The 56,995-nt window shown below is 57.0% G+C and carries 50 protein-coding genes, 3 tRNA genes and 2 pseudogenes (1 of these 55 cut by a window edge); 29 read left to right on the top strand and 26 right to left on the bottom strand.

Annotated elements, in window-relative coordinates; genetic code table 11:
- On the bottom strand, positions 1-128 hold the 5' end (the start) of the coding sequence (locus tag ND528_RS27555) for a thioredoxin family protein (protein ID WP_263471688.1). The gene continues 304 nt to the left of window position 1, outside the view; only the first 128 of its 432 coding nucleotides appear in the window; the start codon lies at positions 126-128; the stop codon falls past the left edge of the window.
- A gap of 458 nt (positions 129-586) precedes the next feature.
- Here ND528_RS27555 and ND528_RS27550 point away from each other — a divergent pair, with 458 nt between their 5' ends.
- The 8 genes from ND528_RS27550 (at position 587) to ND528_RS27515 (ending at position 7,310) form a co-directional block, all read left to right on the top strand.
- Entirely contained in the window at positions 587-1,435 is an 849-nt protein-coding gene (locus ND528_RS27550; protein WP_016774493.1) for a transporter substrate-binding domain-containing protein, read from the top strand.
- A 51-nt stretch (positions 1,436-1,486) separates the two neighbouring features.
- On the top strand, positions 1,487-2,149 hold the full coding sequence (locus ND528_RS27545) for an amino acid ABC transporter permease (protein ID WP_263471714.1): 663 nt from the start codon (positions 1,487-1,489) through the stop codon (positions 2,147-2,149).
- Between the two features lie 9 nt (positions 2,150-2,158).
- Positions 2,159-2,821 carry an amino acid ABC transporter permease gene (locus tag ND528_RS27540; protein ID WP_016774495.1) on the top strand — a complete coding sequence of 221 codons (663 nt, stop codon included), beginning with the start codon at positions 2,159-2,161 and terminating at the stop codon, positions 2,819-2,821.
- The gene (locus ND528_RS27535; RefSeq protein ID WP_073474746.1) at positions 2,818-3,609 is read left to right on the top strand and encodes an amino acid ABC transporter ATP-binding protein; all 792 of its coding nucleotides are present in this window, start codon (positions 2,818-2,820) and stop codon (positions 3,607-3,609) included. Before ND528_RS27540 ends, ND528_RS27535 begins: the two co-directional genes overlap by 4 nt.
- Before the next feature lie 31 nt (positions 3,610-3,640).
- On the top strand, positions 3,641-4,027 hold the full coding sequence (locus ND528_RS27530) for a RidA family protein (RefSeq protein WP_130911291.1): 387 nt from the start codon (positions 3,641-3,643) through the stop codon (positions 4,025-4,027).
- 210 nt (positions 4,028-4,237) lie between these two features.
- Complete coding sequence (locus tag ND528_RS27525; protein WP_110646502.1) at positions 4,238-5,002, top strand: IclR family transcriptional regulator; 765 nt, start codon at positions 4,238-4,240, stop codon at positions 5,000-5,002.
- A gap of 38 nt (positions 5,003-5,040) precedes the next feature.
- Positions 5,041-6,255, top strand: coding sequence for an amino acid deaminase (locus tag ND528_RS27520; RefSeq protein WP_263471687.1), 1,215 nt, complete (start codon positions 5,041-5,043; stop codon positions 6,253-6,255).
- 134 nt (positions 6,256-6,389) lie between these two features.
- Complete coding sequence (locus tag ND528_RS27515; RefSeq protein WP_263471686.1) at positions 6,390-7,310, top strand: sugar kinase; 921 nt, start codon at positions 6,390-6,392, stop codon at positions 7,308-7,310.
- A 116-nt stretch (positions 7,311-7,426) separates the two neighbouring features.
- Here ND528_RS27515 and ND528_RS27510 read toward each other — a convergent pair whose 3' ends face one another.
- Both ND528_RS27510 and ND528_RS27505 read right to left on the bottom strand, forming a co-directional pair.
- Complete coding sequence (locus tag ND528_RS27510; RefSeq protein WP_007912322.1) at positions 7,427-7,702, bottom strand: peptidylprolyl isomerase; 276 nt, start codon at positions 7,700-7,702, stop codon at positions 7,427-7,429.
- Between the two features lie 52 nt (positions 7,703-7,754).
- Complete coding sequence (locus tag ND528_RS27505; RefSeq protein ID WP_263471685.1) at positions 7,755-10,292, bottom strand: PAS domain-containing hybrid sensor histidine kinase/response regulator; 2,538 nt, start codon at positions 10,290-10,292, stop codon at positions 7,755-7,757.
- Between the two features lie 110 nt (positions 10,293-10,402).
- On the opposite strand from ND528_RS27505, the gene ND528_RS27500 reads away from it, so the two are divergent.
- Complete coding sequence (locus tag ND528_RS27500) at positions 10,403-11,512, top strand: PilT/PilU family type 4a pilus ATPase (protein WP_137213445.1); 1,110 nt, start codon at positions 10,403-10,405, stop codon at positions 11,510-11,512.
- A 131-nt stretch (positions 11,513-11,643) separates the two neighbouring features.
- On the top strand, positions 11,644-15,399 hold the full coding sequence (locus ND528_RS27495; RefSeq protein WP_263471684.1) for a hypothetical protein: 3,756 nt from the start codon (positions 11,644-11,646) through the stop codon (positions 15,397-15,399).
- 48 nt (positions 15,400-15,447) lie between these two features.
- Here ND528_RS27495 and ND528_RS27490 read toward each other — a convergent pair whose 3' ends face one another.
- The 10 genes from ND528_RS27490 to ND528_RS27445 form a co-directional block, all read right to left on the bottom strand.
- A complete protein-coding gene (locus ND528_RS27490) occupies positions 15,448-17,403 on the bottom strand; it encodes an acetoacetate--CoA ligase (protein WP_263471683.1) in 1,956 nt (651 codons plus the stop codon).
- A 150-nt stretch (positions 17,404-17,553) separates the two neighbouring features.
- Complete coding sequence (gene hbdH, locus ND528_RS27485; RefSeq protein WP_130909657.1) at positions 17,554-18,327, bottom strand: 3-hydroxybutyrate dehydrogenase; 774 nt, start codon at positions 18,325-18,327, stop codon at positions 17,554-17,556.
- A gap of 7 nt (positions 18,328-18,334) precedes the next feature.
- Positions 18,335-19,726 carry a GntP family permease gene (locus ND528_RS27480; protein ID WP_263471682.1) on the bottom strand — a complete coding sequence of 464 codons (1,392 nt, stop codon included), beginning with the start codon at positions 19,724-19,726 and terminating at the stop codon, positions 18,335-18,337.
- 276 nt (positions 19,727-20,002) lie between these two features.
- Positions 20,003-21,418, bottom strand: a complete 1,416-nt coding sequence (locus ND528_RS27475; protein WP_212616194.1) for a sigma-54 interaction domain-containing protein — start codon at positions 21,416-21,418, stop codon at positions 20,003-20,005.
- 133 nt (positions 21,419-21,551) lie between these two features.
- Positions 21,552-23,126, bottom strand: coding sequence for an ABC transporter ATP-binding protein (locus ND528_RS27470; RefSeq protein WP_263471681.1), 1,575 nt, complete (start codon positions 23,124-23,126; stop codon positions 21,552-21,554).
- Positions 23,127-23,135: 9 nt separating this feature from the next.
- The gene (locus tag ND528_RS27465; RefSeq protein ID WP_263471680.1) at positions 23,136-24,158 is read right to left on the bottom strand and encodes an ABC transporter permease; all 1,023 of its coding nucleotides are present in this window, start codon (positions 24,156-24,158) and stop codon (positions 23,136-23,138) included.
- Positions 24,158-25,219, bottom strand: coding sequence for a microcin C ABC transporter permease YejB (locus ND528_RS27460; RefSeq protein WP_137213453.1), 1,062 nt, complete (start codon positions 25,217-25,219; stop codon positions 24,158-24,160). Before ND528_RS27460 ends, ND528_RS27465 begins: the two co-directional genes overlap by 1 nt.
- Entirely contained in the window at positions 25,219-27,087 is a 1,869-nt protein-coding gene (locus ND528_RS27455; protein ID WP_263471679.1) for an extracellular solute-binding protein, read from the bottom strand. Before ND528_RS27455 ends, ND528_RS27460 begins: the two co-directional genes overlap by 1 nt.
- A 131-nt stretch (positions 27,088-27,218) precedes the next feature.
- Positions 27,219-27,500, bottom strand: a complete 282-nt coding sequence (locus tag ND528_RS27450) for a peptidylprolyl isomerase (protein WP_016774509.1) — start codon at positions 27,498-27,500, stop codon at positions 27,219-27,221.
- A gap of 94 nt (positions 27,501-27,594) precedes the next feature.
- Entirely contained in the window at positions 27,595-28,464 is an 870-nt protein-coding gene (locus tag ND528_RS27445) for an esterase/lipase family protein (protein WP_263471713.1), read from the bottom strand.
- Between the two features lie 334 nt (positions 28,465-28,798).
- Here ND528_RS27445 and ND528_RS27440 point away from each other — a divergent pair, with 334 nt between their 5' ends.
- On the top strand, positions 28,799-29,878 hold the full coding sequence (locus ND528_RS27440) for a hypothetical protein (RefSeq protein ID WP_130909661.1): 1,080 nt from the start codon (positions 28,799-28,801) through the stop codon (positions 29,876-29,878).
- Between the two features lie 52 nt (positions 29,879-29,930).
- Here ND528_RS27440 and ND528_RS27435 read toward each other — a convergent pair whose 3' ends face one another.
- Positions 29,931-31,004 carry a 3-deoxy-7-phosphoheptulonate synthase gene (locus ND528_RS27435; RefSeq protein WP_130909662.1) on the bottom strand — a complete coding sequence of 358 codons (1,074 nt, stop codon included), beginning with the start codon at positions 31,002-31,004 and terminating at the stop codon, positions 29,931-29,933.
- A gap of 606 nt (positions 31,005-31,610) precedes the next feature.
- Here ND528_RS27435 and ND528_RS27430 point away from each other — a divergent pair.
- From ND528_RS27430 to ND528_RS27405, 6 genes are all read left to right on the top strand, one after another.
- Positions 31,611-32,054: a GNAT family N-acetyltransferase gene (locus ND528_RS27430; RefSeq protein WP_212616200.1), complete on the top strand. Its 444-nt coding sequence runs from the start codon at positions 31,611-31,613 to the stop codon at positions 32,052-32,054.
- 127 nt (positions 32,055-32,181) lie between these two features.
- Positions 32,182-32,823, top strand: coding sequence for a response regulator transcription factor GacA (gene gacA / locus ND528_RS27425; protein ID WP_024012761.1), 642 nt, complete (start codon positions 32,182-32,184; stop codon positions 32,821-32,823).
- Positions 32,824-32,825: 2 nt separating this feature from the next.
- Complete coding sequence (uvrC, locus tag ND528_RS27420) at positions 32,826-34,649, top strand: excinuclease ABC subunit UvrC (protein WP_024012762.1); 1,824 nt, start codon at positions 32,826-32,828, stop codon at positions 34,647-34,649.
- A 32-nt stretch (positions 34,650-34,681) separates the two neighbouring features.
- A complete protein-coding gene (gene pgsA, locus ND528_RS27415) occupies positions 34,682-35,242 on the top strand; it encodes a CDP-diacylglycerol--glycerol-3-phosphate 3-phosphatidyltransferase (RefSeq protein ID WP_041478738.1) in 561 nt (186 codons plus the stop codon).
- 60 nt (positions 35,243-35,302) lie between these two features.
- A tRNA-Gly gene (locus ND528_RS27410) sits at positions 35,303-35,378 on the top strand.
- 46 nt (positions 35,379-35,424) lie between these two features.
- Positions 35,425-35,498: transfer RNA gene (locus ND528_RS27405), tRNA-Cys, on the top strand.
- An 83-nt stretch (positions 35,499-35,581) separates the two neighbouring features.
- Here the strand turns inward: ND528_RS27405 and ND528_RS27400 are convergent.
- Complete coding sequence (locus ND528_RS27400) at positions 35,582-36,115, bottom strand: GAF domain-containing protein (RefSeq protein ID WP_163012213.1); 534 nt, start codon at positions 36,113-36,115, stop codon at positions 35,582-35,584.
- Positions 36,116-36,610: 495 nt separating this feature from the next.
- On the opposite strand from ND528_RS27400, the gene ND528_RS27395 reads away from it, so the two are divergent.
- A tRNA-Leu gene (locus ND528_RS27395) sits at positions 36,611-36,697 on the top strand.
- A 93-nt stretch (positions 36,698-36,790) separates the two neighbouring features.
- Here ND528_RS27395 and ND528_RS27390 read toward each other — a convergent pair.
- Positions 36,791-37,276, bottom strand: a pseudogene (locus tag ND528_RS27390) (tyrosine-type recombinase/integrase); the annotation flags it as partial.
- Between ND528_RS27390 and ND528_RS27385 the strand changes: the two are divergent.
- Positions 37,276-37,877: pseudogene (locus ND528_RS27385) on the top strand (terminase small subunit). The pseudogenes ND528_RS27390 and ND528_RS27385 overlap by 1 nt on opposite strands.
- 191 nt (positions 37,878-38,068) lie before the next feature.
- Here the strand turns inward: ND528_RS27385 and ND528_RS27380 are convergent.
- The 4 genes from ND528_RS27380 to ND528_RS27365 form a co-directional block, all read right to left on the bottom strand.
- Positions 38,069-38,461 (bottom strand): RidA family protein, encoded by a 393-nt coding sequence (locus ND528_RS27380; RefSeq protein ID WP_009049394.1) that lies wholly within the window; start codon positions 38,459-38,461, stop codon positions 38,069-38,071.
- A gap of 232 nt (positions 38,462-38,693) precedes the next feature.
- A complete protein-coding gene (locus ND528_RS27375; protein ID WP_263471677.1) occupies positions 38,694-39,347 on the bottom strand; it encodes a hypothetical protein in 654 nt (217 codons plus the stop codon).
- Positions 39,348-39,393: 46 nt separating this feature from the next.
- On the bottom strand, positions 39,394-39,726 hold the full coding sequence (locus ND528_RS27370) for a chorismate mutase (RefSeq protein ID WP_042609810.1): 333 nt from the start codon (positions 39,724-39,726) through the stop codon (positions 39,394-39,396).
- Positions 39,727-39,760: 34 nt separating this feature from the next.
- Positions 39,761-40,582: an NAD(P)-dependent oxidoreductase gene (locus tag ND528_RS27365; RefSeq protein WP_241669481.1), complete on the bottom strand. Its 822-nt coding sequence runs from the start codon at positions 40,580-40,582 to the stop codon at positions 39,761-39,763.
- 148 nt (positions 40,583-40,730) lie between these two features.
- On the opposite strand from ND528_RS27365, the gene ND528_RS27360 reads away from it, so the two are divergent.
- Positions 40,731-41,591, top strand: coding sequence for a LysR family transcriptional regulator (locus ND528_RS27360; RefSeq protein WP_122704478.1), 861 nt, complete (start codon positions 40,731-40,733; stop codon positions 41,589-41,591).
- 1 nt (position 41,592) lies between these two features.
- Here the strand turns inward: ND528_RS27360 and ND528_RS27355 are convergent, their stop codons facing one another.
- Entirely contained in the window at positions 41,593-43,104 is a 1,512-nt protein-coding gene (locus ND528_RS27355) for an MFS transporter (protein ID WP_223631549.1), read from the bottom strand.
- A gap of 168 nt (positions 43,105-43,272) precedes the next feature.
- On the opposite strand from ND528_RS27355, the gene ND528_RS27350 reads away from it, so the two are divergent.
- Both ND528_RS27350 and ND528_RS27345 read left to right on the top strand, forming a co-directional pair.
- Positions 43,273-44,031 (top strand): SDR family oxidoreductase, encoded by a 759-nt coding sequence (locus ND528_RS27350; RefSeq protein ID WP_263471676.1) that lies wholly within the window; start codon positions 43,273-43,275, stop codon positions 44,029-44,031.
- A 79-nt stretch (positions 44,032-44,110) separates the two neighbouring features.
- Positions 44,111-44,617, top strand: coding sequence for a nuclear transport factor 2 family protein (locus ND528_RS27345; RefSeq protein ID WP_042609814.1), 507 nt, complete (start codon positions 44,111-44,113; stop codon positions 44,615-44,617).
- Here the strand turns inward: ND528_RS27345 and ND528_RS27340 are convergent.
- Together ND528_RS27340 and ND528_RS27335 are read right to left on the bottom strand one after the other, a co-directional pair.
- Positions 44,589-45,977 (bottom strand): heavy metal sensor histidine kinase, encoded by a 1,389-nt coding sequence (locus ND528_RS27340; RefSeq protein ID WP_039760264.1) that lies wholly within the window; start codon positions 45,975-45,977, stop codon positions 44,589-44,591. The genes ND528_RS27345 and ND528_RS27340 overlap by 29 nt on opposite strands.
- Entirely contained in the window at positions 45,950-46,645 is a 696-nt protein-coding gene (locus ND528_RS27335) for a heavy metal response regulator transcription factor (protein WP_039760267.1), read from the bottom strand. Before ND528_RS27335 ends, ND528_RS27340 begins: the two co-directional genes overlap by 28 nt.
- Before the next feature lie 215 nt (positions 46,646-46,860).
- Here ND528_RS27335 and ND528_RS27330 point away from each other — a divergent pair, with 215 nt between their 5' ends.
- The 7 genes from ND528_RS27330 to ND528_RS27300 all read left to right on the top strand — a co-directional run bounded on the left by ND528_RS27330 (position 46,861) and on the right by ND528_RS27300 (position 55,372).
- Complete coding sequence (locus ND528_RS27330; protein WP_042609816.1) at positions 46,861-47,469, top strand: hypothetical protein; 609 nt, start codon at positions 46,861-46,863, stop codon at positions 47,467-47,469.
- Positions 47,470-47,540: 71 nt separating this feature from the next.
- On the top strand, positions 47,541-48,161 hold the full coding sequence (locus ND528_RS27325) for a cytochrome b/b6 domain-containing protein (protein ID WP_110599401.1): 621 nt from the start codon (positions 47,541-47,543) through the stop codon (positions 48,159-48,161).
- The gene (locus tag ND528_RS27320; RefSeq protein WP_039760272.1) at positions 48,158-48,928 is read left to right on the top strand and encodes a molybdopterin-dependent oxidoreductase; all 771 of its coding nucleotides are present in this window, start codon (positions 48,158-48,160) and stop codon (positions 48,926-48,928) included. The genes ND528_RS27325 and ND528_RS27320 overlap by 4 nt, the downstream gene beginning before the upstream one ends.
- 1,004 nt (positions 48,929-49,932) lie before the next feature.
- On the top strand, positions 49,933-51,036 hold the full coding sequence (locus ND528_RS27315) for a nucleoid-associated protein (protein WP_263471675.1): 1,104 nt from the start codon (positions 49,933-49,935) through the stop codon (positions 51,034-51,036).
- A gap of 1 nt (position 51,037) precedes the next feature.
- Complete coding sequence (locus ND528_RS27310) at positions 51,038-52,507, top strand: hypothetical protein (protein ID WP_263471674.1); 1,470 nt, start codon at positions 51,038-51,040, stop codon at positions 52,505-52,507.
- A 431-nt stretch (positions 52,508-52,938) separates the two neighbouring features.
- On the top strand, positions 52,939-54,567 hold the full coding sequence (locus ND528_RS27305; RefSeq protein ID WP_263471673.1) for an ATP-dependent nuclease: 1,629 nt from the start codon (positions 52,939-52,941) through the stop codon (positions 54,565-54,567).
- Complete coding sequence (locus tag ND528_RS27300) at positions 54,554-55,372, top strand: HNH endonuclease (RefSeq protein WP_263471672.1); 819 nt, start codon at positions 54,554-54,556, stop codon at positions 55,370-55,372. The genes ND528_RS27305 and ND528_RS27300 overlap by 14 nt, the downstream gene beginning before the upstream one ends.
- 441 nt (positions 55,373-55,813) lie before the next feature.
- On the opposite strand, the gene ND528_RS27295 is transcribed toward ND528_RS27300, so the two are convergent.
- The 3 genes from ND528_RS27295 to ND528_RS28570 all read right to left on the bottom strand — a co-directional run bounded on the left by ND528_RS27295 (position 55,814) and on the right by ND528_RS28570 (position 56,987).
- On the bottom strand, positions 55,814-56,131 hold the full coding sequence (locus tag ND528_RS27295; protein ID WP_034154003.1) for a DUF7677 family protein: 318 nt from the start codon (positions 56,129-56,131) through the stop codon (positions 55,814-55,816).
- Positions 56,132-56,387: 256 nt separating this feature from the next.
- Positions 56,388-56,675 (bottom strand): hypothetical protein, encoded by a 288-nt coding sequence (locus tag ND528_RS27290; protein ID WP_252879947.1) that lies wholly within the window; start codon positions 56,673-56,675, stop codon positions 56,388-56,390.
- 132 nt (positions 56,676-56,807) lie between these two features.
- A complete protein-coding gene (locus ND528_RS28570; RefSeq protein ID WP_408005069.1) occupies positions 56,808-56,987 on the bottom strand; it encodes a DUF6966 domain-containing protein in 180 nt (59 codons plus the stop codon).
- Positions 56,988-56,995: the final 8 nt, after the last annotated feature.

Here is a 56,995-nt window from a genome sequence, read left to right as displayed (position 1 = left end):
AAGATCGGCCCGGCCCATTCGCACGCAGGGCAGTGTTCATTGGCGAAATACAGAATGACCGGACGCCAGGTTTTCAGGGCTTTGCGGTAAACCGGGTCCAGCGCGGAAGTTGTGTTTGTAGCGTTCATCGAAGGGTCCTTTTCAACGAGCGGGTAGGCACCTTGACGTTAAAGGAGCAGGGGTGTCGCGGTCTACTGTCAGAAATTACAGGTGGGCTGCGTAAACACGAGAAGTGCTGTCGTGACGGTGATAGCCGTCGGGAAACGGCAGGGTGGGGATGTCTACAGGCAGGCGCTAAAGCGCTGATACCGGGTCTTGTTCAACTGTCACCCTGATTCGCACCACAACGGCGCGATCTGACCCAAGTTGGGAACGCATTTCCCCTTTAATGGCTGTGTCAGCTATTTTCTTCGTTCTAGTTCGGGCCAAACCCTTTGGTCCACGAACCATATCTTGTTGATTCCAATAGCATTCAAATCAGTTACAGATTTCGCGAGATTCCTGTGGCACACTTTCTGCTGTCTATTCCGTAGTAACAAACCGTGTTCCGGTATAGCGGAATAAACACAATTATGGAGTGCTTGCCATGCATCGCCGTCCTTCGTTGTTCAAAGCGTGTGTTTTTGTTCTTGCGGCTTCTTCCTCGGTCATGGGCCTGGCCCAGGCTGCCGACAGCAAGCTCGACAGTGTTCTCGCCCGTGGCAAGTTGATCGTGGGCACCGGCAGCACCAATGCGCCGTGGCACTTTCAGGGCGCGGACGGCAAGTTGCAGGGTTTTGATATCGACATCGCCAGGATCGTGGCCAAAGGGCTGTTCAACGACCCGAGCAAGGTCGAGTTCGTGGTGCAGTCGTCCGATGCGCGGATTCCCAATCTGCTGACCGACAAGGTCGACATGAGCTGCCAGTTCATCACCGTCACCGCCAGCCGCGCACAGCAAGTCGCGTTCACCCTGCCGTACTACCGCGAAGGTGTTGGCCTGCTGTTGCCGAACAACAGCAAGTACAAGGAAATCGAAGACCTGCAGGCGGCGGGCGATGACGTCACCGTTGCGGTGCTGCAGAACGTCTACGCGGAAGAACTGGTGCATCAGGCATTGCCCAAGGCCAAAGTCGATCAGTACGACAGCGTCGATCTGATGTACCAGGCGGTGAACTCCGGTCGCGCCGATGCCGCCGCCACCGATCAGTCCTCGGTCAAATACCTGATGGTGCAGAATCCCGGCCGCTACCGCAGCCCGAGCTATGCCTGGAGCCCGCAGACTTACGCTTGCGCCGTCAAACGTGGCGATCAGGACTGGCTGAACTTCGTCAACACCGCGCTTCATGAAGCCATGACCGGAGTTGAGTTCCCGACCTACGCCGCTTCGTTCAAACAATGGTTCGGTGTTGATCTGCCATCTCCAGCCATCGGTTTCCCAGTCGAATTCAAATGATCCCGTGAGAGTGGGGCGATGACCGTCGCCCCGCTCAAGGTATTGCTGACCATGAACTATCAGTTGAACTTTGCCGCCGTGTGGCGCGATTTCGACACCTTGCTGGCGGGGCTCGGTCTGGGCTTGCAGCTGGCGCTGGTGTCGATCGCCATCGGCTGCGTGATCGGCCTGCTGATGGCGTTTGCCTTGCTGTCGAAGCATCGCGCCTTGCGGGTGCTGGCCTCGGTGTACGTCACGGTAGTGCGCAACACGCCAATTCTGGTTTTGATTCTGTTGATCTACTTTGCACTGCCGAGTCTCGGGATTCGTCTGGACAAGATCCCGTCGTTCATCATCACCCTGTCGCTGTATGCCGGCGCGTACCTGACCGAAGTGTTCCGTGGCGGCTTGTTGAGCATTCCCAAAGGCCAGCGCGAAGCCGGGCTGGCAATCGGTCTCGGTGAATGGCAGGTCAAGGCTTACGTCACCGTGCCGGTGATGCTGCGCAACGTGCTGCCGGCGTTGTCGAACAACTTCATTTCGCTGTTCAAGGACACCTCACTGGCGGCCGCGATTGCGGTGCCGGAGCTGACCTATTACGCGCGCAAGATCAACGTCGAAAGCTATCGGGTGATTGAAACCTGGCTGGTGACCACGGCGTTGTATGTCGCGGCCTGTTACCTCATTGCCATGCTGCTGCGTTACCTCGAGCAGCTTCTGGCGATCCGCCGATAGGAGGCTGCGATGTACGAATCTCCCAGTTGGTTGCATGAATTGTGGGTCGCGCGCGAGCCGTTGTGGCAGGGCTTTCTGACCAGTGTGCAGGTCTCGGCGCTGGCCATCGTCTTGGGCACCATGCTCGGCGTGGTTGCCGGCCTGGTGCTGACTTACGGCAGATTCTGGATGCGCGCGCCGTTTCGGCTGTACGTCGATCTGATTCGCGGCACGCCAGTGTTTGTATTGGTGCTGGCCTGCTTTTATATGGCGCCGGCGCTCGGCTGGCAGATCAGCGCGTTTCAGGCCGGCGCCCTGGGCCTGACGCTGTTCTGCGGCTCGCACGTCGCCGAAATCGTCCGTGGCGCGCTGCAAGCCTTGCCGCGCGGGCAGATGGAGGCGGGGAAAGCCATCGGCCTGACGTTCTACCAATCCCTCGGCTACGTACTGTTGCCTCAGGCGCTGCGGCAGATCCTGCCGACGTGGGTCAATTCGTCGACCGAAATCGTCAAGGCTTCGACCTTGCTCTCGGTGATCGGCGTCGCCGAATTGCTGCTCAGCACACAACAGATCATCGCCCGGAACTTCATGACCCTGGAGTTCTACCTGTTCGCCGGTTTTCTGTTCTTCGTCATCAACTACGGCATCGAATTACTCGGCCGGCACATTGAAAAGCGGGTGGCCCTGCCATGACTCAAGCTCAAGTTGCTTCACAGGATCAGGCATTGCTGGACATTCGCGGCCTGCACAAACAGTACGGCGCGGTGGAAGTGCTCAAGGGTGTCGACCTGAGCATGCAGCGCGGCAACGTCGTCACGCTGATCGGCTCCAGCGGTTCGGGCAAAACCACGCTGCTGCGTTGCGTGAACATGCTTGAAGAGTTTCAGGGCGGGCAGATCCTGCTCGACGGCGAGTCCATCGGCTACGACGAGGTCAACGGTAAACGTGTGCGCCATGCGGAAAAGGTTATTGCCCGCCATCGTGCGATGACCGGCATGGCCTTCCAGCAATTCAACCTGTTCCCGCACCTGACCGCTTTGCAGAACGTCACCTTGGGCCTGCTCAAGGTGAAAAAGATGCACAAGGATGAAGCCGTAGTGCTTGCGGAAAAATGGCTGGAGCGCGTCGGCCTGTTGGAGCGGCGCAATCACTTTCCCGGCCAGTTGTCCGGCGGTCAGCAACAGCGCGTGGCGATTGCCCGGGCCATTGCGATGAATCCGAGCCTGATGCTCTTCGATGAGGTCACTTCGGCCCTCGATCCGGAGCTGGTCGGTGAGGTGCTCAACGTGATCAAGGGCCTGGCCGAGGACGGCATGACCATGTTGCTGGTGACCCACGAAATGCGTTTCGCTTTCGAGGTCTCGGACAAGATCGTTTTCATGAATCAAGGGCGGATCGAAGAGCAGGGACCTCCCAAGGAACTGTTCGAACGCCCGCAATCGCCGCGTCTGGCGGAATTTCTCAAGAGCACGCGGTTTTGAATCTGTACTTTTGCAATCAGGAGAAACACCCATGAGCATTACGCGTTACGGCACCGGCAGCACCGCCGCCGGCGGCCAGCCTCGTCCATTCGCCCGCGCAGTTGAAGCGGATGGCTGGCTGCATGTGTCCGGCCAGGTTCCGGCGGTGGATGGCGAGATCATCGTTGGCGGCATCGTCGAACAGACCCACCAGACCATGAAGAACCTGATCGCCATTCTCGAAGAGGCTGGTTATGGCCTCGAGGATGTGGTCCGCGCTGGCGTCTGGCTGGACGATCCACGGGATTTCAGCAGTTTCAACAAGGTCTTCGCCGAGTATTTCAAACCCGAACACGCCCCGGCGCGCGCCTGTGTGCAGGCGAGCATGATGGTTGATTGCAAGGTTGAGATCGACTGCATTGCCTACAAGAAGATCTGAGTGAAGCTTTCCCCTCACCCTAGCCCTCTCCCGGAGGGAGAGGGAACTGATCTTTATCGATGCAGAGTCAGCGTTTATCAGTGATTTATGCATTGACACGATCAGGCTCCCTCTCCCTCCGGGAGAGGGCGGGGGGGGAGGGCAGCAATGTCACTGACATGGCACCAAGCGCCAGTTACCATCCGGCGACTTTGAATGGAAACCACTGACATGACCGAAGACACCATCAAGCGCCGGGCACGCGGTCTGGACCGGGCGTTCGATATCCTCGATTTTCTCAAGGAAATCGGCCAGCCCCTGCGCCCCAATGACATTGCCAACGGCATCGGCAGTCCGAAATCGACGGTCTACGAACTGGTCGCGTCCTTGCTGGAGCGACGGATTCTGGAGCCGGTGGGCAAGGATGGCCACGTCTACCTTGGCCGCCAGTTGTACTTCCTTGGTCAGGCGCATCTGCGGCATTTCGACCTCAGCCGCGAGGCCGATCACGCTTTGCAGGAGATCGTCAGCCAGACCCGTGAAACTGCGCAGATGTGCCTGCTCAACGGGCGCAAATACACCGTGGCGTTGATGAAAGAAGGCGAGCGGCATTTCCGCATCTCGTCCGACATCGGCGAAAACGCGCCGATCCCGTGGACGGCTTCCGGGCGTCTGCTTCTCGCGCATTTGAGCGATCAACAAATCATCGATCTGATCGACGAGGATGACTACATCCTGCCCGACGGCGAACGCCTGCCTCTGGAACGTTTTCTGGCAGAGATTCGTCAGGCCGGAAGCGATGGTTTCTTCTCCTTCGACAGCGTCGCCGACACCTTCACCCATTGCTTCGCCGCGCCGGTCAAAGACCCGCAAGGCGTGGCCATTTGCACGTTGTGCATCGTCGCCCCTCGGGCCGATGCGAAAAACAATTACAACGACTATCGCCGGGTATTGATCGAGAGCGCCAACAGCCTCGCCCGGCGGATCAACGAATAACCGCGGCTGCCTGCGGCCGCGACTGTGAGGATTGGATCATGACCACTGCCATCAACTCTGCGGTAGAAAAAGGCGACGCCGCCATCGGCGCGCAACTGACCCGCGACGTCAGCCTGCCGGCGCTGGTGCTGCACCGCGAGGCCCTGGAGCACAACATTCGCTGGATGCAGAAGTTCGTCAGCGACAGCGGCGCCGAACTCGCGCCCCACGGCAAAACCAGCATGACTCCGGCATTGTTCAAACGACAGCTTGACGCCGGCGCCTGGGGCATCACCCTCGCCAGCGCGACCCAGACCGGCGCCGCTTATGCCCAAGGCGTGCGCCGGGTATTGATGGCCAACCAGTTGGTCGGCACGCCGAACATGGCGTTGATTGCCGATCTGCTCGCCGATCCGACGTTCGATTTTTATTGCATGGTCGATCACCCCGACAACGTCGCCGACCTCGGGGCTTACTTCGCTTCGCGGGGAGTGAAGCTCAACGTGATGATCGAATACGGCGTGATTGGCGGCCGTTGCGGGTGCCGCAGCGAGCAGGAAGTCATCGAACTGGCCAAGGCCATCGATGCGCAACCGGCGCTGGCCCTGACCGGCATCGAAGGTTACGAAGGCGTGATTCATGGCGATCATGCGGTCAGTGGCATTCGCGAGTTCGCCGCGTCGCTGGTGCGCCTGGCGGTGCAGTTGCAGGACAGCGGCGCCTTTGCCATCGCCAAACCGATCATCACTGCGTCGGGTTCGGCCTGGTATGACCTGATCGCCGAATCCTTCGAAACCCAGAACGCCGCTGGCCGTTTCCTCAGTGTGTTGCGCCCGGGCAGTTACGTGGCGCACGACCATGGTATCTACAAAGAGGCGCAGTGCTGCGTGCTCGACCGTCGCAGCGATCTGCACGAAGGCCTGCGCCCGGCGCTGGAAGTCTGGGCTCATGTGCAGTCGCTGCCGGAACCGGGTTTTGCGGTGATCGCCCTGGGCAAGCGCGACGTCGCCTTCGATGCCGGTTTGCCGGTGCCGTTGTTGCGCTACAAGGCCGGTGTGGTGCCGGCGGCGGGGGATGATGTCGGTGCGTGCAAGGTCACAGCGGTGATGGATCAGCATGCATTCATGACCGTGGCGCCGGGGGTAGAGCTGCGGGTCGGCGACATCATTTCCTTTGGTACGTCGCATCCATGCCTGACGTTTGACAAATGGCGGGTAGGGTTGCTGGTGGATGAGCAGTTGGCGGTCATCGAGACCATGGAGACTTGTTTCTAAGGCTTGAGATTGCGTTGCGGCGGCTATTCGCGAGCAGGCTCGCTCCCACAAGATCAATGCGTTCCATTGTGGGAGCGAGCCTGCTCGCGAAGACGCCCGCTTAGCCACCACCGAACCCCCAGAGATCCCGCCCAATGAAAATCCTCCGCAACACCCCGCGCATCGCCCTGATCGGCGAATGCATGATCGAACTGCAGCAACGCGCCGACGGCAGTCTGCAGCAAAGCTTCGGTGGCGACACCCTCAATACGGCGGTGTATCTGTCCCGTGCGCTGGACGACAAGGCGCAAGTCGACTACGTCACCGCGCTGGGTGATGACAGTTTCAGTGACGCCATGTGCCACATCTGGCGCAGCGAAGGCATCGGCCTCGATCTGGTGCAGCGTTTGCCCGGTCGGCTGCCCGGTCTGTACTGCATCCAGACCGACGCCAACGGCGAGCGGCGCTTCCTGTACTGGCGCAACGAAGCGGCGGTGCGCGATTGCTTCACCACCCCTGCGGCAGAGCCGATCCTCGCGGCCCTGCCGGATTACGACGTGTTGTATTTCAGCGGCATCACCCTCGCGGTACTCGGCATGCAAGGCCGCGCCCGGTTGATCAAGACGTTGAGCGAAGCCCGACAACGCGATGCGCGCATTGTGTTCGACAACAACTACCGCCCACGCCTGTGGGCGTCGGTGGACGAGGCGCGAGCGGCGTATCGCAGCGTCTTGCCTTATGTTGATCTGGCGTTGCTGACCGTGGATGACGAACAGGCGCTGTTCGGTTTCGGCGATTGCGCCGAGGTTTTTGCGACGTATGCGCAGATTGGCACGCCAGAAGTGGTGCTCAAGCGTGGCGCCGAGGCGTGTCTGATTCGTTGCGACGGTGAGGCGTTTGAAGTGCCGGCGCAAAAGGTCGACAAGGTTGTCGACACCACGGCGGCAGGGGATTCGTTCAGCGCGGCGTACCTGGCCAGGCGCTTGCTCGGCGGCACGCCGGCAGAGGCGGCGCAGGCGGGGCATGAATTGGCCAGCCGGGTGATACAGGTGCCAGGGGCGCTGATCTCCAGGTAATCAGAGAATGGCCGCTTGCTGCGCAATCGGTTCGCGAGCAGGCTCGCTCCCACAATGAAAACCCGGTCGAAATGTGGGAGCGAGCCTGCTCGCGAAGGAGCCCGGCAGCCAGCCGATCAATCCCGATAAAACACCTGCACCAGGTGATACCCAAACTTGCTCTTGATCGGCCCATGCACGGTGCGCAGCGGCTTCTTGAAAATCACCGCATCAATCGCGCCGACCATCTGCCCCGGGCGTACTTCGCCCAGATCGCCGCCGCGTTTGCCGGACGGGCAGGTGGAAAATTTCTTCGCCAGCACATCGAACGCTTCGCCCTTGGCGATGCGCTGTTTGAGTTGTTCGGCCTCTTCGGCGGTTTTCACCAGAATGTGGCGGGCTTGGGCTTTCATCGTGCAATACCTGATAACGGGGTGACGGCGGGGCGCGCGATTATGCCTCAAGTCACAGGGTCGGGTTGCTCAACTTGCGGATCTTGCTCGCCAGCACTTCAAGGACAAAGGGCTTGGCGACCATGTCCATGCCTTCTTCAAGGAAGCCCTGGCGCTCGGCGGCAATTTGCGCGTAACCGGTCATGAACAGCACTTTAAGCCCCGGACGATGCTGGCGAGCAATCTCCGCCAACTGGCGTCCGTTCATGCCCGGCAGGCCGACATCGGTAACCAGCAGATCGACGCGTTGCACGGACTCGAGCACGGGCAGGGCGGTCTTGGCGTTTTCCGCTTCGAAGGTTGTGTAGCCCAGTTCCTTGAGCAGATCGAGCACCAGCATGCGCACTGCCGGATCATCCTCGACCACGATCGCGGTCTCGCCCGAGGATGAAGCGGCAATCGGTTCGGCCGTCTCGACAGATGAAATTTCCGGCGCCGGCTCAAGCAAACGCGGCAAGTACAGGCGTACACAAGTACCTTGCCCCGGCACACTGTCGAGGCTGACATGGCCGCCGGACTGCTGGGCGAAACCATAAATCATTGACAGGCCGAGCCCGGTGCCTTGGCCGATCGGTTTGGTGGTGAAAAACGGGTCGAACGCCTTGGAACGGATTGACGGCGTCATGCCGGTGCCGTTATCGCTGACCGCGAGCATCACGTATTCGCCGGCCTTCACCGGCTCAAGAATGGTGGTGTCGCTGCTGTCGAGATACACGTTCGCGGTCTGGATCAGCAGCGTGCCGCCTTCGGGCATTGCGTCGCGGGCATTGATCACCAGATTGAGCAAGGCATTTTCCAGTTGGCTGACGTCCGTACTCACCGGCCACAAGTCTTCTGGCAAGCGCAGTTGCAGCTCGATGGCATCGCCCTTGGTGCGGCGGATCAGGTCTTCCAGCGAGTGCACCAGTTCGTTGACGTGCAGTTGCTTGCGGTCCAGCGACTGACGCCGCGAAAACGCCAGCAAGCGATGGGTCAGCGCCGCCGCGCGATTGGCCGATGACACGGCCGCCTCGGTGAAACGGCCGATCTCGTCGGCGCGACCATTGGCAATGTAGCGCTGCATCAAGTCCAGACTGCCGATAATGCCGGTGAGCATGTTGTTGAAGTCATGGGCGATACCACCGGTGAGCTGGCCGACGGCTTCCATCTTCTGCGCGTGGCGCAAGGCATCTTCGGCGCGCTCGCGTTCGAACATTTCGTTCTGCAAGCGCTCGTTGGCCTGAGCCAGTTGCTCGGTGCGCGCGCTGACCCGCTCTTCAAGCGTCTCATTGAGATTGCGCAGGGCTTCTTCGGTTTTCTTGCGCTCGGTTTCGTCGATGACAAAGATGTAGAAGCCGTTGACCGCACCGTCCGCGCCATGCCGGGGCAGATAGTTCATCAGCGCATGACGGGTACTGCCATCGCGGTGCGGCGTGTAGAAACTGAAGGAACAGGAGCGTCCGGCCAGCGCTTCGGCGATATAAGGCGCGCGCAGGAAGTAGGCCTCTTCGCCGATGACTTCGCGGATCGTGCGCCCATACAGCTCCTGCGGCGTCAGGCCGTACCAGTCGAGATAGGCTGCGTTGTTCAGGCGGAAACGTTCCTCGGCGTCGACGTAGCTGATCAGGATCGGCATGGCGTTGATGATCAGTTGAAGTTCGGTCTGGCTCTGACGCAACGCCTGTTCGGTGTGTTTGCGTTCAGTCAGATCCAGCGCTGCGCCGAGGAAACGCATCGGCCGACCATGATGGTCCTTGTAGCAACGCCCTCGCGCGAAGATCCAGCGCAGCGTGCCGTCGGCCTGCAACAAGCGATATTCTTCAGCGTACTCGGTGCCGTGGGTGATGCAGTGCTTGATGCCGCGCGCAACCATGGCGCGGTCTTCGGGATGCACGCCGTGCAGGTAGTCGCTGATCGGCAACTGCCCGGCCCTGGCCGGATCCACGCCGTGCAACTCGGCAAAATGCGCATCGGCGATGAAACGGTCTTCGCCAATGTCCCAATCCCAGGTGCCGACGGCGTCGGTGGCGGCGAGGGCCAGTTGCAGACGCTCCTCGGACTGGCGCTGGGCCTTGAGGCTTTCTTCGGAGCGACGCTGCAATTCCAGGGCAATGCGTCGGCGCTCGTTGGTTTCGATGGCGGTGATCAGAATCCCGGCCACCTGTGCGGTTTCATCGCGAATCGGGCTGTAGGTCAGATCCAGCCAGAAATCGGTTTTCTTGCCGTCGCGTTGCACGCTGAACCGCTGCTCGCTGAAGCTGCGCACCTGACCCTGCAGCACCGCCTGGTAAATCGGCTCGGAAAAGTCTCGTACTTCCGGCCAGACCTCATGCGTCGGTTGCCCGAACGCTTCGGGATGCTTGCTGCCAGCGAGCAGGGCGAAACCATTGTTGTAGATCTGCGTGAGTTGCGGGCCCCATAACAGCAGCATCGGCATCGGCGAATGAATCACGATGTCCACCGCTGTGCGCAGGCTCTGCGGCCAGGTGCCGGCAGCGCCCAGCGGGCTGCGGCTCCAGTCGGTGCGGGCAATCAGGGCCTGGGCGTCGTCAACGGCGGATACAGCGTTCATTACTTCAATCCTGAGCGTGGTTCGGTGAGACGGGGTCTATCATTGTTGCAGGAGCCGCGCCAAGCGTAGGCCAATTCTGCTCATTCAATGCTTCGCGGGTGCTTTCAGCCATGGAAATCGATGCACTGTTGTCAATATTGTCGCAAAAAAACGGCTCGGATCTGTTCCTCTCTACCGGCGCGCCCCCGAGCGCTCGCATTGACGGTGTGCTGACGGCGTTGCGCGAGCAGCCATTCAAGCCCGGTGAAACCGCAGCCATCGCCACCTCCCTGATGGACGCCGAGCAGCGCCGGGAGTTCGACCGGGATCTGGAAATGAACCTGGCAATCTCCCGAACGGGCGTCGGGCGGTTCCGGGTAAACATTTTCAAGCAACGCAACGACGTCTCGATTGTCATCCGCAACGTCAAGGTCGACATCCCGCGATTCGAAGACCTGAAGCTGCCGCCAGTGTTGCTGGAAACGGTGATGCTCAAACGTGGCCTGATTCTTTTTGTCGGCGCGACCAGTTCAGGCAAATCGACTTCGCTGGCGGCACTCATCGATCACCGCAACCGCCACAGTGCCGGGCACATCGTGACGATCGAAGACCCGATCGAATATATCCATCGGCACAAGCGCTCGATCATCAATCAGCGTGAAGTCGGCGTCGATACCCGAAGCTTTCATGCGGCTTTGAAGAACACTCTGCGCCAAGCTCCGGACGTCGTACTGATCGGTGAGATCCGTGACCGCGAAACCATGGAACATGCGCTGTCGTTTGCCGACACCGGCCATCTGGTCCTGTCGACGCTCCATGCGACGAACGCCAATCAGGCACTGGATCGCATCATCAATATGTTTCCCGAGGAAAAGCGTGATCAGCTCTTGCAGACATTGGGCAACAACTTGAAAGCCTGTGTTTCGCAGCGTCTGCTCCGCACTGTCGATGGGCAAAGGCGCGCGGCAGTTGAAATTCTTCTGGGTACGCCGACCATCGCTGACCTGGTCCGACGCGGCCAGTTCGAAGAACTCAAGCCGATGATGGAAAAGTCCGCCGAACTCGGTATGCAGACATTTGACGCGGCACTGTTTGCATTGTATGCAGAAGGCGCAATCAGCGAGCAGGAAGCACTCAAGAATGCCGATTCGGTGAATAACCTGAAGTTGCGAATCAAACTTCAGGGCGATCAAAAAGGCGCGGGCGATTCAACTTCAGGAGAATGGGGTTTGATCGACTGACGAGTAGCTTGCAGGGATTCAAGTTGCATGTCGCAACACTGCTTTATATTTAACCTATGGATCGCTGGCGTTGAACTGGATAAAACCTCATCAGGCTGAATGGTCAGCCAGTTGGTTTGATGAGGCTTTTAATGATTGACTTGAAGAAAGACAAGATATTCCGCCCTGCAAAAGTTACTTTGGCAGGCTGGCAATATCAATCCGCAGCAGATGCGATGGAACGTGAACAGGTATTGGCTCATCTTGAGCAAGCGCTGGATGAATACAACGACGATCAAATAATCAACTGGTATGCGCGTGAAGTAGAACTGCAGCCGGGCTCTTCACTTCACGATATCTATAACCCCGGCAGGCTTCTGCTTGCGGAGTTGCTCGAAACTGGCCCTGTCGTCGGCGCACTTGCCCGCGAAGAGGCGCGCGATCATGACGGACTGCTACGAGTGTCGCCAGAGGGCAAGATGGAAGTCCGCGCCGACAGAGGTTGGGTGGATCTGGTCGCGGCGCGTCACTTTGAATTCAGTCAGCCGACACGATCTGCGTTGATGGTGATTGCGGATATAGCAGATGTAGCCGGTGGTTTCATATGGCCTGATCTGGATGTCACTCTCGATCAATGGTTCAAGTTTCATGACATCGACTTGCCTGACAATAATGCCAAGGTCAGGAATCTGCTCGGTTTGTTCAGGTTTGCGCCTGAAGTAAAAGAGCCCGGGGATTACTGGGAGCACTTTCAAACGACCGATGATGTATTGGCAGCACTATCTGAAGAGCAGTTCTCGGAGATTCGCAAGGCCACGGCGAAGTTGATGCCCAAACGCAAATTACTGACCGCTCTGTACAACGTCTCCGGCCGCGCCGCTATATCCGATGAAAACGCAGCGCAGCGCATTGCCGAATGCGTCGAACATCCAATCGCGCTGGCGCTCGCTGGCAGTTATTTGAAAGAACTGAATTGGTATGGCGTTAATGAGGGACAAGCGGTCTGCGCAAATACCCTTCACCAATTGTTGATAACCGCAGTGTTGCTTGATCTCGATCCATCCATTGGCAACAGTCACTCAATCAACCGCCGCGATCTGTATTCGCCCGGCAATCTTGAACGTCATCCTTCAGAAATTCGCGACGAGTACGTCGAGTTTGTTCGCAACAAGCGCTGGATTGATCCGGAGCTGTCGCCCCTGGTCGCCCATCTGCTTCTGGCTCGCAACGCGCCGGAGTTTCTGGTCAGTGAAGTGCCGGCCACGGTCACGCTCGGCTCGATCGCCTGGATCAACCTTACTCGTGCGGTTGCGCTGGTTGAAGCGGCAAAGGCTGGAGCTTCGCGAGTCATGACCTATGCGCAGATCATTGCCTATGGCGAGCTGGAGGCAGTCAGTGAAGCGCAGAAACATCTGCGCGATCTGGCGATGATCGACCCGATTGTCGATTGGGCATTGCTGAACCGGATTATCGCCAGGACTGAGCTCGAACAATCAGAGGAGGCCAGTACACGGCTTGCACTTGATGCCTTCGAGCGACATTCGGAGCAATTCGCGCAGGTAGCCCGTGCGTTCTCGACCCCGTTGCCCAATCGTGCAGAAATAGCCCGGACTCAATTGAAAAAAGCCGCGCCAGGTTGCGACACCCTCGACGAGAAAGCGCTTTCCGAGCAAGGCGGGCAGCAAGTCATGTCAATGGTCGATCTGCATCAATCGGGAGACATGGCTACCGGTGAATGGGACAGACGCACCGTACGCCTGGTGAATCAAGGGCTTCTTCTTCCCGCCATTGATTACAATCCGTCGGGTATCAGCCTGTACACGCGTTATCCGGGATTACTCAAACTGGACTCCTGCGAGCTTGAGCTGGACCGGCAGTTGGCTGCGCATTTCAAGGCGTTGAACAGCGGCATGCTGTCCGCTGTAAAACTGGCTCTGGCGCAGATGCCGGAAGCCGATCTGCAGATATTCATGAATGCAGGCATCAACTTTTTCACTGTGCGCGAATCTGCCGTCTATGTCGTCACGCGTCGGGCCGGCGGCCCCCTCGGTATTGGCGTTGAACAAGAGACGCTGCAAAGCCGGGATGCCGCCACAGGACGTTTCGGCATAGTGATGTATGCGTCACATGAAAACGCCGAGCTCTGTTATGAGTTATTCACCTCGCGTGCAGAAACCCGAAAAAATGATGCGCTGGGAGCTCTCATCAAACGCGAGCGCAAGTTCCTGCAACGTTCGCGGATCAGTGCCAGCGCCAACATGACGCTGCCCCTGACTCGCACCGCAACTCAACGCCTGCCGTTAAACATCAAACGCTATACCCATGCAGCGGCCGAAGACACTTCGGTTACCAGCAGCATGGCGATCATCGATTACTTCGGTGAACTTGCAGCGCCGATGCAGTCTTCGGAACTGAAGCCGGGCTTCTATCAGAAATTCAATGATCCGGCGATCGCGCGCATCGCTGAATTTCTGGTGAATAACCGTCCGTTTTTGAACAGGAGCGAACTAAGAGAACTCGTGCGCATACCGACTCCACTGGAACTTTCCAAAGAAGAGGGTGAGCGACTGCTGACTTACTTCATCGACCTGCTGGTTCCGTTCAAGAAATGCATCGAGGACATCGTTTCGGGCGACCACAACAAAATGGTCGACGGGTTTTACGGATGTCTGATGGATGGCATCGGTCTCGTGGGAACCGTCGCTGGCGCCAGCTCGAAGGCGCTGAGCATTTGCGCCAAGGCTATTTCCACGACGGCCAAAGCCGCGCGCTTCACCCGCCTGGCGCTGACTTCGGCCATTTCACTTTTCAATCCGTTCGACGGTGTGCCATCCGGCCTGCAAGCGGGCGGCAAACTGCTGCACAAAGGGTTGTTGCGGTTCAATAAAAACAGTCACGACCTGATCCTCAAAGCCAGTGGGCAGTTGCACAAGATCAGTGGCCGCCGGCAATCCTGGGATCTGCTGGAGGCTGCCGATAATGTGCAACTGGGGCTGGGGAGCTGGCGACCCCGCGCAACCGCTGATGCCGTTGGCGTACTTGCTGCCCGCCGTGGTGACAAATGGTACGCACTGAACCGACGCGGCAACCTCTGGGGCCAGCCCCTGGATGGTTTCGCGTATCACGCCCCGGTGCAGTTACCCTATTCGCCACGCACATTGCCGCTCAGCTATACGCGCAAGTTTATCGAGCGAAGTCTGCCGCGCGCGCGGGCCAAGATCGATAACGCGATCGAAGTCTTCAACCGTCATGATTTCAAACGCGATCGCGAGTCACTGATGAAGATCGTGTTCGGCAGTGCCTCACAGATATCCACTGATCGCCTGGTAAACTACCTGCGTTTGATTCGTTTCGATTTCGCCGGTTTTTCCTTGAGCAACATGGTTCTGGACGGGCTCAAGATCAACGACACCCTGGCATCGTTCGATGCGGACAATTACCAACGCTGGAAAGACGCGGGGTCAGAACAAGGCGCCGACATCGCGTTTGTGCAGGTCTATACAAAAAACCTCAACAGACATTTCGTCAGCATGGGCTTCAACCACGACGTGGTTGCCGACGACCTGATTCATGAGCTGTTCCACGCCAGTGCGCAAACCGATGATGTCGGCTATGCCAGCGACGCCGTGCACACAAGTGACGATGGCCAGCGCCTGGACGTGACGGAACTGCTGAATCTGGCTGCCGGCTGCCTGCGTGAGTCGGACACCGGGACAGACTGCCACGCGCCGTCCAGAGCCTTCGAAAACGCCGACTCGCTGGCCTTGGCAACCTCGCTGTTGAGTCAGTTGGCTACCGATAAAGCTACCTTCGATGAAAACATGACGATCCTGCGCGGCGCACTCGAGGCCAATGCAGGCAAGGCCATTGGCGAGCCAATCGTCATTACCCTGAACAAACCTCGCTGATGAAAAGCACTGCCGCCAACCTGTTGGATGGAGGCGCCAGTGCCGTTTTCAATCAACAAGCTCCGGCCGGTCCCGAAACTGTTCCAGCGCTTCGGGATTGGCCAGCGCATCAGTGTTCTTGACCTGTTCGCCGTGCACCACATTACGCACGGCCAGTTCCACGACTTTGCCGCTGATGGTGCGCGGTATGTCCGTCACTGCAACGATCCGCGCCGGGACATGCCTCGGCGTGGTATTGGCGCGGATCACCTCGCGAATTCGCTGCTCAAGCCCTTGATCGAGTTCGACGCCATCGCGCAAACGCACGAACAGCACGACACGCACATCATCCTGCCACTGCTGGCCGATGGCGACGCTGTCCAGCACTTCGCTGATTTTCTCGACCTGACGATAGATTTCCGCCGTGCCGATACGCACGCCGCCCGGGTTCAACACCGCATCCGAACGCCCATGGATCATCATCGCGCCGTGCGCCAACTGCTCGGCATAATCACCCTGCGCCCAGACGCCGGGAAACAGGCTGAAATAGGACTCGCGCAGTTTTGTGCCATCCGCGTCATTCCACAAACCGATCGGCATTGCCGGGAAATGCCGCGTGCACACCAGCTCACCTTTCTCACCGATCACCGGCCGGCCAGCGTCGTTCCAGACCTCGACGGCCATGCCCAGGCTTTTGCCGATGATTTCCCCGCGCCGTACCGCTGTCAGCGGATTGCCGTTGACGAAGCACGAGACGATGTCGGTGCCACCGGACATCGAGGCCAGGCACACGTCGGTTTTGACGTCGCGGTAAACGAAATCGTAGCTTTGTGGTGACAAAGCCGAGCCCGTGCACAGCAGCGTTTTTAAACTGCTCAACTCATGGCTTTGCCGTGGTTTGGCGCCGCTGCTTTCCAGCGTGGCGAGAAACTTGGGGCTGGTGCCGAACACACTGATGCGTTCGTCGTCGATCAGGTCGAGCAAACGCTGATGGTCCGGATGAAACGGCGAGCCGTCGTAGAGCACCACGGCGCTGCCAACCGCGAGCGCTGAAACCAGCCAATTCCACATCATCCAGCCGCAGGTCGTGTAGTAGAACAGGCGATCACCGGGGCCGAGGTCGCAATGCAACCCGTGCTCCTTGACATGTTGCAGGAGCACGCCGCCGGTGCTGTGGACGATGCATTTCGGCACGCCAGTGGTGCCGCTGGAGTACAGCACGTAGAGCGGATGATTGAACGGCACCGGGGTGAAATCCGGTTGGCCGCCAGGTTGATAGAAGTCTTCCCACAAGGCGACGTCGGCCTGGGTTTGATAATCCTCGATACGCGCTTGCGCACGGGCGTACGGCACGATGATCAACTGCTGTAGCGAGGGCAGCTGTGCCAGGATTTCGTTGAGCTTGGCAGTCTGATCGAGGGTTTTCCCGGCGTATTGATAACCGGCGCAGGTGAGCAGCACTTTCGGTTCGATCTGGCCGAAGCGATCGATCACGCCGTGGGTGCCGAAGTCTGGCGAAGAGCATGACCAGATTGCGCCGAGACTGGTGGTAGCCAGCATCGCCACCAGGGTTTGCCAGGTATTGGGCATGCACGCGGCTACACGATCGCCTTGAGCCACGCCGGCCGCGCGCAGGCTGGCCTGGAAACCGGCGACGTGCTCGGCCAGTTCGGCCCAGGTCAGTTGTTCGCGCTGGCCGTTCTCCGCCACAGCAACCACCGCCACGGCATCATCGCGACGGCGCAGCAGGTGTTCAGCAAAATTCAACGTCGCGCCGGGAAACCACTCGGCGCTGGGCATCTCTGCACCTTCACGCAAGACGGCGTCGGGCTGAGTGCGAAAGCGGATGTCGAAGAAATCGACGATCGCCTGCCAGAACGCCGGGCGCTGATTGATGCTCCATTGGTGCAGGGCGGGATAGTCGTCGAGGTGTAGCGAATGCCGGTGATTGATCTCGCGCCGGAAGACGTCCATACGAGAACGGGCGATACGCTGGGCGTCGGGTTGCCAGAGGATATCGGACATGGGTTTGCCTCTTCTTGTCTGATTCGTACAGGCCAGGGAGATCATCCCCGGTGGGAGCGAGCCTGCTCGCGAAAGCGTTGTCTCAGTATCCCGAACTGTGCCTGATACACCGCATTCGCGAGCAGACTCGCTCCCACAATGGCCAGATGTTTATTGTGCCAACCACCCACCATCAATATTCCACGCCGCGCCGCGCACCTGGCTGCCGGCCTCGCTGCACAGGAACAGCACCAGCTCACCCAGATGCTGCGGTGTGACGAACTCCAGCGACGGCTGTTTTTCCGCCAACAGATCATGCTGCGCCTGCTGCGGATCGACGCCCTTGGCGGCGCGATCATCGATCTGCTTCTGCACCAGCGGCGTCAACACCCAGCCAGGGCAGATCGCGTTACAAGTCACCTGACTGGTCGCAGTTTCCAGCCCGACCACTTTGGTCAGGCCGATCACGCCATGCTTGGCGGCGACGTACGCGGCTTTGCCGGTGGAGCCGACCTGGCCGTGCACCGAGGCGATATTGATGATGCGGCCCCAGTTCTTGCGGCGCATGCCCGGCAGGCTCAAACGGGTGCTGTGGAATACCGATGACAGGTTGATCGCGATGATCGAGTCCCAGCGCTCAACAGGAAACTCTTCTACCGCCGCAACGTGCTGAATCCCCGCGTTGTTGACCAGAATGTCGACCCCGCCAAACTCGCGCTCGGCGTAGGCGACCATGTCGGCAATCTGCGCCGGGTCGCTGACATCGGCGGGATGATGGCCAACCTTGCCGCCGTACTGAGCGACGTCGGCGATCACTTTCGAGGCGTCGCCGAAGCCATTGAGAATCAGGTTGGCGCCCGCTTTCGCGAGAGTCAGCGCGATGCCCAGGCCGATGCCACTGGTGGAGCCGGTTACCAAGGCTGTCTTGCCGGAAAGAGTGGTCATGAATACCTCACACAATGCCAGTGGCGTAGAAAGTGCCGATCACCACGAAAACCGCCAGGGTCTTGATCAGCGTAATACAGAAAATGTCTTTATAGGCTTCGCGGTGGGTCATTCCGGTCACCGCCAGCAAGGTAATTACCGCGCCGTTGTGCGGCAGGGTGTCCATGCCGCCACTGGCCATCGCGGCCACGCGGTGCAGCACCTCCAGCGGAATATTCGCCGCGTGCGCCGCGCTGATGAACTGCTCGGACATCGCTGCCAGCGCAATGCTCATGCCGCCCGAGGCCGAACCGGTGATGCCGGCCAGCAGCGTCACGGTGATCGCTTCGTTGACCAACGGATTGGGGATCTGCTTGAGCCAGTCGGCCAGCACGAGGAAACCCGGCAGCGAAGCGATCACTGCACCAAAGCCGTATTCAGACGCCGTGTTCATCGCCGCCAGCAAGGCACCGCTGACTGCGCTTTTGCTGCCTTCGGCGAGCTTGCTTTTAATCGCCTTAAAGCCGAACGCCAGCACCATGAGGATGCCGACCAGCAACGCCGCCTGCACCGCCCAGATCGCCGTGAGCTTGGCGATTTCGGTAGTGACAGGCGCGGCCATGCCCGGCAGCGCGAGGCTGTGAGTCTTGCCGTACCACTGCGGAATCCACTGGGTGAAGAGCAGGTTCATGATGCCCACGGCCAGCAAAGGTGAGAGGGCAATCCAAGGGTTGGGCAGCTTCAGGTCTTCGGCGGTTTCCGGTTCGTTGCGCAGTTCAGTGCCGTAACCTTCACCGGCACGCTGTGCCTTGTTGCGTTGGCGCTGGAGAAACAACATGCCGGCGCAGAACACGAAGATTGTGCCAATCACACCTAGCCACGGCGCCGCCCATGCGGTGGTGTTGAAGAAGGTGCTGGGGATGATGTTCTGGATCTGCGGCGTGCCGGGCAGGGCGTCCATGGTGAAGGAGAATGCACCCAGGGCAATGGTCGCCGGGATCAAGCGTTTGGGGATATTGCTCTGGCGGAACATCTCCGCTGCAAACGGGTAAACGGCGAAGACCACAACGAACAACGACACGCCGCCATACGTCAGCAGAGCGCAGACCAGTACGATCACCAGCATCGCTTGTCTGGTGCCAAGCAGGCGAATCGCAGCGGCGACGATCGAGCGCGAGAAACCGGACAATTCGATGAGCTTGCCGAACACCGCGCCGAGCAGGAATACCGGGAAATAGAGCTTGATGAAACCGACCATCTTGTCCATGAACACCCCGGTGAACGCAGGGGCAACGGCGGACGGATCGGTGAGCAGGACCGCGCCGAGGGCGGCGATCGGGGCAAAGAGGATGACGCTGTAGCCACGGTAGGCGGCGAGCATCAGCAGCGTTAGGGCTGCCAAGGCAATGATCACACTCATGGTGTGTCTCTCCAGGATTGTTATTTTTGTGGGTGGAACGGGTGTGGAGAGGTGTTAGCGAGATTTGTGCCAGAAGCTCAAGTTATTGAAATATAAGGATATTATTCTTCTCAAAGAGATGTTTGGATTGATATTGTCTCTAATCAGAGACTTTCATTGCTGGAAGGACGCTTTCGCGAGCAGGCTCGCTCCCACAGCTGACACCGGGTTCCCTGTGGGAGCGAGCCTGCTCGCGAAGCTTTTGCTCTCGTCTTAAAAGAGAGATCGGCTGTCTCTTTATATAGACTCGGCAATCCCGAGTGCAGCCATTTTCTTGTACAGCGTCGACCGCCCAAGCCCCAACCGAACCGCCGCCTCCGGCACTTTCCCCGCGCATTGCGCCAGGGTCGACTCGATCAACTGCCGATCAAACCGCGCCCGCGCCTGTGCAAATGTCTCCCCAGCGGAGGCTTGCATGCTCGGCTCGGCCGTTCGCTCAACCGGAGTAAACGTGCCAATCGCGCCGCGAATATCCTGCTCGGTCAGGATCAGATCATCACTGAGCAACGCCGCCCGCTCCAGCACATTGCGCAACTCACGGATGTTGCCCGGCCACGCATGCTGGCCGAGCAACGCCAGCGCGTCGCGGTGCAGTTCATGCTGGCTGCGCAGTTCTTCGAGAATCGCCTCGCTCAGCGCCGGCAGATCATCGAGACGTTCACGCAGCGGCGGCACCTGGATCGGCAGTACGTTGAGGCGGTAGTACAAATCGGCGCGAAATTCGCCACGCTTGATCGCAGCCTGCAAATCCGTCGAAGTCGCGGCGATTACCCGCACATCGCTCTGTATCACTTCGTTGGAGCCGACCGGTTCGAACTCCTTTTCCTGCAACACCCGCAGCAATTTGCTTTGCAGCGGCAGCGGCATGTCGCCGATCTCGTCGAGAAACAGCGTGCCGCCCTGAGCGATTTGTAATTTACCGGTGCGGCCCTTGCGATCAGCGCCGGTAAAGGCGCCGGGTGCCGTGCCGAAGAACTCTGCTTCGAGCAAAGCTTCGGGAATTGCCGCGCTGTTGATGCTGACGAAGGCTTTGTGCGCGCGTGGCGAGGCGCTGTGAATGGCTTGCGCGAGCAACTCCTTGCCGGTGCCGGTTTCGCCCAGCAGCAACACGGGCGAATCGGCGCTGGCACTGCGCCTGGCGCGGCGTTTGACTTCGAGGCTGGCGGCGCTGGTGCCGATGAAATGGGCGAAGTTGTATTTGGTCTGCCGCGCACGCAGCAGCGAGCGCGTCGAGGCCAGTTCTTCCTGCATGCTCAGGTAGCGCTTGAGCATCGGCGACAGCGTACGCAACTCGTCGAACAGGGCAAAACCGATGGCGCCGATCACGCTGCCGGCATCGTCGTGGATCGGCAGGCGCATCACCACCAGCGGTTCCTTTGGCGTGTCCTGCATGTCCAGCAGAATCGGCCGACCGGTGCGCACCACCTCGCGCAGCAGGCTGCCGGGGATCACGCTTTCGCAGGGTTTGCCGATAGCGCCTGCCGCTGAATCGAGACCGAAGCGCCGGGCGTAGCGTTCGTTCATCCAGACGATATTCGCATCGCGGTCAACAATCACCGTGCCTTCGCTGGATTGCTCGATGATCTCGAACAGCGAACGGATCGCCAGGGTGCGCACCCGTTGGTAGTCCTTGAGGCTTTCGGTGGTGTTCATGGAGGCTGATCCTGATTGTTTGTTGCCTGTGACGGCCCATTCGCGAGCAGGCTCGCTCCCACAGGGGCCTGCATTCCAAATGTGGGAGCGAGCCTGCTCGCGAATGCCGCGCCGCGAATTAACAGAAAAAAATCTACCCCGGATGCGCCGCCGCCAACAGCTCTCTGGTGTAGGGATGCTGCGGGTTGTCAAACACGTCGTGACTGGCACCACGCTCTACCACCTGGCCGTCCTTGATCACGATCATGTCGTGTGCCAACGCGCGCACCACTGCCAGATCATGGCTGATGAACAGATAGGTCAAACCGTATTTTTCCTGCAAATCACGGAGCAGGGCGACCACTTGTTTCTGTACGGTGCGGTCGAGGGCCGAGGTCGGTTCATCGAGCAGGATCAGCGCCGGTTTCAGCACCAAGGCCCGGGCGATGGCGATGCGCTGGCGTTGGCCGCCGGAAAATTCATGCGGGTAGCGATGGCGGCTTTCCGGGTCGAGACCGACTTCCTTGAGCACGCGGATCACTTGCTCATCGCACTCATTGGCCGTCGACTCGCAGTGCACTTCCAGGCCTTCGCTGATGATCTGTGCCACCGACATGCGCGGGCTGAGGCTGCCGAACGGATCCTGAAACACCACCTGCATCTGCCGCCGCCACGGGCGCAGTTGCTTCTGATTGAGGCCGTCCAGCGCTTCGCCCTGAAAGCGAATGCTGCCCTCGGAATCCAGCAAACGCAGGATCGCCTGGCCCAGCGTTGACTTGCCCGAACCGGATTCGCCAACAATGCCCAAGGTCTTGCCGCGCTGAATATTCAGACTGATGCCATCGACAGCGCGCAGATACTGCTTGCGCCTGAACAACCCGCCGCCGACCTGGAAATCAACGCGCAGGTCAGCGACCTCCAGCACATTTTCGTGTTCGTCACGGGGCAGGGCTTCACCTTCCGGCTCAGCATTCAACAGCACGCAGCTGTAAGGGTGTTTGGGTTCGGTGAACAGGGTTTCGCAAGGGGCCTGCTCGACAATCTCACCGGCCTTCATCACACACACGCGTTGCGCGATGCTGCGCACCAGATTGAGGTCGTGGCTGATCAGCAGCAGCGACATGCCGAGCCGCTGTTGCAGGGACTTGAGCAGCAAGAGGATCTTGCGCTGCACAGTCACATCCAGCGCCGTCGTTGGCTCGTCAGCGATCAGCAACTCCGGTTCGCAGGCCAGGGCCATGGCGATCATCACCCGTTGCCGTTGCCCGCCAGAGAGTTGATGCGGATAGGCTTTCAGACGTTCCTTGGGCTTTTGAATGCCGACCAGTCCGAGTAGTTCGAGAATGCGCTGCTGCGCTTGCTTGCCGCCGAGGCCACGGTGCAGCAACAGGGTTTCGCCAATCTGCTTTTCGATGGTGTGCAACGGATTGAGCGAAGTCATCGGCTCCTGAAAGATCATGGCGATGCGATTGCCGCGCAGTTCTCGCAAGACCTTCGGATCAGCACCGAGCAATTCTTGCCCGCGATAGCGGATGCTGCCACGGGTTTGCGCTTCACTCTCGGGCAGCAGCTGCAGGATCGAATGCGCGGTCACCGATTTCCCCGAGCCCGATTCGCCCACCAGTGCCAGGCACTCACCGGGGCGGATATCCAGGCACAGGTCACGCACCACGGTCTGGCCATGGAAGGCGACATTGAGGTTGCGGATTTCAATCAGGTTTTCAGTCATGGTCACGCTTCAGGATCGAGGGTCAAAAGCGTCGCGCAACGCTTCGCCGATGAATACCAATAACGAAAGGATCAACGCCAGGGTGAAGAACGCGGTCAAACCCAGCCATGGCGCTTGCAGGTTCTGCTTGCCCTGACCGATCAGTTCGCCCAGCGAGGCACTGCCGGCCGGCATGCCGAAGCCGAGGAAATCCAGCGCGGTCAGCGTTGAAATCGCCCCGGTCAAAATGAACGGCAGGTAGCTCAGCGTCGCGTTCATTGCGTTCGGCAGAATGTGCCGGAAAATCACCTTGCGGTCAGTCAGGCCCAGCGCTCGCGCGGCTTTGACGTATTCCAGATTGCGCCCGCGAAGGAACTCGGCGCGCACCACGTCCACCAGCGCCAGCCAGGAAAACAGCGCCATGATGCCCAGCAGCCACCAGAAATTCGGCTCGACGAAACCGGAGAGGATGATCAGCAGATACAGCACCGGCAGCCCCGACCAGACTTCCAGCACGCGCTGTCCGAGCAAGTCGACCCAGCCGCCGTAGTAGCCCTGTAACGCGCCGGCGGCGATGCCGATCAACGCGCTGATGAAGGTCAACATGAGGGCAAACAGAATCGACACCCGAGCACCAAAGATGACCCGCGCCAGCACATCCCGCGCCTGATCGTCGGTGCCCAGCCAGTTGACCGAAGTCGGCGGGCTCGGCGCCGGTTTGTTCAAGTCGTAGTTGGGTGTGTCGGAGCTGAACGGAATCGGCGGGAACAGCAGCCAGCCACCGTCCTTGCGAATCAGGTTCTGCACGTATTCGCTGCGGTAATCGGCCTGAAACGGCAGTTGCCCGCCGAACTCCTGTTCGGTATGGCGCTTGAGCACCGGGAAATACCACTGGCCCTGATAACTGACCATCAACGGTTTGTCGTTGGCGATCAGTTCGCCACCCAGCGTCAGGATGAACAGGCCGATGAACAGCCACAGCGACCACCAGCCGCGCCGGTTTTTCTTGAAGCGTTCGAAGCGGCGACGACCCAAAGGCGAGAGCTTGAACATCAGGCATTCCTCGCGGCAAAGTCGATACGCGGGTCGACCAGGGTGTAGCAGAGGTCGCCGATCAGTTTTATCAGCAGGCCGAACAGGGTGAAGATGAACAGTGAACCGAACACCACCGGATAGTCCCGCGATACCGCTGCTTCGTAACTCATGCGTCCAAGGCCATCGAGGGAGAAGATCACTTCGATCAGCAGCGAGCCGGCAAAGAACACGCTGATGAACGCCTGAGGAATTCCCGAAACCACCAGCAGCATGGCGTTGCGAAATACATGTCCGTACAGCACACGGCGTTCGCTCAAGCCTTTGGCTCGGGCCGTAACGACGTACTGTCGGGTGATTTCATTGAGGAACGAGTTTTTTGTAAGGATCGTCAAGGTCGCGAATCCACCGATCACCAGCGCGGTGACCGGCAGCACCAGATGCCAGAAATAATCGGCGATCTTGCCCAGCGTCGATAGCGATTCGAAGTTGTCGGAGACCAGCCCGCGCACCGGAAACCAGTTCAGCGAAGTGCCGCCGGCGAATACCACGATCAGGAACATCGCGAACAGAAACGCCGGCATCGCATAGCCGATGATGATCGCCGTGCTGCTCCAGATATCGAAATGGCTGCCGTGGTGCACCGCCTTGCGGATGCCCAGCGGGATCGACACCAGATAGGTGATCAGCGTCGCCCACAGTCCGAGCGAAATGGTCACCGGCATCTTTTCCAGAATCAGGTCAGTGACTGTTGCGCCGCGAAAAAAGCTCTTGCCGAAGTCCAGTTGCGCGTAGTTCTTCAGCATCAGCCACAGGCGCTCATGAGCCGGTTTGTCGAAACCGTATTGTTTCTCGATGTCCTTGATCAGTTGCGGATCGAGGCCACGGCTGGCGCGCGAAGCGTTGCTCGATGTCTCGCTGGCACCACCGCTAACACCGGCGCCGCCAATGCCTTGCAGGTGGGCGATGGCTTGTTCGACCGGTCCGCCGGGCGCGGCTTGAATGATGACGAAATTGACCAGCAGGATGATCACCAGCGTCGGAATGATCAGCAGCAGGCGCCGCAGTATGTAACCCCACATCAGTGCGGTCCTCCTGGTCTGCCGCGACTGATTTTCTCAGCGGTCATCTGCTGATTGGTCAGTGGCGTGCGGCTGATTTCCCACCAGCTCTCGATGGCTTCGTCATTGCTCGCCTGCACCGTCGGAATGCCAAAGCGGTTCCACCATACGGTCGAGGTGCCCGGCGGGTAGTAATTGGGAATCCAGTAGTAATTCCATTGCAGGACCCGGTCCAGCGCATGGGCGTAATGCAGCATGTCCGATTGAGTAGAGGCGCGGATCAGCCCGTTGATCAAGGTGTCGACCGCCGGGTCCTTCAGCACCATGTAATTGTTCGCCCCCGGATCGTTGGCCGCAGCCGAGCCGAAATAGTTGAGCAATTCACCGCCCGGCGAAGTGGTGACGGGGTAGCCAGTGACGATCATGTCGTAGTCGCGGCTCATGAGGCGATTGACGTATTGCGAGGAGTCGATGCGGCGGATATTGAGCTCGATGCCGATCTGTTTCAGCGTGCGCTTGTAGGGCAGCAGCAGGCGATCCATGCCGTTCTGGCTGACCAGAAAAGTGAAACTCAGCGGCTCACCGGCGCTGTTGACCAGTTGATCGCCATCGGGCTTCCAGCCGGCCTGTTCGAGCAAGTCCAGGGCTTGCAATTGCTTGTCACGAATAATGCCGCTGCCATCGGTCTTCGGTGCCTCGAAAACCTTGCTGAATACTTCCTCAGGCACCTGACCGCGCAGCGGTTCAAGGATTTTCAATTCCTGCGCATCGGGCAACTGCCGGGCGGCGAGATCGGTATTGGAAAAGTAGCTCTGCTGGCGGATATAGACGTTACGCATCATCTGCCGGTTGCTCCATTCGAAGTCCCAAAGCATCGCCAGCGCCTGGCGCACGCGACGGTCCTGAAACATCGGCTTTTGCAGGTTGAATACAAAACCCTGGGCCGATTGCGGCGCTTCGGTGGCGAGGTGGGCTTTCTGCAAACGGCCATCGCTGAGGGCAGGGCTGTCGTAGCCGATCGAATAGCCGGTCGCGGAAAACTCGCGGTTGTAGTCATAGGCGCCGCCACGCAGCACCTGGCGGGCGACGTCGGTGTCGCCGAAGTACTCGATGCTGAAATGATCGAAGTTGTACAGGCCGCGACTGACCGGTAGGTCCTTGCCCCACCAGTCGCCATTGCGTTCAAAGGTGATGCTGCGCCCGGAGTCGACCTTGCCGACCCGGTACGGCCCGCTGCCCAACGGCGGTTCATAACCACCGCCGCCGGCGAAATCGCGGCTCTTCCACCAGTGTTCGGGGAACACCGGCAGGGTCGCGATATCCAGAGGCAGGGTGCGGTTTTCGTTGCTTTTGAAGTCGAAGCGCACGGTCAGCGGTGCCTCGATTTCGACGCCTTTGACGTCGGCAAACTGGGTGCGATAACGCAGGCTGCCTTGGGTCATCAGCAGGTTGTAGGTGTAGCGAACGTCCTCGGCGGTGATCGGTTTGCCATCGGCAAAACGCGCCTTCGGGTTGATGAAAAAGCGCAGCGACAGACCGTCTTCCGAGCGTTCCATTTTTTCCGCCACCAGACCGTACACCGTGTACGGCTCATCCAGCGAGCGCTGGGCCAGTGGCGAATACAGCAGACCGTCGATCTGCGTCACGCCGATGCCTTTGTCTATATAAGGCAGCAGATGATCGAAGTGGCCGATTTCGATTGCCGAGCGCCGCATCGTCCCACCCTTCGGCGCCTGCGGATTGGTGTAGTCGAAATGGCCGAAGCCGGCGGGGTATTTGGCCGGTTCGCCGTAAACGGTCAGTGCGTGTTGCGGGGCAGCGGTCGCACCGGCGGCACCCGTGAGCAGGGCGAGGGCGGTGAGCATCAGTGTGGGAAAAACCAGTCGCATCGTCAGCCTTGGAACGCAAAATCGATAAGCGCAAGTTGTACGCGAGCCGCGCGCCACTCGCCAGCCGTATATGTAACTGAAACACAACGGCCCACCAAAGGGTGGGCCGTTGTCAGCAATCGGACGACGAATCAGTCCTGACGGCTGGTGACTTCCAGCAGGTGATAACCGAACTGGGTTTTTACCGGGCCTTGCACGACGTTGATCGGCGCGCTGAACACCACGGTGTCGAATTCCTTGACCATCTGGCCTGGACCGAACGAACCCAGATCACCACCCTGACGGCTGGACGGGCAGCTGGAGTTGGCTTTGGCGACTTCAGCGAAATCGGCGCCGGCTTCGATCTGAGCCTTGAGTTCGTTGCACTTGTCTTCGCTGGAAACCAGGATGTGGCGGGCAGTGGCTTTAGCCATGGGAATTCTCCGAACTGTTTCAATAAAAGGTGAAGCCTACCGGAATCGGTGGGCGAATTCTCGGCAAAGTTCCATTCTGCGTCCCTGACGCTATTCAAAGATCTGCGATCCGCAGACGCCGGGCGTGCTCGACATACAGTTCAATCGGATCAGGCGATGGCCCGTTTGCGCAAGTGGTACGCCGCAGGCTCGCCAGATGATCCATTGGATAATCTGAGCAGATAACCTGGCCGAGATGGCTGCTGAAGCGTCCGACGAAACCGTCATTCTGCTGGGCTTCGGTGGTGAAGTATTGCGCCAGCACAGCGCATATACGCTGAACCGGATCCTGCGCTGGGTACATGGACTGCGGGACAATGCCGCTCCACGAGTAATAGCGCACGCCATTGACTTGCTCGGCGCCGTGGCCGCCCCAGGTTTGCGGCAAGCCCTGGGGAAACTTGTCATTGAATTGACCAACGCCGACTGTCGTCAGTGCGTTGAGTGCCGCCAATGCATTCTGCGGCAGTGCCACGCTGCCGCTGAGCAGCGACAGCAAGTCAGCAAATTGCGTCGCCACGTTCTGTGCTACAGCTTCGGGGAGCTTGCCCGGGATCAGCGCCTTGCGCAGGAAGTCGGCAAGCTCCGAGCCATGGTTCGGGCCGCTGACGGAGGTGACTGAAGCAACGACGTTTGGCGCAAGCGCCGCCGCATAGCGCGCAGCGAGTGCGCCTTGACTGTGTCCTATAAGGTTGACTTTCTTCGCGCCTGTGCCTCGCAGTACGCAGGCCAGCTGTGACAGCAGTTGCTCACCCCGCATTTCATTGTCGAGGGTGGCCGAAAGGTGTGGAACAAACAATCGACAGCCAGCCGCTTTCAGCGCGGACTTGACGTCATGGAACAGCTCGAAATGACCGATACGCTCGAACCCGAACAGACCGTGGACCAACAGGATGGGATAACGAGTTGTAGCATTCCGTTGCATGTTCTTACCTTTTTCGTAGAAGTTCATCGGGAAATCACCGAGCCACTCTAAAACACCCATATCGCCGAGGAAGTACGAAGAGGCTTCGCGTTGTGTTTGAAAATGGACTACGAGGCGTACGAAATTTCGGAGAGCTGTGAAATCCGAATCGGAAGTTCATAGGGTCGTTTGTCGTTGGGAACTCACCGTGAGGGTCCTTGCCTACTTCAGGCGGCGCGTTTGCCGCGTCATCGCGGTGTCTTGAGCTGACATCTAAATCGTGTGGAAAGATGCTCAATGTAGATGTCAGTGTCGTCATTCGGGGCGGCACGTTTTCCAGGGAGTGGAAACGAAAATGAATAGCCATGAAGTCGAGTTTTGCTGGCGCATGCGTCAGCCGATGGTTGCCGAGCTGTCCGTCGACCCTCTGATCGCGCCGACGATTGACGGGCTAAAAGGGAGCGTGTTGGATCCTTCGCTGGTCAGGGCGATCGTTCGCATTTCTCCTTATGCCAACATGAGCTGTGGCGATCAGCTGGTGCTGTACTGGGAGGGGCTGGATATCGAAGGCTTTGCCTATCAATACGAGAGCGTTCGATTCATCAGCCAGGCGCAGATTGGCAAAGACGTAATTTTCGTCATCAAAGGAATGCATGTGGCCGCGCTGGATGGAGGTTCGCTGGAGGTTTACTCGACACTTCGAACTGCGTCCGCACCCAAGGCAATGGAATCTGCTCGCCTGCAACTGTCTGTGGGCGATGTCCGTACGCAATTGTTGGCACCGCAGATAGAAGGCTCGGTAAACGGAGCGCTGGATCCGTCGCGAGTGGCCGAGGGCACCCTGGTAACTCTGCAGCCTTACGCGAGAATGTCTGCGGGAGATCGGGTGGCGGTGTCCTGGCACGGAGATACCTCGCCAGAGATCTTTACCGACTCGTTGAACATTGAGGCCTACGCCGTCGCCCAAAGCTTGTCGTTCTGGGTGCCGGGCAGCTATATCGAAGCGCATCGTGGTGGTGAAGTCGTCGTCGCTTATCGTGTCGAACAGCGTTGTGGAACGATTCGAACGTCGGAGCCTGCAACGGTTTTCCTCGGGCCTGCGGTGCGTGCGCAACTGACTGCGCCGGATGTCGTCGAGGCGGTTGAAAACGTGTTGTCACTGAAGGATTCGCTCGACGGCGTTTCCATTCGCATGGAAGAGGCGCAGGTGCAGGCGGATGAATTGGTCTATCTCAAGTGTGACGGCGAGTTTTTCAGCCATCGCGATGACCTGGAGATCACTCAAGAGACGGCGGGGCAACCGGTGCGTTTCATTGTTCCCCATCGGTTCTGGCGCGAGCATCACGGCACGACAGTCGATATTGCCTACACCATCGAACGTCTGGACGATGTCAGTCAGCAATCTGCTGTCAGGCGGATCAGCGTAGTGGCATAGCCTGGGCGGTCGGCCCTCCGCACTCTGTACGGAGAGGGAGGGCGATCTGATATCAGGCTCTGGCTTGTGCGAGGCGCTGCGCAGCGTCGGTCAGCAATTGTTCCGTTGCGGCGAATCCGAGGCATCCATCGGTGACCGATACGCCGTAGCGCAGAGAGGTGCTCAGCGGCTGGCAGCCTTCGAACAGGTGAGACTCCAGCATCATGCCGATCAGCGACTGGTTACCACGCAGGCGTTGTTCAAGCACATCGTTGAACACCGCTGGCTGACGCAATGGGTCTTTGCCGCTGTTGGCATGGCTGCAGTCGACCATGATCCGGCTGGGGATATTCAGTCGGCTGAGCTCGGCCCTGATTTTCGCTACGCTGGTTTCGTCGTAATTTGGCCCTTGATGGCCACCGCGCAGCACGATGTGGGTGTCAGCGTTGCCGGCTGTTTGCACGATCGCCGGATGCCCTTGGCTGTCAACGCCGAAGTGCCGATGCGGATGGGCTGCCGAGCGCATGGCGTCGACAGCGATGGCGGCGCCGCCGTCGGTGCCGTTCTTGAAGCCCACCGGCATGTTCAGGCCGCTGGCCATTTCTCGGTGAATCTGCGATTCGGTGGTGCGGGCACCAATGGCCACCCAGCTCAGCAGGTCATCAAAGTAGTTGGCGGCCATGGGTTGCAGGAGTTCGGTAGCGACCGGTAGCCCGAGCCGGATCATTTCCAGCATCAGTTCGCGCGACAGCGTCAGGCCGGCGGCCATGTCGTCAGTGCCATCCAGGTGTGGATCGTAGGCCAGCCCTTTCCAGCCGACCGTCGTACGCGGCTTTTCGACGTAGGCGCGCATGACCAGAAGCATTTCACTGCTGACATCCTCGGCCAGGCGAGCGAGTTTGCCGGCATATTCGATCGCCGATTGCGGATCATGGATAGAGCAGGGGCCAACGATGACCAGCAGGCGCGGGTCTTCACCGTTGAGGATGGCGCGCACCGCCTGGCGATGGGCATTGACCTGCTGATGCAGGGAATGGCTGAGCGGTAATTGCTGTTTGAGCTGCAACGAGCTGGGCAGGCGCAGGGTCAGCGCTTCGTTGGCAGAATCGAGGGTGGACAGCGGCAACGCGGAAACTGAAGAGTTCATGTTTGGTCTTCCTGGGCGGATGGCGGGTTTTTCCCGCGCACTCGGCCCTATTGGGGTGTTCGACAAATGGCCGTACTGGCTAGGCGTGTGTGTTTGCCACCTGTAGGTGACCGATCGGAGGCGGCAGGCTGTCCCGAGCGGAGGCTGGTAAATCGCCAGGCGCTAAAGCTGTCGTAACGGTAATAAGTGGCGTAGTTCATGGTGTATTCCTCGAAGTGTCTGGTGTGGTGCTGAAAATTGTGGGCCTGAAAAAACAAAACCCCCGGTCGGGAGGCCGACCGGGGGTTGAGAAATCTCTGGTAGGCGACCCGTTATCATGGGCGCCGTGTGGGTATCAGGCGCGCCAGTGGCTAAACCAATACCCAAAATAGAAATTGACCGGAGCGCAGGTGACATTCGCCCGGGCAGCCGCCACCGAGCGCGAGGCGCTGGCGATGCAAGACTGTGAAAGGGCGTTGAACATGGTCTGTCTCCGATGAATGCGCCGAGCTTACTCGACGCTGATACGCGTCAGCAATCAGAAAATGCTATTGCTCGCCGAGCAAAACGGCTATCAGTGGCAAACGATCCGGTTAAAGTACATTTTTGCGCTTGGAGAAGAGCTGAATGAGTTACCGAATTCGGCATGCCACCGATCATGATCTTGCTTTTGCACGGGACCTGACCTGTCGCACCATGCTGCGCTATTACATTGACCACGATCTGTTGTGGCAGGACGAGGCGTTCGACGCCGGCTGGCGGTATCGTGACAACTGGATGATTCTGGGGGATGAAACGCCGATCGGCTTTTTCAGTCTGAGCCAGGATTCGCGAGCGCTCTATATGCGCGAATTGCAGATTGATCATGCCAGGCAAGGGCAGGGCGCGGGTTCCTGGGCCATTGATCAGGTTATCGACATGGCTCGTCAGGCAAGACGACCGGCGCTACGGCTGACAGTGTTCGATAACAACCCGGCGCAGAAACTGTATGTACGCAAGGGACTGCGCATCGTGGGCAGGGATGAGTGTTTCCTCAGGATGCAGCTCGATTTAAGTACAGCTGTGCTCTGAAACCCACGGCCGGCAAGCCCTGAATGATGAATTGAAACTTTTTAAATGCGGCTTTCCGCTAGGTCTGTCGGGCACTTTTTGCTAAGGTGTCGGGCATCCCAATAAGACCATATCGCGAGGTGTCTGCTTGATTAGGGTGCTAGTGGTCGACGACCATGATCTCGTTCGTACAGGCATTACACGGATGCTGGCCGATATCGATGGCCTGCAGGTGGTGGGTCAGGCCGAGTCAGGTGAAGAGTCCCTGATCAAAGCCCGTGAGTTGAAGCCTGACGTAGTGCTCATGGACGTCAAGATGCCCGGCATCGGCGGCCTCGAAGCCACACGCAAACTGCTGCGCAGCCATCCGGATATCAAGGTGGTTGCCGTTACGGTGTGCGAGGAAGACCCTTTCCCGACGCGTTTGCTGCAGGCCGGCGCCGCCGGTTACCTGACCAAGGGCGCGGGCCTGCCGGAAATGGTCCAGGCCATTCGGCTGGTTTTCGCCGGGCAGCGTTACATCAGTCCGCAGATCGCTCAGCAGTTGGCGATCAAATCATTCCAGCCAACCAATGATTCGCCATTCGACGCGTTGTCCGAGCGGGAAATCCAGATTGCCTTGATGATTGTAGGCTGCCAGAAGGTCCAGATCATTTCCGACAAGTTGTGCCTGTCGCCGAAAACCGTGAACACCTACCGCTACCGCATTTTCGAGAAACTTTCGATCAGCAGCGACGTTGAGTTGACCCTGCTCGCGGTGCGTCACGGCATGGTGGATGCCAGCGCCTGACCATGACCGAGACATTCGATTCCAGTGCTTTCCTGTCGACCGTCAGCGGTCGGCCCGGCGTCTATCGCATGTTCGACAGCGAAGCGCGCCTGCTGTACGTGGGCAAAGCGAAAAACCTGAAGAAACGTCTGGCGAGCTACTTTCGCAAGACCGGGCTGGCGCCGAAAACGGCTGCATTGGTCGGGCGTATCGCTCAGGTCGAGACGACCATCACCGCCAACGAAACCGAAGCGCTGCTGCTTGAGCAAACGCTGATCAAGGAGTGGCGCCCGCCGTACAACATCCTGCTGCGCGACGATAAGTCCTATCCGTACGTGTTCCTCTCCGACGGGCAGTTTCCGCGCCTGAGCATCCATCGCGGCGCCAAAAAGGCCAAGGGCAAGTATTTCGGGCCGTATCCGAGTGCCGGGGCCATTCGTGAAAGCCTGAGCATCCTGCAAAAAACCTTTTTCGTCCGTCAGTGCGAAGACAGTTATTACAAGAATCGCACTCGTCCATGCCTGCAATACCAGATCAAACGCTGCAAGGCACCATGCGTGGGTTTGGTCGAGCCTGACGTCTACGCCGAAGACGTGCGCCACTCGGTGATGTTCCTCGAAGGTCGCAGCCACGCGCTGACTAACGAGCTGTCCACCGCGATGGAAGAGGCAGCGATCAATCTCGAATTCGAACGCGCGGCCGAATTGCGCGACCAGATTGCCTTGCTGCGTCGGGTGCAGGACCAGCAAAGCATGGAAGGCGGAACCGGCGATATCGACGTTATTGCCGCATTCGTCAATCCCGGCGGCGCCTGTGTTCACTTGATCAGCGTGCGCGGTGGCCGAGTGCTGGGCAGCAAGAATTTCTTCCCGCAGGTGGGCATCGAGGAAGACGTTTCCGAGGTCATGGCAGCGTTCCTCGGCCAATACTACATCAGCAGCCCCGAACGCGATCTGCCGAGCGAACTGATCGTCAACGTGGTTCACGAAGACTTCCCGGCGTTGATCGAAGGGATTCACACATTGCGCGGCCGTGAGTTGGCTATCAGCCATCGGGTGCGCGGTACCCGTGCGCGCTGGCAGCAACTGGCCGTGACCAACGCTGAGCAAGCGTTGGGCGCGCGTCTCGCCAACCGTCAGCACACCGCCGCGCGATTCGACGCGCTGGCCGAAGTGCTGAATCTGGATGAACCGCCGCAACGCCTGGAATGCTATGACATCAGTCATTCCAGCGGCGAAGCCACGGTGGCCTCTTGCGTGGTGTTCGGGCCGGAAGGCGCGATCAAGTCGGATTACCGCCGCTACAACATCGAAGGCGTCACCGCCGGCGACGACTACGCGGCCATGCACCAGGCGTTGACTCGCCGCTTCAGCAAACTCAAGGACGGCGAGGGCAAGTTGCCGGACATCCTGCTGGTCGACGGTGGCAAAGGCCAATTGTCGATGGCCCGCGATGTGCTCAACGAACTGGCCGTACCGGATCTGATCCTGTTAGGCGTCGCCAAGGGCGCCACGCGCAAGGCCGGTTTCGAAACGTTGTATCTGAATGATGCGGCCCACGAGTTCACCTTGCGCGGCGATTCACCCGCCTTGCACCTGATTCAGCAGATCCGCGATGAGGCGCACCGCTTCGCAATTACGGGTCATCGCGCTCGTCGCGGCAAAACCCGCCGAACCTCAACGCTGGAAGGCGTGGCAGGGGTAGGGCCGACACGCCGCCGTGACCTGTTGAAACATTTTGGTGGATTGCAGGAGCTGTCTCGTGCAAGCATCGAAGAGATCGCCAAAGCCCCGGGGATCAGTAAAAAGCTCGCTGAGTCGATTTATGCGAACCTGCATAGTGAGTAGAATGCCCCTTCACCTCGTAGCCAGTTGTGCCGATGAATATCCCTAATCTGATTACCGTTCTACGCGTCCTGCTCATCCCGATCTTCATTTTGCTGTTCTATCTGCCTTACCAATGGAGTTACATGGCCTCCGCCTCGGTGTTTGCCTTTGCGGCCGCAACTGACTGGCTCGATGGTTACCTGGCGCGCCGACTGGAGCAGAGCACTCCGTTCGGGGCGTTTCTCGATCCGGTCGCCGACAAGCTCATGGTCGCTGTTGCCTTGGTCCTGCTGGTGCAGGAACACGGCAATCTTTGGCTCACGCTGCCAGCGGCGGTCATCATCGGTCGCGAGATCGTGATTTCGGCCCTGCGCGAATGGATGGCCGAACTCGGCGCCCGGGCACAGGTGGCTGTTTCCAATCTGGGCAAATGGAAAACCGCTGCGCAGATGCTCGCATTGGTGATTCTGCTGGCCCATCCAAAGGCTCTCAGCTTCTGGGTCGTGCTTGGTTACACATTGTTGATCGTGTCGGCAGGGCTGACCCTATGGTCGATGGTTCAATACCTTCGCGCCGCCTGGCCGCACCTGAAGACCGATGTCGAAAAGAAATAAAAGTTTTTTGAATCAAGGGGTTGACGGGGCATCTTAATTCTATAGAATGCGCCACACCAAGCGGGAATAGCTCAGTTGGTAGAGCACGACCTTGCCAAGGTCGGGGTCGCGAGTTCGAGTCTCGTTTCCCGCTCCAATTTGTACAGTGTTTGTTGTTGTGCTACTGACAGCGAATGCTTTGAGGCCGAGTAGCAAAATGGTTATGCAGTGGATTGCAAATCCACCTACGCCGGTTCGATTCCGACCTCGGCCTCCACTATCAAAAACCCCGTAGATCAATGATCTACGGGGTTTTTTGTTGTCTGCAGAAAAATGTGGTGCTCACCTGTTTGCGGAGGGTCAATCAGTCAAGCACGATCCGGTCTGGATGTGGCTGGCACCTTCCACCGTGAGATTCGAGAAAAAGATGCAGCCAATGAGCCGCGCGAACAGCGTCAATGTCTCTGCAAGATCGGGGTTGTCAAACAGAACAGCCCTTGAGTCCAGAGCACATAAGGCACCCCAGAGTCTCCCGTCCGGCAGGAAAACAGGCGCGCCTGCGTAGCTTTCAATCGAATATTGCTTCACCACAGGACGTGACGAAAGTCGTCCATCCTGGCTGATTTGTGGAAGGAAGAGGGCTTGCGGATTTCGTCGAAACTCACTGCAAAGGGTGGTTTCCAGATCCAGCGTATCGCCGACATTTATTCCCAGTTCAATCGGATCGTACGCCGAACAAACGATCCACTCTGTTTCAGTGAATTTTGCGATGCCGGCAAAGCGTGTACCGGTCAGACGGGTGACAAGTTGCAGGATATTGGTGGTTGCTTCGATCTCGGCGATCGCCGAGCGCTCCTCTTGGCTTAAAGACGCTTTTAGAACGGTGTCACTCATTTGCATGGAATCAAATCTCCTGATTGCTTGTACATCCCTGAGCACTGCTCTGGTGACGTTCTGTGAGGCGTGATCGTGGTTGAAGGGGGGGGGCGTGCTGATTACCCTTTGATTATTGATTTCGGCGCCATCCTTTAGCGTAGACATCCCGTCCAGTCCTGGGTTGCCTGCTCATAATCTCAATCGATGAAACATCTGTCACCCGTGCAGCTAAGGTGATGGTGAGCGTCTGAATCTTTTGAGTTTATCGTCTCAATTTCCAGTCGGGTTGCTGCGATTTGCCAGTAACCTCGGCGTCTACTTCAAGCAAACTCCGTAGCTCCCTGATTTCTGAGGCTTTTTGATTTTCCTCGGTCAGCGATATTTAGTTCTCAAATCGCGCACTCCAAACTTGCTTCACCGGGACGTGATGTATATATTCCCCGCTCGGCTTTTCAAGCGGCCATCCTGTCAGGATCGCAACCGCAAGGCTGAGCAAAGCAACACCGCGCTACCGCCCGAATGGCGAAACTGGTAGACGCATGGGACTTAAAATCCCCCGCTCGTAAGGGCGTGCCGGTTCGATTCCGGCTTCGGGCACCATGAATATCAAGGGCTTGCATGACATACCTCATGCAAGCCCTTAGTTCTTTTTTCCGCAATCAAAAAATCTTTTCCGCAATTCGTGACCGTTAGTCACCTCGTAGGGGTGACCTTCATGCCCTTCCGCATACGGATGTACTGTTCTGTCATCCCTACGGTGGTGTGCCCAAGTTGGTCTCGAGCTTCTCTGATGTTCCCTGTTGACTCCTCTTTATCCGTGGCCGCTTTTGCTCGTAGGTCGCGCATCTGAAATTCTGCTTTTGGAATCCCGGCTGCTTCCCTGGCGTCATCGAACCTTTTTCTGAGCATGCTGGTCGTCATCGGCTGCCCAGAGTCGATTACTACCAGGCGTGTTGATCTGATTTTCTGTCCGGTCTTTCGCGCCATGATTCGATCTATTACGACTTTGAGCTCACCAATGATTTCGATCCTTCGTTTAGCCCCAGTTTTGCCTTGCTGGACGGAGAGCTTTCCGTCCTTTATGTCGCGCTCATCCATCTTCAATGTGTCAGCGACCCTCTGACCTGTTAGATAGAACAGGTCCAAAGCATCTCTTAATGGTTGATCGGCATGCTGGTATGACCGCAGCCACGTACCTATCCAAGAGCGCCTTCGCCGCACACATCGGCCGCTCACCGAGTTACATCACCTGGCTGAAGGAAAACGGTCGACTGGTCCTGTCCCCAATGGCAAGCAGGTCGACGTTCTGGCCACCGAAGCATTGATCCGCGATACCGCTGACCCGAGCAAGGCTGCCGTCGCTGCTCGCCACCAACAGGAGCGGCTTCAGCGTAATGTGTACAGCCACGTCGCTACACAATCCGAACCGACCAACATGGCTGCGCCGCCGCCCGTTGATCCCGCGCAAGGGCAGTCCCCGGACTTTCAGAAAGCGCGTGCACATCGCGAGCACTACTTGGCGCGGATGGCTGAGATGGAGTTTCGCAAGGCGCAGGGGGAGCTGGTGGAAATCAGCTTTGTGCAGAAAGCCGCTTTTGAAACGGCGCGATCGCTTAATCATTCGCTAATGAGCCTGTCGCCGCAATTGGCGCCACAACTCGCCGCGCTGTCGGATCCGTGGGTGGTGGAGAGGCAGCTAACGGCTGCGCTGCGCCAACGACTTAACGAAGCGGCACAAGTGTCAAGCGATGACTTTGGATTTGCGTTTAGCGAGTGCTAAGGATATCCGCTGATAGGTATTTTTCTGCTCGCATCGGAATTGATTGGCGCCTGCTTCCAGTCAGTATTAGCCGTCGGCGTAAAGTGTTATCACGCGCCTACCGATGCAGCAGGCAAGTGTAATTTTGAATCTACCACCGCATGCGTAGTCACCCATTTTAAGACCTGGATATGCAGGTTCTTGTCAGAGGGTTATCGCTCTACTGCGACGCACTTGATCTCCACGAGAAGGCCAGGTCGAGCTAATTCACTGACACCAATGCAGGTCCATGCACAAGTGCTTCTCGGAAATACTTTATCCTTTACGCGTCTGAAAATTGGCATGTGACGGTGCATGTCGACGTGGTAAGTTGTCATTTCTACGACATCTTCAAATTTACAGCCACCTGCCTCCAAGACGATCCGGAGATTGTCCCATGCAGCTAAAAACTGCTGCTCAGGTTCTTCAATGACGGATAATTCCGGCGTCCTGCCTACCTGACCCGCGCAGTAGAGAGTTTTTCCTACCTTTACTGCTGGTGCATAACCCGCGCGCTCGTAGATCAATCTCATGCCATCTGGAACAATGATCTGACGGTCAGTCATGATTGCGGAGCCCCAAGTTAGAACGGTTACGAAAGCTAACTCAGGGGCCAGAGCCGCGTCCACTCAGTTCACTTCTCATCTATTAATCAACCCCACAGGTGCTTTTAGCCGCTGCTGAGTCTTTTTGAACTCATTACCTAATGTGGCTACCTCGATCGATGCAAAAGGCGCGAGCCGGTAGCGTTACTGATCAGAAGCATTTCGATGGTTGGTTCGCTGCTAGGCTGGCTCGTCAGTTCGTGTCGTCATCACTTTGAAATATATCTGCGTAAAGTCGCGCGACTGTAGGGGTAAGGTTATGACCGGCAGGAATGAGAAAGTCGGCGTGTGGTGCGAGCCGTTTTACGTAGATGACTTCGTAAACCCTGCGCACGATTCCAGGTGCTGTTTCTTCCCGGTCCAAGCCAGGCATTATCCCTACCGCTTTGTAACCGGCTTGCTCCAGTGCTTGTTGCATATACGGCGTGCGGGTTGTTGCCATGCCATAGATCAGCCCCGCGCCCATGAACGTGCCGATTTTTTCTCCCAGGTCCTGGGCCGCAACGGCCAGTCTGGCTTGTCTGTGCGGTTTGGCTACCGCGCCGACCCGCCCGAAAATAACGTCAGCACCGTCAATTTTTTCCCACGTGGCGATAGCGACAATCTCATCGTTCTGGCGGACGACGGTAGCGAATATGCCTCGATCCGGATCGTCTTCGAGCACCACGTTGTCTGCGTAGAACTGCTGGTCCAGAAACGGGCTTGCCAACCCCACCGAAATGGAGGGAAACCATGTCCGGAAAAAATCTGTCGCGACATTGATCTCCTCACGTTTCAGGTAATCCCAACTGTAGCCATAGGGTAAATCGGTGAAGCTGCGAATTTGCTCGATCGTTGGCCATTTCATGCGGTTCTGCTCGTTTGTCTGATTGATTCGATAAGTGGCGCCGGGGTCAGGCCCGAGGGTCAGGGTTATTGGCGGGTGCCGGGGCATGCCTGGCGGCGATCTGCCTGTGGCGCTCGACCACTTCGCCAATGACCAACTGCATCAGCCTCTGCACGATGGCCGTATCCAGCTCGGCCTCCTGAGCAAGTGCTGCCAGACGCTGGTATTGCTGCTGCTCTCTGGCCTCGTCTACCGCAGGCAACTGATATCGGGCCTTGAGCAATCCGACCTCATCGGTACAGCGAAACCGTTCCGCGAGCAGGTGGATGAGGGCGGCGTCGATATTGTCGATGGTTTTCCTGAATGTTGAGAGTTGACGCGCGATGTCGGAGTTTTCCATGAATGACCTCGTGACAGGTGTTCGAAAGAGCTTCTCAATGATTCGTCTGCTGAGCAAAAACCGACCAGTCCTTGTCGCCATCTCCCCTGGCTACCGCCGACGTCATTTTCAATCGCACGGCATCCGCCGCTGGCAACTCCAGCCCCTTGAGACGACCCGCATCGATCGCCAGATTCATATCCTTGAGGCCAAGCGACAGTTTGAATCCCGGTTCAAAATTGCTGCTGACGATGTTCTGCCCATAACGTTGATAACTGGGGCAGGCGAACAGGGTCTGGGTCATGAGCTTGATGAAAATCGAAGGGCTCAGTCCGTGGCGTTGAACGAGTCCGCTGGCTTCGCCCAGCGACTGGATGGCTTGGGTGATCATCATGTTGCCGGCGATTTTCGCGATACAGGCCTGTTCAGGTTGGTCGCCCAGATACCAGGTTTTTTTCCCGAGCAGGTCGAACAGCGGTTGGACGGTCGAGACAGCGGCCTGCGATCCGGCCGCCAGGATATTCAACTCGCCCTTGGCCGCCACGGCGGGCACGCCGAAGACCGGCGCCGCGATCAATGGCATGCCGACGGCTTCATGTTCGCGCTGCAACTCCAACATCAGCGAAGGCGACAAGGTCGACATCACGACATGCACGCAAGCTTTGTCTGCAGTTTCCAGAACAGCGCTGGAGAGCAGCACTTGCCTGACGGCGGCATCATCGGCCAGAAGAGTGATGACTACCTCTTGCTGGAACGCCGAGGCCGGCGTTTCGATAACGCTGATGCCTTCGAGATCCTTGATCGCCGCCTGACTGCGGTTCCATGCCGAGACGTGATGGCCAGCGCGGACGAGCAGTGGAATGATGGCTCTGCCCATGCATCCCACTCCGATAAAACCAATCTTCATTTGCAGTCTCCGGTTGGTATTCGACGACGGTGAATGCAGACAAGTATGTCGGGCACGGGATTGCTACGGCACTGCCATTGCTGCACTCTCACTGTTCATTTTTGTACGGGGGCGGAGCATGGACTGGAGTGATGTGCGGGTCTTTCTCGCGATTGCCCGCAGCGGGTCATTAGGGGCTGCCGCCAAGCTGTTGGGGGTCAGCCATCCGACCGTGGGGCGGCGCTTGCAGGTGCTGGAACAGTTCAGTGGCCAACCCGTTTTCCTGCGTACCAACCAAGGTCTCGTGTTGACCGACAGCGGCGAGAAGCTCCTCAGCCTCGCGCAGGAAATGGAGCAAAGTGCGTTGGCCATCGAAAGGCGCCTCGCGGGGGACAGCGCACAGCCCGAAGGTGTGCTGCGCATTTCCTGCGCTGACTGGTTCGCCTGTTATGTGCTGGCCCCGGTGCTGAGTGAACTGGGCCGGCGTTATCCATTGATCGTGCCCGAGGTCATTGCCGGGCATCGATTGTTTGATCTGGCTCGCCGCGACGCCGACATCGCGTTTCGAATCGTTCCGTTCACCGAACCCGATATCGTGCACCGCAAGCTGATCTCCCTGACTTACGGGTTATACGCAGCCGTTGGATCTGCTGACCCTGAGCCACAGGGCGCCGGGCTGGGTCTGATCACCATGAGTGTTGCCCAGTCTCATTATCCCGATGTGCAGTGGCTGCAGCAGCGTTACCCTCTGGCGCGTACCGTGTTTACCAGTAGCAGCCGCACAGTCCAGGCGCAAATGTGTGCGCAGGGGCAGGGCGTCGCGGTATTGCCCCGCGCTTTGGGCGACCAGTTGACGGCGCTGCGTCTGATCGATTCAGATGAACCGCCACCAGGCCGCGACATTTGGATGGGCTACCACCAGGACATGCGCCAGATGGACAGTCTGCGCGCGCTTGCCGACCTGGCCTCCGTCATGATTGGCACTCAGGCAGGCGGTTGATTCACTCTGCCGGCTGCATGGCCGCCGTTTGCAGCTCTGCAGCAGATTGGCGCGCCAGACTCAGACTCAGTCCTGCGCCTACCACCAGACACGCAGCGATGCACAGTATGGCGACGGTGAAGGCGTGGGTGATGGCCGCCGCGTCCGTGTCCTTGCCCAGAAGCGTGTAAAAAATGCCACCGATGATCGCTACGCTCAGTGCCGTGCTGATTTGCAGTGTGGAACTGGTGATGCCCGCAATCATGCCGGAATACGCCGGTGCCACGCGTCCAGTGATCATGCGCATCAATGTCGGAAGGGCCAGTCCTTGTCCGAAACCGATCAGAAAGAGAATCACGGCAAGGGACAGCGCAGAGGGCGTGACGGCGGTTGGCGTGTGCGCCACGAGCCAGGCCAATAGCACGAACCCCAGCACTTCGAGTGCCATTCCGAAGGGATTCACATAAGACCCCAGCAAACGCCGGAATAGATGGGTGGCGAGCGGCCCCAGCAAGAAACCAGCGCCGAATGGCAGAAAGACCAGACCTGCACTGAGCGGGCTCGTATGCAGCGCTCCCTGTAAATAGATGGAAAACAGCAGGAAGAACACGCCGATCGCGTAAAAAGTCAGCGCCACCAGCAATGCCCGGCCCAGCCCGGGCGCACGCAGTGCAGCAGGGTTCAGCAACGGCGCGCCTTGCGCTTGATACAAGCGGGCTTCGTAGCGCCAGAACAGCCAGGCCAGCAGTGGCACCGCCGCCAGCGACAGCCAGGCCCACCACGGCCAGCCCGCTTCACGTCCCTCGATCAGTGGAACGATCAGCGCCGCAAGCGTCACCATCGACAACAGCGTTCCACCCAGATCCAGCTTGCTGGTCTGGGGTGCGCGGGTTTCCTTGACCACGGGGATGGCGATCAGAATGACCAGCAACGCAATCGGTAGATTCACCAGAAATATCGACCGCCAGCCCAGGTTCATCAGGTTGAGCGAGATCAGAATCCCGCCAAGTGCCTGGCCGACTACCGACGCCAAACCAAACACCGCACCGTACAGGCTCAACGCCAAGGGTTTTTCCGACTCAGGGAATATCGCCTGCACTGAAGCGAGTGCCTGCGGCGCCATGACAGCGGCCGTCACGCCTTGCAGCGAGCGTCCGGCGATCAACACCCAGGGTGACTCGGCGACACCGCAGATCAGTGAGGCGACGGCAAAGCCAATCAGGCCAACGAAGAACATTCTCATGCGGCCAAAGATGTCGCCAAGCCTTCCGCCGGTGATCAGTGTCACGGCATACAGCGCCGCGTAAGAAGAGATGATCAACTGTTCGGCAGAGGAGGCCGTGCCCAGCGATTGCTGAATCGAAGGCAGCGCTACGTTCACGATGAAGAAATCCAGCGGCGGCAAGAATGCACCGACCAACAGGATGGCGAACATCAGCCAGCGCCGCTGTTCCGGAAGGGCTACTATTTTCTCAGGCATAAGGTCTCCTTTCTGAAACCCTTCGGCTCCAGAATATTTTCGATTGCGAGTCATGCTTTGAATAAGCTGACTTCAATCTAAACGATCAAACCCTGGCTGACGCCTCACATAAATGAACGGCCAATGTTCATTTATGGCAGTGCCGCTGCGCCCCTGCCTCCTCGCAAAATGGCCGCACTGTGGTTCCAGTCGAGCCACACAACCGAAATCGAGGAGTCAGTTATGTCAGGTAAATTCGCTGATCAGGTCGCAGTCGTCACCGGCGCGTCCACCGGGATCGGATTTGCGATTGCACAGGGTTTGATTGCCGAGGGCGCCAGGCGCGTTTACATCACCGGGCGTTCTGCAGCCACGCTGGAGGCTGCGGTGGCCAAGCTTGGCGACAGGGCGGTCGCGGTCATTTCCGATGTCGCGCGCCAGGTTGATCTGGACGAGCTCAAGGCGACGATTGAGGCGAACGGCGATCAACTGGACTCAGTGTTTGCCAATGCGGGTATTTGTGAAAAGAACCCGCTGGGCGAGACCACCGAGGCCGCCTATTTCAACATGTTCGACATCAACGTAAAGGGAGTCTTTTTTACTGTACAGACGTTGATGCCATTGTTGAAAAATGGCGCTTCGATCGTGCTGACGGCCTCTATCTGTTCCAGCAATGGCATGGAAGGACTGAGCCTCTACAACGCCTCCAAAGCCGCGGTACGTTCCTTTGCCAGGACGTGGGCCAACGAACTCAAAGGTCGCAAGATCAGAGCGAATGTCCTGAGCCCTGGCTTCACCCGCACACCGCTGATGGATAACGGCTTGAAGATGAGCGAAACCGACGTCGCCGCGCTGCGTCAGCACGTCGAGCAGATCACGCCATTGGGGTACATGGCCGAGCCTGAGGAAATCGCCTCGTCGGCGCTGTTTCTTGCGTCTGCCGATGCGAAATATGTCAACGGTGTGGAGTTGATGGTCGACGGCGGCCTGTCGCAGATCTGACCACGTGCTCAACCGTAGCGCAGCCCTCGCGCAGGGCTGCCTTCCTCGCTTATGCGCAGCCCCTGCAGGAAACCTCATCATGAACAATGAACAACTGACAGCCCGACTGGACGCCCTGGAAAGTCGCGCCGCCATCGAGTCGCTGATCAGCGCCTACGCCAATGCTTTCGACCGCATCGACGCCTCGCTTCTTAGCTCAATCTGGCACGAAGAGTCGACACTGGATCTACCGGGTTTTGGCCAGGCTGGAAACCGTGACGAAATCCTGGCGATGGCGCAAAACAGCTGGCGCCAGATGCCCCATATGCACCACTGGATGGCCAACCCGCTTATTGAAATCGAGGGTGACAGCGCAGTGGGCACGGTAGCTGCGGATTGCCTGTTTCATGACATTGAAAAAGGCCCGGTGCAAGTCAGCGGTCTTTACCACGACAGGTTTGAACGTCGGGACGGAAAGTGGGCGTTCCTGTCACGTCGTTTTGAAATGCATTTCCTGACGCCGTTAAAAGATTGGGTACCCGCAGCGGGCGAAGAACAGTTTGCACCGTTCGAGCAGCTCAAGGGAACGACAGCGAAAAACGAATAGTCCCGGCCCTTGGCTGTTCGACACCCACGTGGCCGTCATGCAGTTGCATGATGGCCACGACAATGGCGAGGCCAAGCCCGTAGGAGTCGGAATTCTGGTGCCGAGACGCATCGCCACGGTAAAAGCGGTCGAAGAGTTTGCCCAGGGTTTCGTCGCCCAGCACCGGCCCTTGGTTCTCCACCTCAATCCGGGCACCTCCGTGGGTTTCCAATACCCGTATCAGAATCTCGGTGCCCTCGTAAGCGTAGCGAACAGCGTTCGCCACCAGGTTGCTCAACGCTCTGCGCAGCAGCAAGGGGTCAGCGAGCACGATACCATCGCCCGTTATTTGGAAGCTCATTCGCCGCTCTTCAGCCAAACCCTCAAAATACTCAGCGATGCGCTGTGATTCGTCATGCAGCGACAGTTGCTGGCGCTCCACTACGGCTTGCGCTTCATCGGCGCGCGCCAGAAATAGAATGCTTTCGACGATGCGCGAGATCCGTTCGAGTTCTTCAAGGTTCGAAGCGATCAGCGCCTGATATTCGTCCTCGCTACGGCGTTGGCGAAGGGCAACCTGACAATGTCCCATCAACGACCCGACCGGCGTGCGGATTTCATGGGCAAGGTCGGCGGAAAATTGCGTCAGTCGCTGATAACCCTGAGCAAGACGATCAAGCATCGCGTTATAGGCGTCACTCAGCTGTTGCAATTCAACCGGCGTATCGGCGCTGTCCATACGGCTGTGCAGACGCTCAGGCGTTATGGCTGCGGCATGGGCGGCCATTTTGCGCAGCGGACGCAGCCCGCGACGCAATAACAGATAACCCAGCAACGCGGTTGCCAGAAAGGCAAGGGCCACGGCCAGGTAGATGCGCTCGCGATACGCTGCAAGCATCGCCATTTCCTTGCCCATAAGGTGGGCGGCCGTCAATCGGACTACACGGCCACCCGACGTCGTGACTACGGAGGCGGCGCGCAGCCTTGTTCCCGAGTCGGTCACGCCGCTGCGCAGATCACTGACGCTCAGCTTTGTGTCCTGGCCGATCACCGGCAGTTCAGGCAACGTGACGTTGAGTGGATTGACCTGGATGACCGGTGGCTGCCCCGGCTCTTCAATGATGAAGATGTCGTCTTCGCTGTCGAGCATGTTCTTGAAAATCTGCGGGCTGTCGCGCAGCTTTTCGATGGCGAGTTCGTAATGCAGGAGCTTGCGAAAATGCTCCAGACGGCCCATCACCGCGTGATCGCTGTAGACCAATACCGAGGCCTTCATCGTCTGATACAGATAGAAGCCCGCGCCGGCCACGGCCAGCATCGCGACCATGGCAAACGCCACGGTCGATCGCAGCGTCAGCGAGGGTTGGCGTCGGGACCGCATGGCCTCACCTCGCAGACATAGCCGATACCGCGAATGGTATGGATCAGCTTGATCGGGTAGGGCTGGTCGACCTTGTTGCGCAGGCGCTTGACAGCGACGTCCACCACGTTGGTATCGCTGTCGAAATTCATGTCCCAGACTTCCGAAGCGATTTGTGTCCTGGACAACACATCGCCGGCTCGACGGAGAAACAGATGGAGCAGGGCGAACTCCTTGTTGGTCAGCACGATCACCTGTTGTTGGCGGGTCACGCGGCGCCGGACCAGATCCAGTTCGAGATCGGCAAGGTGGAAATGGTCGGCTTCGCGCACGACACCGCGGCGCAGAATAGTGCGGATGCGCAACAGCAGTTCGGTAAACGAAAAAGGTTTGATCAGGTAATCATCGGCGCCCAGTTCCAGACCGCGAATGCGGTCTTGCAACTGGTCGCGCGCGGTAAGGAACAGCACGGGTACGTCTTGTCTGGCGCGCAACAGCTCGATGATCTGAAACCCGTCAATCCCGGGCAACATCACGTCCAGCACGATCAGGTCATAGGTCGTATGCAAGGCCATGTGCAGGCCGTCAGCGCCATGCTGGGTCCAGTCGACGTTGTAACCGGACTCACCGAGCCCCTTTTTCAGGTACTCACCTGTTTTGGTGTCATCTTCGATCAACAGGATATGCATCGTCAGGCGCGCTCGGGTTTCTTCATGACGGGGTTAAGTCCGCGACATCGGTATCTCGGCTGTGCAGTGTAACGGGATGAGCGGGCGCAGTCGGTTACATTTCTGTCATACATGGTCAGGGTTGGCGAATGACAAAAATGTCATTCGACGGTCATCGTGACGTCCCGGTCTGCGGTCGAGGATGGCGACACATCAACCCATGAGGAATCGTCGCCATGCAACTCAAAAACGCCCTGTCTACCACGTTCGGTTTGGTGATGCTCAGCGCTGCCGTCATTGCCACCGCCGCCGACATGCCGGTCATCAAACCACTGCGCGGTACGGTGGAAAGCGTCAGCAATAACACGCTGACCTTCACTGTCCGCTCTGGCGCCCAGCAGACGATCGGACTGACTGACAAGACCGGTATCAGCCGGGTATCGAAGGCCAATATCGACTCGATCAAATCCGACAGCTTCATCGGCTCGGCGGCCATCCCGCAGGCCAACGGAACCTTGAAGGCGCTTGAGGTCACGGTATTCGACGCCAGGCTCAAGGGCAGCGGCGAAGGTCATTACGGTTGGCAGAACGCAGACGGCAGCACTGGCACCATGACCAACGGCACCGTTGGCAAACTGTCCAAAACCGACGGCCGCACGTTGACCGTCAACTACCAGGGCGGCGAGAAACAAATCGTCGTGCCGGATGACGTGCCTATCGCCTACGTCGAGCCAGGCAAAGCCGATGAGCTGGTCAAAGGAACGAAAATCGTCGTGTTCCCCGCTGCAGATGGCACCGCACGCGGCATTGCAGTCGGCAAGGATGGCTTCCAGCCACCGATGTAATCATCTGAGAAAGCTTGAGCGTTGCCGTCTGGCAACGCTCCGCTACACGGAAGGCTTGCAAGGGGAACCACGTGAGACAGAAGAAACTGCATCCCTGGCCGGTTCGCCTCACCCATTGGCTCAATGCGGCCTGCATGGTCTGCATGTTCATGAGCGGTTGGGCTATCTACAACGCCTCGCCACTGTTCAGTTTCAGGTTTCCGGTGTCATTGACCGTGGGCGGTTGGCTGGGCGGGGCACTTGCCTGGCATTTTGCGTTCATGTGGCTGCTGCTGATCAACGGCGCAATCTATGTGCTGTACGGGTTGGCCAGTCGTCATTTCAAACGTGAGCTGCTGCCCATCGGCATTGCCGCATTGAAGCATGATCTGACCGATGCCTTGCGCTTTCGGCTGGTGCATGAAAAGGGTGTCTATAACGCAGTACAGCGCCTGATGTACTGGATCGTGCTGGCGGCAGGTGTACTGATCGTGATCTCGGGTGTAGCGATCTGGAAACCGGTTCAACTTCAAGAGCTGGTCGCGTTACTGGGCGGCTATGACGTTGCTCGTTACGTACATTTTGCGGCCATGGCGATGATTGCAGCGTTTGTAGTGATTCACCTGGTCTTGGTGATTCTGGTACCAAAAACCCTGGTGCCAATGATCACGGGTGGAGTGCGGACGCCTAATAACGAGAAAAATGGGTCATGACTGAATTTAAAATAACAACGCGTCAGCGCGTCAGGATTGAACCTGCGCAACAGCTTGAACTGGAAAACATTCAGCGCCGGCATTTTCTTCGGGCCGGCCTGACGGTTGGCGCGATGTCGATGCTGACCGGTTGCAACCTGCAGGACGGCGATCAGGTCGACAAAGTGCTTTGGGCCATGTCGCGTTGGAACGACCGGGTCCAGGCGTGGCTGTTCAGTGGACGGAAACTGGCGCCGACCTTCGCCCGCGCGCAGATCACCAAGCCGTTTCCGTTCAACGCTTTCTATGGTCAGGACGATATCCCTGAAGTAGACCTGACCAGTTACTCGCTCGCCGTCTCCGGCCGGATCAGGGACAAGGCGCCGTGGACACTCGAAAGCTTGCGCAAGCTGCCGCAACGCAGCGATATCACTCGGCTGATCTGTGTTGAGGGCTGGAGCGCGATCGGTCAATGGGGAGGTGTACCGCTGAAAACCTTCCTGGAACACATCGGCGCCGACACCACAGCGAAATTTGTCGGTTTCAAATGTGCCGATCGTTACTACTCCAGTCTGGACATGCCGACTGCCTTGCACCCGCAGACGCTGTTGGCACTGGATTACGCTGACGTGGCGCTGCCGCCCGAGTACGGCTATCCGCTGAGGGTTCGGGTCCCCACCAAACTGGGATTCAAAAACCCCAAGCATGTTGTCGAGATTTTCGTCAGCAACGACAACCCGGGCGGGTATTGGGAAGACCAGGGCTACAACTGGTTCAGCGGGATCTGATGAAGCAAAGAACGGAACTGTCACGCCAGGAACACTGGCGAGATTCATGACACCAAGCGTGATATGAGGCATGCCGATGACCGGTATTTCTGCAGTACCGCCAGCACCATCCGACTGGCCAACATCAGAACCCAGGATGCGGGCAACGAGTGATGGAGCAGATTTCCAATCTCTCTTGCAGGCTCAGTCCAGGCCACCTTTACAACAGTCAGATAAAGCTCGCACTCGGATGCTCTTTGATAATCTTGCCGCATGTACCTTCAATGGCGAAAAAAGGGCTATCTGCTCTGATGTTATCGGCACAGGGGGACTGAATGCGTTCGCCATTGCAGTGGCTCTTTCGCCGCTAACCGTCACCTGGGTACCGACCGAGATTGTTCGAGCGCCACTGCGTTCGCCTGGGATACGGACTTTTCGCCGTCGCAATCCCTCTTCAGCCGAGAGCTCCTTCCTCAACCGGTCAAGCTCGGAGGATAGGGGTTATGATTAGACGTGTCTCGAGAGCTTGCTCGCCGTAGGCCAGTATTATTAAGGGAGAAGCACATACCGCCAATTCTCACCTGTAGCGTTGAATGGTCTTTCGTTCGCCTGAAGTAGAAAGCCCGATGGCTTCTCTACCGTGGCGAAGGTGGTGTTATGAGGCAGCGTCGACTTACAGCCTATTTTTCCACCCCGCTGTCATCCCCCGTTTATTCTGAGCATCAGAGAATTATAGCCCGCCATCAGGGCTACTTTTGGCCGAAGGTAGTCGTTCGTGAACGGCCGCTTTCGGCCATAAGCAGCCATTCGTAAATGTCCGTTTTCGATCTATTATGGCCCTTCGCTCGGGGCAGCAGGCCATAAGCGGCCAGCGAGAAGTGTCTACGAAACTGAGGCCGTTCAAAGCTCTTTCGCCACACATCTGTATAAATAAACAGGGCTGGTGAAAGCTGCTATATTTGCAGTGATATGCAAGCGGATGCACGTTAAGATAGCGTTTTGCTAGCAGTGCGAGGGAGTGCATGATGGACCAACTCAAAGCCGAACCAGATGCCGATGCATTGGCCGAACTCATCGGCGCAGAACAGGTAGAGGAAGTACCACCAGCGCCCCTCACAATATTTAATGCGGTGGTTCAAAAGGTCGATTGTAAAGGCCAAATACTCGGCGATCCGTTTTATCGGACCAACGAAGCTGATATTAAGGCTTACCTCACAGGTGTAATCCGCAGCGTGGTCAGTATCTCGAGAAGCCAGCGCTTTCAGTTTTGCGATGAGGGCTTTGACTCCAGAGAGGATGTAGCACGACTAACGTCCGCTGATTTCAAAGCCTCGGCGTTAAGCTTGACGGAGCGGCTACTCGACTGTGAAATTACTGCGCAGAAGAAAATTGTCGCCCTGAAAAAAGAGTTACGCACAGGAAGCCTGCTTTGTGCGCATTTTAAACTTGCCGAAACCGAGCATGTAATGCTCGTGAAAATTGATCATGCGGGTTTCCTAGATGAGGTGAACTTTCAGCACACCTCCGGCCTTCCAGAAAAGCAGCGAGCGCAAAAGTGTGCCACGTTTTCCGTAGTGGACGGTAATATTGATAACATAGTGGTCATCAGCGATAGCAACAATGCATTGACCGAATACTGGTGGAGCGGCTTTCTCAATCTCAAGGCGCTATCCGATCCAGAACTAAACACCTTTAAAGCATTTAAAGCTATTGAAGGCTTTCTGAAGGCCAAGATTGAAAAAAAATCGCCCAGTGATTATTGGACATTGCGCAACGCTTTTGTAAGTTATTTCACCACCCGCCCTAATTGTCTTTTTGATCAAATGATCGACGAGATTATGGGGGAATATCCTTGCGCGGATGAAAGCTTGGATATGCCCAAGCTGACACAGGAAGCTAAGCTACTACCGAAGAAGAATGAGTTCGACTCGCACTTTGCCATTGCTCCCCATATAATCAGTAACAAAATAAAGCGGCAGATTCGCCTTGCAGAGAACCTTGATCTTCGAATAAACGGTGAAATCGAAAACTACGAAAAAATGTTTGCCACCGGAGACGACGATGGCCGCAAATACCTGAAAATTTACTCTAGTGAAGGTTACGAAGCCTTCAAAAAACGAGATAACTGAAATGATCTTCCCGGAAATTGCCAATGCCTTGGCCCGGACGATTGTTCATCTAGAGACCGAAGAAACCAATACAACGGTGAGTGAAAAGTTTCGAATTTCCCACTTTGATATAGACCGCGTCGCACTAGCCGGGTCCTTGAATAGCGTACATGTTCGGGATGGTTTTTCTGTTCAATTTACTTACGCTGGTAGTGATCAGTCCCTGGTGCTGACGAGCCGTCACGAGGATCAGCTAAACACGTTCTGCCGGATGCTGATCCTGCACGTTGAGGGTGATGATGCACCATCGGGGATTTTGACCGTCTCCATTACCAAAGGCTTTGTTTCGCAAACGGCCTCAATCTACTCGCTATATCACATAGAGGAATATTGGCGGGCGGGGGGGCTGGGTCAAGCAGCAGCCAAGCTCAGATCCCTGGCTCAAGTCGCCTATATTCTCGAGTCGTCTAGCATCTCCGGTTACGCACGGTGCGGCCTGTTTGTATTCCGCGCGACCAGTGTCCTACCCACAAGTACCACACATCCTGAATCTGCGGATAAGAGTAAACTCCTGGCCGCCCGCGACAAGGCGTGTTTGTTTTACGATAGCAAATCCTTTCCCTTCATCCCCCAAGACTTTGATTTTAGTTCGCCTCTTCCCCATGCGGGGATTAGTAACCTGTTTAATACACTTAAGTTCGCTTTCGCTATCATTTTCATAGCTGACGTTAGCAGCCTGAGCGATCAGGAGTTAACGGCAACAGTTAAGGGCTACCGGCACATCACAAGCAGCATCAAGCTGGCCGGCATGTCTGACGCTCAAATAGCGGCGACCTATTACGAAATCTACCTATGGGCCTACAGTGAAGGCGGCGTGACCGACAAACTAGGTATTGCCAAAAATTTATTGTCCATCCATATTGAAAAATCTGATTTCCGTGACATGCGTAGTGGCGCTCTGCAAGCAATGGTTTCAAATCACAGTATTTACCTGAAAGAGAACGTTAAGCAGTACATTGATATAAAGAATAAGTTATCCGACCAAATACAAAAACAATCAGAAAAGGCCAGCGAAATGGTGAAAACCATCGGCGGCTACCTTAGGACATCGGTCTTTACTGTCTACTCCTTCATTGTTACGACATTCATAATTCGCTCCATATCCAAAACTGCTTCGGAAGGAACGTTTACGAATGGTATTTATTATATTTTTCTAATGTTCCTCCTGCTCTCATTAAGTACTCTTTTCTATGCCTACAGGGAATCCGAGGCTGAATTTGATCGGTTCAAGGCAATCTATCAGTCGTTCAAAACGCGCTATGATGACCTACTCTCGAATAGCGATAGAGATCGAATTTTGCAGAACGACACTGACTTCAAGCGTGACTGCGAGTACATAAAACAGTCGCGTCGACGTGCCTTGATTCTCTGGATCTCAACGCTAGGGGCAGTCTTTGCATTTGTTTCACTAATCAAGCTGCTCAATTACTGAAATAGCGCTTCTCCCTTGACTGTATATCACGGCTCCATGTTTTTTGTGAGAGCAATGCGCCAATACGCAGCCTGAGTCGTCCTCGGTTTTTTGGTCGCTGGCTGACTTGTTTGGTCGAATCCTGTTGCCTTTGAGAACGGCAAGAGCCGACCCGAAGCAGACGCTGGCAAGCGGCCGCTAACGAACCACAGCGGTCGGACCAGAGTCTATGTAACTAGGGTAATTCAGAGCTTGGCAGATGATGTGGGTACGTTTTTGACAGCGTGGGTGGCGCATGTTAATTGTCAACCTGGCCTCAGCTCCCCTGTGCGCGCATCTCCACACAAATTGAGGTAAGTATCGGACAATGCATACCTTTGTCGACAAGCCGATGGCAAGAGTATTCGAAGTTGTACTAAGTGTGTAGCAGTTAACAAATTAGAGGCCCCAGCATGGTTAAAAAACTAACAAACGCCACCAGGAAGTATAAGGTTTATTTTTTAATAGATGAGGATTTAATTCACTCAAGTGACGGGGATGCATTCATTCTTCCGAAAAAGATGAGGGTTGATGAATTTGGATATGCAGTATCTTGCAGGTTGGGATTAAGAACCACCGACGGGAAGGTTTTTATTTTTGATGGTCTATGCGCGATAAAGGGACAGAAAGATCTGCATAAATTTATTTCTGGTTTGCTAGGGGAGAATGTGCGCCCATTGCCTGCTGAGGAAATCGCCTTACCTTTTAAATGTTTATTTGTAGATGCGAAGTCATATAGTCTAGTTAGACGCGCTATTGGAGTAGAGCGGGGGGCGGAACTTCTAAGGGCATTGCATGACATGGCTGTCAGCACTAATGCCTCAAGAAACTGGTCGGAATTTTTTGCTGACCCCATCTTTTCATTAGCAATGATTAGATCCAGTGAGGCCTTTTTTGCTTATCGTCGTGGAGCAAGGATGTTAAGTGGACTCCAGGAGGAAAGCAGTGACTCGCAACGACCTTTCAAAGTTGAGCTGAAAGGTGGCGGGCCGAAATACAAGTTTGATTTCAAATTTGAAGAGGCTAACCTTCTCCGAGGAAGGATTGCTGTTCTAATTGGTAAAAACGGCTGCGGAAAAACATCTAGCCTTGCTAAGATATCAAGGGCTTTAATAGATGCGCATAGCCGCTTGGCGACGGTAGTTAATAAGCCCGACTTAAATCAGGTGGTTGTATTTATTCATACCTCCTCGGTAAGAGATTTCACCCCGAGTTCAAAAGAAGGGGCAGCGCGAGCGCGAGTCTTTACTTTCAATCCTGGCACACCTCGCAAAGCTAATAGTGAGTCGATGGCCGTTCTATTGGTTGATGTGGCACGTGGTCATGATAGTAATGGGCCATTGTTAACTCATTTTTCTGAAATTTTAAAAGACGAGTTTCCCGATTTTGAAATGCGGGTGCCGGTACGAGTTGAGCATGATGGGCCTCGACCAAAAGTTGATTATGTGCCTTTTGACGTTTGGTCGAGTGGGAATGAACAAGAGATTTTAGAAAAATCAGGAAAAGTTGTTACTAGTTATCCGTTAGAGTTTTTTGACTCCTATGGAGTGCGCCGAAAACTTAGTCTGGGGCAAAGTTCCTTTCTTCGCTTTGTGCTTACAGCCTTATCGAATGCAGGGCCTGCTTCAGTACTGGTTATTGATGAGCCAGAAAACTTCCTGCATCCCAATTTGATCTCAAGGTTTATGCGTACTCTCAACCGAATACTTGAGGGAACTCGTTCCATAGCCATTATTGCAACACACTCTCCTTTCGTCGTACGAGAAGTGCAAAGTGCGCACGTTCATGTAATGGATGTTGAGGACGGCGAGAGCATCATCAAAAAACCGTTGGTGCAGACGCTCGGCGCTAGTATTTCGACAATTTCAAATGAAGTTTTTGGTGATGATCTACCCAGTCATTTGTACGATGAACTGCTTGATCGGGCGGAGTTTCATAGCCACTCTTTCGAAGAGGCGCTGGAGCGTTATGCATCGGAGTTGAGCGTGCCTGCTTTGATGACGCTTCGGTTGAAAATGGGAGCGAAAATTGCGCAAGATTGATTGCCCCATCACCCAAGACTTACTTTTGCTAGACGCTTTGAGACTTTCTCCAAGTTCAGCAGCACAACAGGCTGCCCCGTATTTCGATGCTATCGCGCTGCGCTATTCGGCTTACGAACTTAGCTCTGGTGATCCTTGGGCTGTATTGCCTGACACAGGCTTCCTTCCTGTTAAAGAGCAGTTGAAGTCTTTATACAGTACCCCACCTGTGGTGTTGAGTTTTATCAGTGACCTAAGGGACTCACTAAGAGGCGCCTGTCCGGTTTGCGGACGGGATGCACTTGGTACCTTGGATCATTATCTGCCTAAGAGTTTATATTCCGAATTTTCTTTTTTTTCAAAGAATTTAGTCCCCTGCTGCGATCGATGCAATAATAAGCGTAATGCACTTGTCAGGGGAGCTGGCATCGGTGAAAGGCCACTTCATCCTTACTTTGACAATTTCGCAGTAAATAGAATCCTCAGTGTGCAGTTTGAACCCGACTGGAGAGCTCCTAAGATAACGCCTATACCATTCGATGTAGCTGGCCAAGAGCTTGCAACGGTTCGTTGGCATATCGAGAACGTTATTCGCCCTGCAGGTATCGATGAGTACTTGGTTGATCTCTGGGGAACAATGGTCAGCGAATTAAAGCAGATCTTTCCGGAGGTATCGACCATCGACGACTTAAAGGGAGAGATCTTGCAGTACGAGCGTTATGAGCGAGTCGTCTCCCAATCTCCCAACTCCTGGAGATCTGCGTATTACCATGGACTTGGCCGTAACGATGAAGTCATTACGTACCTATACGGGTTACTTATTTGATAGTTTTTACCTGCGAAGGAGCAATGCAAGCGGGAGATAGATCTGGCGTTCGACTCCTTAATCGTGCATTGCTGCGAGACGTAGTGTGTCAGTGGGATAGGGGGCGTGCGCGCCCGCTATTCCGAAGGCACTTGCGCCAAAAATACCACATACGTACTTTCGAACGACTGTTTCTGGCCGGTAGGCGGTCGCGTGCGAACGTCCGCTTATGGCCGATTCTGTTGAAAAAGTCGGCCATGGTTACCACGGCAGAAAAGTAAGCGCCTGAGATTGAAATCTTCACTTTGGGCAGAGGCTTCCAGGCTCAGATATCACGTAGCAGCGTGTAAAAAAGGCGTTTTCGCCGGCCAATATTCAGGCCATTTGGGCGAACCGACTTTTTCAACAGAATCGGCCAATAGCTGCCATTCGGCCCTCGTATCTGCGAGCTAAAACAATGTCTTAGCGTCCGAGTGAGGGCGGCCCATATAACTCAGTTTCCCAGTCTTCAAGAGGCGGTTTTACTTTGAAAGATGGGTCGCAGTATGACCTTAAGTAGTCAGTCGCTCTCCTTTGGGCGTAGGTGAAATTGAGCACGTTGCCTTCACCGTCCATCTCTATGACGTTCGCGAATATCGCGAAGACCATCTCAATTGCACTCGGCTCAGAGCCATAAATGTCGATGTACTCCACGTTTTCAAGCATGTAGTGGCTTCCACTTGCCATGTAGTACGCAAACGTTCGGAGTGCTCCACTGAAATCATTACTCAGCTTCTTCATGTACATTTTCTTTTAGTAAATGTTCTGGATTTAACTGCTTCATAATCAAGCATTGGCTTTTTTTGCCGTTTTTTGTGGTCGAGAAAGGCCTGAACCGGCCAATGAGCATTAGCAATCGATTGCTGACAGTCTGCTTATGGCCGATGTCTGCCCGTCGCGAAGGGCAGACATCGACCCAATGCTGTCTGTCGCGACCGCAGGCGATTGCGGCCAGTACCGAAGAACTGCCCGATCTTGTATTAATTTCTTAGCCAATTCAGCCAGAGCGTTCCAGGGACTTCGGATCGAATGACACATTCGCCATACTTTGAGCATCAGGCACTGGCTGCCATTCAGCAGTGGTGGAGTCGATTTCGCGCAGAGTCCATTGCTGGGGGCCGGACCAGGACAGTTCTATGTAGGGGCCTTCAAGTACTTCGTTCGCTATTAACATCTCGACTTCGTCGGCAGGTCCCGGGAGCATGCCTCCGACAGCAATGGGCACGCGCTGACGCAAAAGGATGTTGAGCATGCACAACAGCTCGGCATGTGATGTGTAATGCACTCTGTGCTCCCCGACTTCCGTGTAGGCAAACACCAGATTGCCCGATACTGAGTCTACGGAGCTGATCAAAGTGACATGCGCCGGTGGCCGGCCTGACCCCTTTGAATAACGTAGTTTGATAACCGCGCCCCTCTATATATTTCGCTTTATGAAATCGGAGAGCTTCGCGGCTTCATTGCGTAATCCGTCGAACCTTTCGTTTAGCTCAACATGGCCCGGCTTCCAGCAAAGAACGCCATTGTCATGGCTTTGACCAAGAATGAGATCATTGAATGAGCCCATTCCGCCATAGGCTGACTGTAGGTACTCAATTCCGGAGT

This window comes from Pseudomonas mercuritolerans (genome assembly GCF_025706525.1).
Taxonomy (GTDB): Bacteria; Pseudomonadota; Gammaproteobacteria; order Pseudomonadales; family Pseudomonadaceae; genus Aquipseudomonas; species Aquipseudomonas mercuritolerans.
The sequence above is the reverse complement of the archived record's forward strand: the minus strand, read 5'-3'. Positions and strand labels throughout refer to the sequence as shown.

What these genes read in the sequence shown, in the direction of transcription:
- ND528_RS27455 (WP_263471679.1), bottom strand. Translation starts at nt 27,087, where the DNA reads ATGCGACTGGTTTTTCCCACACTGATGCTCACCGCCCTCGCCCTGCTC.
- ND528_RS27430 (WP_212616200.1), top strand. Translation starts at nt 31,611, where the DNA reads ATGAGTTACCGAATTCGGCATGCCACCGATCATGATCTTGCTTTTGCA.
- ND528_RS27450 (WP_016774509.1), bottom strand. Translation starts at nt 27,500, where the DNA reads ATGGCTAAAGCCACTGCCCGCCACATCCTGGTTTCCAGCGAAGACAAG.
- ND528_RS27340 (WP_039760264.1), bottom strand. Translation starts at nt 45,977, where the DNA reads ATGCGGTCCCGACGCCAACCCTCGCTGACGCTGCGATCGACCGTGGCG.
- ND528_RS27490 (WP_263471683.1), bottom strand. Translation starts at nt 17,403, where the DNA reads ATGTCCGATATCCTCTGGCAACCCGACGCCCAGCGTATCGCCCGTTCT.
- ND528_RS27475 (WP_212616194.1), bottom strand. Translation starts at nt 21,418, where the DNA reads ATGAACACCACCGAAAGCCTCAAGGACTACCAACGGGTGCGCACCCTG.
- ND528_RS27500 (WP_137213445.1), top strand. Translation starts at nt 10,403, where the DNA reads ATGGAAATCGATGCACTGTTGTCAATATTGTCGCAAAAAAACGGCTCG.
- ND528_RS27550 (WP_016774493.1), top strand. Translation starts at nt 587, where the DNA reads ATGCATCGCCGTCCTTCGTTGTTCAAAGCGTGTGTTTTTGTTCTTGCG.
- ND528_RS27330 (WP_042609816.1), top strand. Translation starts at nt 46,861, where the DNA reads ATGCAACTCAAAAACGCCCTGTCTACCACGTTCGGTTTGGTGATGCTC.
- ND528_RS27515 (WP_263471686.1), top strand. Translation starts at nt 6,390, where the DNA reads ATGAAAATCCTCCGCAACACCCCGCGCATCGCCCTGATCGGCGAATGC.
- ND528_RS27380 (WP_009049394.1), bottom strand. Translation starts at nt 38,461, where the DNA reads ATGACTGACCGTCAGATCATTGTTCCAGATGGCATGAGATTGATCTAC.
- ND528_RS27465 (WP_263471680.1), bottom strand. Translation starts at nt 24,158, where the DNA reads ATGTTCAAGCTCTCGCCTTTGGGTCGTCGCCGCTTCGAACGCTTCAAG.
- ND528_RS27440 (WP_130909661.1), top strand. Translation starts at nt 28,799, where the DNA reads ATGAATAGCCATGAAGTCGAGTTTTGCTGGCGCATGCGTCAGCCGATG.
- ND528_RS27525 (WP_110646502.1), top strand. Translation starts at nt 4,238, where the DNA reads ATGACCGAAGACACCATCAAGCGCCGGGCACGCGGTCTGGACCGGGCG.
- ND528_RS27360 (WP_122704478.1), top strand. Translation starts at nt 40,731, where the DNA reads ATGGACTGGAGTGATGTGCGGGTCTTTCTCGCGATTGCCCGCAGCGGG.
- ND528_RS27540 (WP_016774495.1), top strand. Translation starts at nt 2,159, where the DNA reads ATGTACGAATCTCCCAGTTGGTTGCATGAATTGTGGGTCGCGCGCGAG.
- ND528_RS27350 (WP_263471676.1), top strand. Translation starts at nt 43,273, where the DNA reads ATGTCAGGTAAATTCGCTGATCAGGTCGCAGTCGTCACCGGCGCGTCC.
- ND528_RS27335 (WP_039760267.1), bottom strand. Translation starts at nt 46,645, where the DNA reads ATGCATATCCTGTTGATCGAAGATGACACCAAAACAGGTGAGTACCTG.
- pgsA (WP_041478738.1), top strand. Translation starts at nt 34,682, where the DNA reads ATGAATATCCCTAATCTGATTACCGTTCTACGCGTCCTGCTCATCCCG.
- ND528_RS27445 (WP_263471713.1), bottom strand. Translation starts at nt 28,464, where the DNA reads ATGCAACGGAATGCTACAACTCGTTATCCCATCCTGTTGGTCCACGGT.
- ND528_RS27505 (WP_263471685.1), bottom strand. Translation starts at nt 10,292, where the DNA reads ATGAACGCTGTATCCGCCGTTGACGACGCCCAGGCCCTGATTGCCCGC.
- ND528_RS27295 (WP_034154003.1), bottom strand. Translation starts at nt 56,131, where the DNA reads ATGAAGAAGCTGAGTAATGATTTCAGTGGAGCACTCCGAACGTTTGCG.
- ND528_RS27365 (WP_241669481.1), bottom strand. Translation starts at nt 40,582, where the DNA reads ATGGGCAGAGCCATCATTCCACTGCTCGTCCGCGCTGGCCATCACGTC.
- ND528_RS27535 (WP_073474746.1), top strand. Translation starts at nt 2,818, where the DNA reads ATGACTCAAGCTCAAGTTGCTTCACAGGATCAGGCATTGCTGGACATT.
- ND528_RS27400 (WP_163012213.1), bottom strand. Translation starts at nt 36,115, where the DNA reads ATGAGTGACACCGTTCTAAAAGCGTCTTTAAGCCAAGAGGAGCGCTCG.
- ND528_RS27320 (WP_039760272.1), top strand. Translation starts at nt 48,158, where the DNA reads ATGACTGAATTTAAAATAACAACGCGTCAGCGCGTCAGGATTGAACCT.
- ND528_RS27370 (WP_042609810.1), bottom strand. Translation starts at nt 39,726, where the DNA reads ATGGAAAACTCCGACATCGCGCGTCAACTCTCAACATTCAGGAAAACC.
- uvrC (WP_024012762.1), top strand. Translation starts at nt 32,826, where the DNA reads ATGACCGAGACATTCGATTCCAGTGCTTTCCTGTCGACCGTCAGCGGT.
- ND528_RS27375 (WP_263471677.1), bottom strand. Translation starts at nt 39,347, where the DNA reads ATGAAATGGCCAACGATCGAGCAAATTCGCAGCTTCACCGATTTACCC.
- ND528_RS27435 (WP_130909662.1), bottom strand. Translation starts at nt 31,004, where the DNA reads ATGAACTCTTCAGTTTCCGCGTTGCCGCTGTCCACCCTCGATTCTGCC.
- hbdH (WP_130909657.1), bottom strand. Translation starts at nt 18,327, where the DNA reads ATGACCACTCTTTCCGGCAAGACAGCCTTGGTAACCGGCTCCACCAGT.
- ND528_RS27545 (WP_263471714.1), top strand. Translation starts at nt 1,487, where the DNA reads ATGAACTATCAGTTGAACTTTGCCGCCGTGTGGCGCGATTTCGACACC.
- ND528_RS27520 (WP_263471687.1), top strand. Translation starts at nt 5,041, where the DNA reads ATGACCACTGCCATCAACTCTGCGGTAGAAAAAGGCGACGCCGCCATC.
- ND528_RS27460 (WP_137213453.1), bottom strand. Translation starts at nt 25,219, where the DNA reads ATGTGGGGTTACATACTGCGGCGCCTGCTGCTGATCATTCCGACGCTG.
- ND528_RS27480 (WP_263471682.1), bottom strand. Translation starts at nt 19,726, where the DNA reads ATGAGTGTGATCATTGCCTTGGCAGCCCTAACGCTGCTGATGCTCGCC.
- ND528_RS27305 (WP_263471673.1), top strand. Translation starts at nt 52,939, where the DNA reads ATGGTTAAAAAACTAACAAACGCCACCAGGAAGTATAAGGTTTATTTT.
- ND528_RS27315 (WP_263471675.1), top strand. Translation starts at nt 49,933, where the DNA reads ATGGACCAACTCAAAGCCGAACCAGATGCCGATGCATTGGCCGAACTC.
- ND528_RS27495 (WP_263471684.1), top strand. Translation starts at nt 11,644, where the DNA reads ATGATTGACTTGAAGAAAGACAAGATATTCCGCCCTGCAAAAGTTACT.
- ND528_RS27510 (WP_007912322.1), bottom strand. Translation starts at nt 7,702, where the DNA reads ATGAAAGCCCAAGCCCGCCACATTCTGGTGAAAACCGCCGAAGAGGCC.
- ND528_RS27345 (WP_042609814.1), top strand. Translation starts at nt 44,111, where the DNA reads ATGAACAATGAACAACTGACAGCCCGACTGGACGCCCTGGAAAGTCGC.
- ND528_RS27470 (WP_263471681.1), bottom strand. Translation starts at nt 23,126, where the DNA reads ATGACTGAAAACCTGATTGAAATCCGCAACCTCAATGTCGCCTTCCAT.
- ND528_RS27355 (WP_223631549.1), bottom strand. Translation starts at nt 43,104, where the DNA reads ATGACTCGCAATCGAAAATATTCTGGAGCCGAAGGGTTTCAGAAAGGA.
- ND528_RS27530 (WP_130911291.1), top strand. Translation starts at nt 3,641, where the DNA reads ATGAGCATTACGCGTTACGGCACCGGCAGCACCGCCGCCGGCGGCCAG.
- ND528_RS27310 (WP_263471674.1), top strand. Translation starts at nt 51,038, where the DNA reads ATGATCTTCCCGGAAATTGCCAATGCCTTGGCCCGGACGATTGTTCAT.